The sequence below is a fragment of the Flexivirga sp. genome (genome assembly GCF_035551235.1).
GTDB lineage: Bacteria > Actinomycetota > Actinomycetes > Actinomycetales > Dermatophilaceae > Flexivirga.
Map to the genome: position 1 here is coordinate 1 of NZ_DASZNO010000025.1, position 57,671 is coordinate 57,671.

Below are 57,671 nucleotides of genomic sequence, written 5' to 3' on the forward strand. Positions count from 1 at the left end.
GTCCCGGCAGTCAGCGTGCCGGTCACGACTGTTCCCGCACCCTTGACGGCGAACGACCGGTCCACCCAGAGCCGTATTCGATCGTGCACCAATGGTTTTGGTGCGGTGCGAAGCACGTCGTCGAGCGCCGCTGTGAGCTCGGTGATGCCGCTGCCGGTTCGTGCCGAGACTGGGACGATCGGTGCGTCGTTCAGCCCGGTGTCGGCCAACTCACCACGGACCTGCTCGACGACCTCCGCCACCCGGCCAGGCGCTAGGTCGGTTCTGGTGACGGCCACCACCCCGCGCTCGATGGCCAGCGCGCGGATCGCGTCGCGGTGCTCCGCGGACTGGGCGCGCCAACCCTCGTCGGCGGCCACGACGAAACAGACCACCGGTGCCGGGCCGAGCCCGGCGAGCATGTTTCCCAGGAATCTCTCGTGTCCAGGCACGTCGACGAAGGCGACTTCCGCACCCGATGGCGTTGTGGTCCATGCGAATCCGAGATCGATGGTCAACCCGCGGCGCTTCTCCTCGGCCCACCGGTCCGGCTCGATGCCGGTCAAGGCCTGGACCAGCGTGCTCTTGCCGTGATCGACGTGACCGGCGGTCGCTACGACATACATCTCACTGATCCAGCGCGGCACGAACCGCGTCGGTCAGCCGCGCGTCGTCGGCCTCCGGGACACATCGGAGGTCGATCAAGCAGCGCCCGTTGTGAACTCGCGGCAGGACAGCAGGATCGCCTGTCCGCAGCGCGGGCGCCACAGTGTCCGGAAGCGCAACCGCCCACCCGGGCAGCGGCACACCGGGAGCACCGCCCCCACCGACGCGGCCGTCGTGCTCGACGACCGATCCGCCGACAGCGGCCGCCAGTGCCTCGGCACGTGCACGCAGGCGGTCGCGGTCGGCATGCAAGGCAACCTCCACCGGAGTGGCCGGGCCGTTCAGCGTGGCCTCCAGCGCGGCAAGCGCGAGCTTGTCGGCACGCACGGCACGCGCCAGTGGGTGCCGACTCAGCGCCGCCACGATTTCCTTGTGCCCCAACGCGATTCCGGCCTGCGGTCCGCCGAGCAACTTGTCACCACTCACCGTGACCAGGTCCGCGCCGGCGGTCAGGGCCGTCTGGACATCCGGCTCGTCGGGCAGCACCGGGTCCGAGCGGAGCAGCCCGCTGCCGAGGTCCGCGATCAGCGGGACGTCGTGCCGCGCTGCGACCGCGTGCAGCTCGGAGATCGTGACGCCAGAGGTGAATCCGGAGACCACGTAGTTGCTCGGATGCACCTTGAGGATGCAGCCGGTATCCTGGCTGAGCGCGTCGGTGTAGTCCTGCAGGTGGGTGCGGTTGGTGGTGCCGACCTCCCGCAGCCTGGCACCGGTCGAGGCGATCAGGTCGGGCAACCGAAAGCCTGCGCCGATCTCGATGAGTTCGCCTCTGCTGACAATGATCTCGCGGCCCGCGGCGAGTGCAGTGGTCGCGAGCACGAGCGCTGCGGCCCCGTTGTTGACGACCAGTGCGTCCTCCGCGGGCGGACAGTGCGCCAGCAGGGCCGCCCGGGCCGCGAGGCCGCGCTTCGAACGCACCCCCTCCTCGAGATCGAGCTCGACATCGACATACCCCGCGGACGCGTGCACGGCGTCGATCGCCGCCGGCGACAGCGGAGCCCGACCGAGGTTGGTGTGTATGACGACGCCGGTGGCGTTGAGCACCGGCCGGAGAGAGGCGGCGGTGCCGCGCGCGAGCGATGCGGCGAGCGCCGACGACACGTCCTCGGGCGCGATCTCGCCGGCGCGTGCGCGCTCCTGGGCTGCGGTGACGGCTCGGCGTACGACCGTCATACCGAGCCGATCGGTGGCGTCGCGGACGGCGTCGGAGGCCAGCAGCGTGTCGGTGCGCGGAATGCGACTGCGCGGATCCTCAGCGGACACTGGCACCTCCGTCATGCTCACCGAACTTCGCGTATGGCGGAGACGGACGGGAATCGAACCCGCCAGACCGAGATGCTCGGCCTCACCGGTTTTGAAGACCGGGGGGCCCACCAGGAACCCTGACGCCTCCACGGCCAACCTACCCGCGCCCGTCAACCCGGCGCCCCGACACCCCGCGAGTGACGGCTTCTTCGCCGAGCGACGGCGCGATCTGACCGCCATTCGGCGAGGAAGCCGTCACTCGGCATGGGTGTCGGTGGGACAGCGCCCGGGGTTAGGGTCGGCGAGGTGACCAGCATCGACGCCATCCGCCTCACCGGGTACGCCCACGGAGGTGGTTGCGCCTGCAAGATTCCGGCCGGTGAACTGGAGGATGCGGTGCGCGGGCTCACCGGGCAGGCCGGGCCCGACGTCCTCGTGGGCGTCGACGACGGGGACGACGCGGCGGCTGTCCGGGTGCGGGACGACCTCGCCGTCCTGTCGACCGCCGACTTCTTCACACCGGTGGTCGACGACCCCTACGACTGGGGTCGCATCGCGGCTGCCAATGCCCTCTCGGACATCTACGCCATGGGCGGCCGGCCGGTCGTCGCGATCAACCTGGTCGGCTGGCCCCGCGAGGTGCTGCCGATGGAGCTGATGACCGAGGTCCTGCGCGGTGGTCTCGACGTCGGCAAGCAGGCGGGCTGCCCGGTGATCGGCGGTCACACGATCGACGACCCCGAGCCGAAATACGGTATGGCGGTCACCGGCATCGCCGACCCGAATCGCCTGCTGCGCAACGATGCCGGGGCTGCCGGCATACCGCTGACGCTCACCAAACCGATCGGCGTCGGGCTGCTGAACAACCGGCACAAGCAGACCGGCGAGATCTTCGAAGCGGCCATCGCCACGATGACCACGCTGAACGACGTGGCGGCCCGTGACGTGATCGCCGCGGGCATCACGGCGGCGACTGACGTGACGGGTTTCGGGCTGCTCGGCCACCTGCACAAGCTGTGCCGCGCATCCGGCATCGGCGCCGTGCTCGACCGGGCCGCGGTGCCGGCCGTGGACGGTGCGCTCGACGCGCTCGCCGGCGGTTACGTCTCCGGCGGCACTCGCCGCAATCTGGACTGGGTGCGTCCGCACCTGTCCGCCAGTTCCTCGATCACCGAGGATGACCTGCTCTTCCTGGCCGACGCGCAGACGTCGGGCGGACTGCTCGTGGTGGGCGAGGTTCCCGGCTATCCGGTGATCGGCCACACCGTCGCCGGCTCCGGCATCGAGATCCGCTGACCCACCCCCGACCCGCCGACGAGACTCTCCTAATCCCGTCCCGACCCGCCACCGAGACTCCCCTACTCCCTCCCCACTGAGAGAACCCTCCTTGCCGAGAGGACACCCGTTTACCGAGAGGACACCCCTTTGGGGCCCTCACAGGGTCAAATCCGGTGTCCTCTCGATATTTGCGTGTCCTGTCGGCATGAAGGAGGAGGAGGACGCGAGGAGGCGGCGGCGGCGCCGGAGGACACGGGCGAACGAATCAGCCGACTGTCGTGATCGAGTCGTCCGTGACGCCGGACGCGCGGCGCTGGTTGAGCCGGTTCCGTTGCGGAACAACGGTGTAGCGCGGATCCTTGGCCGACTCGATGCCCGCCTCGAGCACGCCGAACCGCGTGCAGGCCGACGCGCCCAGCAACGCGAGGCCGGAGGCCGCGGCAAGCGCGCGATGACGACCACTCACCACGGCGCCGAGCCCGCCGGCGATCGCGAGTCGCTCGCTCCAGCGCAACAGTGTGCCGGGCCGGCCCTGGTGCAGCGGCTCGGCCGCGACCGGGTCCATGCGGGACTCCATGTAGCGCGTGGCGATCACATCACCGACCACTCCCATGACCGCGAACGCCCGTGCCGGCCCGGTTTCCCGCGTCGGCGTCGTGACCATCGCCAGGCCCCCAGCCGCCAGACTCGCCGAGCTGACGAAGACGAAGGGCAGGTCACGATGCGCGGCGTTCCACGTCGGATTGGCCGTGTCCGACAGCAAGACCGCGGTGTATGCCGCAAGCGGTGCGGCCAGTGCCGCGGCCGCTGCTCCGGCAACCGGCTCGACCGCGCCGAGGCCGCGGCGCAACGGGCCGGGCAGCAACCGGCCGCCGGTCAGCTTGTCGAGCTCGGGAACGACGGCCACACCCATGCCCCCGCTGTATGCCGCCAGGATCCACGAGCCCACGCTCATCGGCGAGGTCAGCTTGACCGTGCGCAGCATGTTGTAGAAGCGATCGGGCCGGCCGAGATCCTTGACCAGGGCGGCACCGCCGATCGCCACCGCAGCGATGGCCCCCAGACGAGCGTTGCGGCACAACAGTTTTCGGCCGGTGAGCTGTGCGCCGTAGGCCAGCATCCCGGAACCACCGGCGACCCCGCCGAGGAAGAGGTAGGCCGCGATCTCCGGGCCCCACGGAGGCGGCTTGACGATGCTCCGCCCGTAGTAGGACGTGAATTCCACGTCCGGCACCATCAGCATCTCGGCCGAGCCGTCGGTGCGTCCCGGCCGCTTCTTCCGGCGCAGCTTGCCGAACCGCCTCCCCCTGCGCTCGGGCTCGGGCGGCCGGAACTGGTCGTAGGCGGAAACCGTCACCGGGCGCCTCCCACGAACGCTATTGCGGCTGCCGCCAGCATGCCGGCCGCAGCCATCCCCGCGCGCCGGAACATCACCGGCAGGTCCGCAGTCGGCACCCGTGGGTCCGGGGGCAGGCCGTAGGTCTCCGGCTCGTCCAGCAGTAGGAACATCGCACCGGTCCCGCCGACGCCGTCGAGGTCGTTGGCGCCATACAGGCGAGCCTCGGTGAGGCCCTGGTCGTGCAGTTGCCGGACCCGATCACGTGCAGTGTCAAGGAGATCCGCGTGATCACCGAACTTGATCGACGTCGTCGGGCAGGTCTTGGCGCAGGCCGGGGTCTCATCGTCGACCAGCCGGTCGTAACAGAGGGTGCACTTCTGCGCGACGCTGCGCTTGGGCACGTCGGGCTGCTCGCCCTTCTTCTCCCCACCGCGTGTCGTCGGCGCCGCGGTGCCGTCGCTGCGTCGCTCGATGACACCGAAGGGGCAGCCCGCGACACAGGTGCCGCAGCCGTTGCACACGTCGTCCTGGACCACGACCGAGCCGAACTCCGTGCGGAAGAGTGCCCCGGTCGGGCACACGTCCAGGCATCCGGCGTGGGTGCAGTGCTTGCACACGTCGGAGGCCATCAGCCAGCGGAATTCGGGTGTGTCGGGCGGCGCGGTGTGTTGGTCTCGATACGCTCCTTCGTCGCTACTCGACCCGCTTTGGTCGCTACTCGACCCGCGATCATCGCGGACGGTCGGCATACCGAGATCGACCAGTTGGCGCCCGGATTCGCGTGCCGCCTCGATGCGTGAGCGGTCCTGCTCGATGAACGCGACGTGTCGCCAGGTGCTCGCTCCGAGCTGCTGGGTGTTGTCGTAGGACCAGCCGGTCAGCTCCAAGTCGCCGTCCCGCGGGTTGCGGTTCCACTCCTTGCACGCGACCTCGCACGCCTTGCAGCCGATGCAGATCGAGGTGTCGGTGAAGAAGCCCTTGCGCACGTGTCCGCTCGGCCAGTGGGCATCGGCGGCGGGGTCGGTCGGGCCGGCGAGTTGGTGGTGCGACCCGCGTGCGTACCCGCTCACCGACTGGGTGCGCTGACTACTCATCTCCGGCACCTTCCTCGCGCACGTCGGTGACCCGCTGGTTGTCAGTCTGCACGGTCACCCCCGCACGTTCGTTGTATGACGCAAGGAGCGCGTCGGCCTCCGCGCCGTGCGGCCGGCGCCCGGCGATCACATCGCACGACCCGACCTTCGACTCCTGGATCTGCACATTGGGGTCCAGGGTGACACCGATCAGGTCGTTCGCCGAGTCCCCGGTGACGAGCGCATGGTCCCCGACGCCCCAGTGATAGGGCAGTCCGACCTGGTGCACGATGCGACCACCGACGGTCAGCGGCTTCATCCGATCGGTGACCAGGACACGTGCCTCGATGACCGCCCGCGGCGACACGATCGTCGCCCAGCCCTCATTGACCAGCCCGCGCTCGGCCGCCAGCTGCGGCGACACCTCGCAGAACATCTCCGGTTGCAACTCCGACAGGTACGGCAACCAGCGGCTCATGCCACCGGCGGTGTGATGCTCGGTCAACCGGTAGGTGGTGAAGACGAACGGATAGACCTCCACACCGGGCTCGCCGGCACTCGGAGCACCGAGATTGTCCGCGCGGGGGAAGATCAGTCGTGCGGGGCTCTGCTGCTGTGCGTAAAGACCGTTGCGGACCGGTGACTCCTGCGGCTCGTAGTGCGTGGGCAACGGGCCGTCGACCAGGCCCTTGGGTGCGAAGAGCCAGCCCTTGCCGTCGGATTGCATGATGAACGGATCGTCTCCGGTCAGCGCCGCCGGCCCGCCGACGGAGGGGTCGGGCCGGCTGTGCGGAGCACGGTCGACCGGGAAGTCGGGCACATCGTCGCCGACCCACTTCTGCTCGTCCTCGTCCCACCAGATGTACTTCTTGCGGTCGCTCCACGGCTTGCCGTCCGGGTCGGCCGACGCCCGGTTGTAGAGGATGCGGCGGTCCGACGGCCAGGCCCAGCCCCACTCCGACTGGCTCACCCCGGATCCGCCCTGCGGTGTCCGGCGCGCGGCCTTGTTCTGGTCGCCGGCAAAGACGCCCGCGTAGATCCAGCAACCCGAGGAGGTCGATCCATCGGCGGCGAGTTCGGTGTAACTGGAAAGCAATTCGCGCTCACCGGTCTCTGTCGGACCGTAGCCATTGATCTCGCGCAGCACCGACTCGGGATCCGGGTTGCCGTGCTCGTCGGTCGGGTAGTCCCAGGTCATGTCGAGCAGCGGCCGGTCCCGATCGTCACCGGTTGCCGCGACCAGCGCCCGGATCCGCTTGCCGAGCTCGAAGAAGAAGTCCAGCTCGCTCTGGCACTGACCCGGCGGTTGGACCGCCTGGTGTCGCCACTGCAGCATGCGCTGGGTCTGGGTGAACGAACCCGCCTTCTCGACGTGCGTCGCAGCCGGCATGAAGAAGACCTCGGTGTCGATGTCCTCCGTGCGCACCTCGCCCGACTGCACTTCCGGCGAGTCCTTCCACCAGGTCGCGCTCTCGATCAGGCTGAGGTCCCGCACCACCATCCATTTCAGGTGCCGCATGCCCTCGCGCTGCAACTTGCCGTTGGCCGACCCGACCGCGGGGTTCTGGCCGAGCACGAAGTAGCCCTCGACCTCGTCGGCCAGCATGCTCATCGCCGTCTCGTAGGTGCCGTGCGCGCCCGTCATACGAGGCAATCGATCGAAGTACCAGTCGTTTTCGGCGGTCGCGGCGTCTCCGAAGTAGGCCTTCATGAGGCTGACGAAGTAGGCGTCGGAGTTGGCCCAGAAGCCCTTCTGCTGCTTGCTGCCGATCGCATCCAGGTAGTCGGGGAGGTTGTCGTGCGGGCCGGCCATCGGCATCGGCAGGTAACCCGGCAACAGGTTGAAAAGCGTTGGTATGTCGGTGGATCCCTGGATGCTGGCATGCCCGCGCAGCGCCATGATGCCACCGCCGGGACGGCCGACGTTGCCCAGCAGAAGCTGCAATATCGCTGCGGTCCGGATGAATTGGGCGCCGAGCGTGTGCTGGGTCCACCCGGTCGCGTAGGCGAAGCAGGTCGTGCGATCCCGACCGGAGTTCTCGGTGACCGCCCGCGCCAGGTAGTCGAAGTCCTCCGCGGAGATCCCGCACACCTCCTGCACCATGTCGGGCGTGTAGCGCGAGTAGTGCCGCTTGAGGATCTGGAAGACGGTTCGCGGATCCTGCAGGCTCTCGTCTCGTTCCATGGCGGCATGACGCATCGGCGGGCCACCGCTGCCGTAGGCGTCGCCGGGTGCGGAGTCCGGATGGGCGTGCTGCTCCTGCGGGTGTGCGGTGGCGTAGCCCCACGACGACGGGTCGTATGTGCCCGTCTCCGGGTCGAATCCGGAGAAGAGGCCACCGAGGTCCTCGGTGTCGCGGAAGTCCTCGCCGACGAGGGTGGCGGCGTTGGTGTAGGCGACGACGTAGTCCTTGAACCACAGGTCGTGCGTAATGACGTAGTTGATCAACGCACCGAGCAGCGCGACGTCGGAGCCGGCCCGGATCGCGATGTGCCTGTCGGCATTCGCCGAGGTTCGTGTGAAACGCGGGTCGACGTGAATCACCTTGGCGCCACGCGCTTTTGCCTCAGCGACCCACTGGAAACCAACCGGGTGCGCCTCCGCCATGTTGCCGCCCTGCAGCACGATGCAGTCGGAATTGGCCATGTCCTGCAGCGTTTGGGTGGCGCCGCCGCGCCCGAAGGAGGTTCCCAGACTGGGAACCGTGGCGGAGTGTCAAATGCGGGCTTGGTTCTCGATCTGTATGGCGCCGGCCGCCGTGAAGAGCTTCTTGATCAGATAGTTCTCCTCGTTGTCCAGCGTCGCACCGCCCAGCGATGCGATGCCCATGGTGCGCCGCAGGATCCGACCGTCCTCGTTGCGCTCCTGCCACGTGTTGCGGCGGCTGCGGACGAACCGCTCGGCGATCATGTCGATCGCGGTGTCGCGATCCAGGTGCTGCCACTCGGTTGCACGCGGCGCGCGGTAGAGCACGTCGTACTGACGGCCCGGCGCGTTGACCAGCTGCTCACTCGCCGCGCCCTTGGGACACAACCGGCCCCGCGACACCGGTGAGTCGGGGTCGCCCTCGATCTGCACGACCTTCTCGTCCTTGACGTAGACGCGCTGGCCGCAGCCGACGGCGCAGTAGGGGCAGATGCTCTGCACGACCCGGTCTGCCGCGGCGTTGCGCGACTGCACGGCGCGCGTCTTCGCGGACGCCACAGCGGGCCCTCGCCCGAGGTAGTCCCCGGAGCGCAACTGCCGGAAGACCGGCCACTCCAACGCGCTGAATCGACCCACGCGCCAACCCTAGCCCCGAAAGCACGCAGATTTCGAGGGTCGACGGATTACCAGCTGCGCAGCGGCGTGATGCCCCAGCGCCGCAACTCCTCGGCGACCAGCGCGGCGAGCCGGTCCCGGTCAGGGATGCGGTCGGGGTCGAGCGCCTCGACGGTCAGCGTCATCCGGTCGCCGAACTCCTGCAGCCACGTCGTCACGCCACCACCGGCTCCGCGCAGCAGCTCGGGCGTGATGTTCCGGTGCACCCCGCGACACATCATCGACAGCGCAGTCGGGCCACCGAGACCGCCCCCGGCGGCCGTCATACGACCGAGGTTCGACACAGCAACCAGTGACGCCGGCATACCTTCGACGACCTTGCGTATGACGGCGCGCGGCAGCACACGAGCGACGGGTTCGAGGCGTTCCATCACCGAGGTCTGTGTCGGGTCGGCCACCCGCTGCAGCTCATGCTTCGTCGCGGCGCGCACACGGCGCAGGTCGGTGTAGCGGTCGGCGGTCACGTGCACCGGGACGGACGCTCCGCCGAGCATGTTCGAGCGGTAGTCGTTCTCCCCGCGCCGGCGCACGGGCATCGCGACCCGAAGCGTTTCGTCCTCCCGGGCGAGGCCGGCCGCCACCGCCAGCCCCGCGGACAGCATCAGCAGCAAGCTGTTCGGCGTGCCGCCGCGAGCGTCGGCCGCGGACTGCCACGCATCGCTCGCCATGTCGATCGCCACGAACGGTGGGACGTATGACGATCCGACGTCCGCCCGCAGCGCCCGGGCGGGACCACCCGACGCCTTCGCGCCATCGCGCTCGGACGAACCACGCGACCGGCGCACCGCCCGCACCGCAGCCATCAGGCCACGGCCGGCCGCGGCATACTGCCGGCCCGCATCCCGCAGGTCGTCCCGCAGTCGCACGTCGCCCGCGGCGGGCCGGTCGTCCGGGACCCGGGGCAGCGGTGTGCCGGTCACCGCGGCGTCGACGGCCTGCAGGATCAGGCCACCGTCGGCGATCGTATGGCGGGTGACGAGCGACACCAGCTGACCGTCTCCAACGACCGGTGTCGCCGACAGCCACCAGCCGGGGCCGCGCACCGGATCGACAGGAGCCTGCAACTGCTGGTCGCACCAGGCCATCAGGCCTTCCGGTGGGACCGGGTCCGATTCGATGGTCAACCGGTCACTGGCCGGAGCGGGCACCCAACGCCGACGTGCTCCCGGGACGCGCGACCCGACCGCGAGTCGGCTCAGTGGACCACGCTGCAGTCCGTGATGGATCGAGCGCAACGCCTCCGGCGACAGGGGCGTGGGCAGCCACCACGTGTGCTGGGATGCAACCGGAACCTCGAGCAGGTCCTCACCGAGGAAGTATGCGTCGTCACCGAAGGTGAACCGATTGTCGTGAACCTCTACCATCGCTGATCCTCACCAGAACGTAGGTGCGAGAGACCATTTCGCGGCCTCTTCGGTGATCGCCCGCTGCACCGCAGCACGGTTCGGCCACAGGTCGGGATCCATGCTGAGCACGCTCAACATGGCGGTGCCGGCGGAGAAGGACAGCCACACCGTGAGTCCGCCCCGGGCGGCGCGAAGCTGCTCCACGGTCGCGTGTTGCACCGCCATACGCACGGCGACCTGGCCCGGTGTCGATGCTCCGAGCGTCGCGACGTCCTGCGGAAGCTCACCGAGATTGGAGCAGGTCAGGACTGCAGCCGGTTGGCGTAGGGCCAACGAACGCAACACTTTTCGCGGCAGCAGTCGAACGATGGGCGTGATCAGGCGCAGCAAATCGTCGCTGTCCCGATCCGGATCCGTTGCCCGCGTGAGCGCGTCACGCGCCGCACTGCGGATGGGGCGCAGGTCGTCATACCGGCTGCGATCCGTGCCGACCGCCAGCGTCGCTCCGATGGTGGCAATGGCGCGCCGGTCGCCGGACGTACGCACGGTCACCGGCATCGAGACCGGGATCTCGGGCACATCGTCGATGCGGCCGGCAGCCTCCAGCAGCCCGACCCCGATCGCCACGAGGAGCGAATTCGCCGACCCACCACGGAGATTCGCTGCGTGATGCCAATCCTCCGCGGAGAACGCCGCGAGCGCGTATGCCGAATCCTCCGCGTCCGCAACGGGTATGACGGCAGGACGTCTCGGCTGCGGAGGCGGCGTGCGGCGATCCACGGCACCGCGACCCTTGCGGTTGCGCGCCGTCAGGCGGACCGCGCCGGCCAGGCCCCTTCCGGCGGCGACCAGTTGACGCGCGCCGTCACGGACATCGTGCAGTCTGCTCGGCACCACCGCGTTGTCATCGGGCAACCTGCCGATGTCCCTGCCGGTCACTGCCGCCTCGAAGGCGGCGTTGATGCCGGTGCCGTCCGAGAGGGTGTGCGGGGCAGTGAACGCCACGACATGACCGCCGTCATCCAGGGGGACGGCCGAAACCGTCCACGGCGCACCGGAATCCGTGTGGAACTCACGGTCGATGTCATGGTCCAGCCACTCGATCAACCGTGCGGGATCGATGGTGTCGTCGATGCGCAACACCGGAGCGGACGGCGGCGCCGCGAACCAGGTGTCGCGAGCGAACGGCGCGCCCGCCCGATGCAGACGCCGGGTCAGCGGTCCACTCCGGAGGCGGTCCACGACCTTCTTCAGCCGGTCCGCGTCCAGCGGGGTGTCGAAACGCCAGATCATCTGGTTGATGACGGGCAGGTCGAGCACCTGCTCGGCCAGCACGAAGGTCTCCTCCGCCGAGGTGAGGCGGTTGTCCTCGGACATCGGGGTCACGTCTTCCTGATGTAGGCGCGCACCGCGATCGGCGCCATCACGAGCATGATGAGGGTTGCCCCGACGAGCGACCAGACGATGTCCATCCCGACCGTGCCGTGTCCGGCGAGTTGCCGCACCGCGGTCACCAGATGGGACACCGGGTTGATGTCGGCGAGCCATTTGATCCAGGACGGCATGTGCGCCGTCGGCACCAGGGCATTGGAGATGAAGGTCATCGGCATCAGGACGAACATCGAAGCGCCTTGCACAGCAGGCGCACTCGGCATACGCACACCGAGGAACGCGAAGACCCAGCTGAGTGCGAATGCCGTGTAGACGACCAACAGGCAGCCGAGCAGCAGCCCCGGCCAGCTGTCCGGCCGATAACCCATGAGCAATCCGACGAGGACAACCATGAGCGACGCGACGACGTAGCGGACGACATCGGCAGTGAGGGCCCCGACCAGCGGTGCGATCCGGGCGATCGGCATCGACCGGAAACGATCGAACACTCCGCGATCGATGTCGTCGCACAACTGGACCCCGGTGTTGACCGTCGCCGTGACCGCAACCTGCACCAGCACACCCGGCACGAGGTCGGGCAGGTAGTTGCTCACGCTGCCGGCAATGGCACCGCCGAAGATCCCGGCGAACATCGCGGTCAGCACGATCGGGAGCGCGACGACGTCGAACATCAGGAACGGGTTGTGGCGGATCTTCAACAGGCCGCGCGCGGCGAGCGTGCATGATGCCGCGGCGGTGGCGGAGACTGTCGGGCGCCGGTGGGGAGTACGTCGGCGCCGGTATTGCGAACGGGTCTGAGCGGTGGCATCCGTCATGCGGAGTCCCCTCGCGGACTGCCGGTGAGCTGGAAGAAGACCTCGTCCAGGGTCGGCTTGTGCACCCCGACGTCCTCGACCTCGATCCCCTTGTCCCGTAAGCCGATCAGCACGTCGGTGACCAGCGATGCGTCGTTGACGGGTACGGCCAGAGTCCCGCTGCTCTCGGTCTCGACGTGGTGGCCGGCGAGCTGCTCCATCACCTGGCGGGCGGTTGGCCGGTCGGCGTCGTCGCGCAGCGCGAGGCGCAACGTGCCGGAGCCGACGGACGACTTCAGATCGTTCGCGGATCCCTCGGCGACGACTTTCCCGTGGTCGATGACGACGATGTTGTCCGCGAGTTGGTCCGCCTCTTCGAGGTATTGCGTCGTCAGGACCACCGTCGACCCGCCATCCACCAGGCGTCGCACAGTGCCCCACATCTGTTGCCGGGTGCGTGGGTCGAGTCCGGTGGTGGGTTCGTCGAGGAAGATCAGTGGGGGCTCCGCAATCAGGCTGGTCGCCAGGTCGAGGCGCCGGCGCATGCCACCCGAGAAGTTCTTCAGTGCGCGGCCGGCCGCGTCGGTCAGCGAGAACTCCTCGAGCAGCTCGTCACATCGTCGTCGAGCGCCCTTGCGCGTGTAGCGCAACAGCCGCGCGAAGATCAGCAGATTTTCGCGTGCGGTCAGTTCCTCGTCCACAGAAGCGTATTGGCCTGTGACCCCGATCACCGAGCGCACTCCGTGGGGATCGGTGCGCACGTCATGTCCGAAGATGCTGGCGCTGCCGCCGGTGGCCGGCAGCAGCGTGGCCAGCACTCGCACGATGGTGGTCTTGCCCGCACCGTTCGGGCCGAGCAGCCCGAGCACCGACCCCGTCGGGACGGTGAAAGTGACGCCGTCGACCGCGACGAAGTCACCGAAGCGAACGGTCAGGTCTCGCACGTCGACGGCGGTGCCGTGGTGATCGGCGGGACTGGGAACCATGGCGGCCATGGTGCCGCATGGGCCACCTCAACGGCATCTCCTGAGCGGTCCGTGCGACGAGAATCACCTTTCCCGCACTCCGACTCTCTTTATGCGCCTGCCGTCATTCGTGATTCGCTACACGGCATGCGCATACTGATGCCGTTCCTGGGCAGTCGCGGCGATGTTCAGCCGGGCGTGGCGCTCGCACTCGAGCTTCGCCGCCGCGGACACGATGTCCGGCTCGGCGTCCCGCCGAACCTGGTCGACTTCGCGCGGCGAGCCGGAATCGACGTGCTGACAACGGGACCCGACTCTGCCGCGCTGCTGGAGTCCGAACTTGTGCAACACCGCATCAAGTCGGCGAACCCGCGCACTCGCTGGCGCGGGCTCTCCGAGCTGGGCACCTTCGGTTGGACCGAACTCGCGCTGACCCTCGATGACGAAGCGGCTGACTCGGACCTGATCGTCTCCTGTTTCCTCGGTCAGGAAGTTGCGCGCGCACTCGCGGACAAGCACCGCCTCGCGCAGGTGGCGATGCACTACTACCCGATCAGGCCCTCCGAATCGGTGCACCTGCTCCCGGATCCGCCGTTCGCAGCGGAGTCCGTCCATCACCTCACGTGGTGGCTCGCCGACCGCTCGTGGCGCCTGATGACCCGACGCGGCGAGGATTCCATGCGAGCCGAACTCGGCCTCGGCCCGTCGCGAACATCGGTCGCCCGTCGTATGACGAACACCGGATCGCTCGAGCTGCAGGCCATCGACCCGATCCTCTTCCCGCAGCTGGGCGATGAATGGGGCGTACGGCGACCGCTCGTCGGCTTCCTCGACCTCGCCCCCGAGACGCGCGCCGCACTGGACGACGACGGCGACGGCGACGGCGAGCTGGACGCCTGGCTGGACCAAGGACGTTGCATCTATTGGGGATTCGGCAGCATGCCGGTCGCATCCCCCGAAGACATGGTGCAGATGGTGCGGGAGGTGTCTCAGCGACTCGGGTGCCGCGCATTGGTCGCCGCGGGCTGGTCGAACTTCGCCGACTCGGGCGACGACGATCTACGGATCGTGCGTTCCGTCGACCACCACCGAGTGCTCCCCCGGTGCGTCGCCGCCGTCCACCACGGCGGAGCAGGCACCACGGCAGCAGCCCTGCGCGCCGGCATTCCGTCCCTGATCAGCTGGTTCAACGCCGATCAGCCCCTCTGGGGTCGACGCCTGGCAGCACTCGGCGTCGGCGACCACCGGAGGTTCCGCGACCTCAGTGCGGACGAATGTGTCACCGCACTCACCCCGCTACTGGCCACCGCGACGCAGGATCGGGCTCGCAAGCTGGCCGGGCGGTTGATCACGCCGGCGGACGCCGTTCGTGCGGCAGCCGATGCGGTCGAACTGCAGGGCTTCGCCCGCTCATGACGCAGGTTTGTGTGCAGAGGTTACGGTGACGTAACCTCTGGCGCGGGGGCCCGTCACCCGTTCTGTTTCTCGCACCACGCCGCGTCTGTGCGAAAGGAGCCCTGCAGTGGAATACACCGAACTCGCCGACTATCAGATCTACGCCGGTTCGGTCGCGTTCTGGCGAGCCACCTCCACGACGCCCAGCACGGACGCCGCTGACGAGCGGCCCCTGTCGCCACAGCACGAGAAGCACGTCAAACAGTCGAGCAACCCATCCGAACCTTCCTGGATCGGAACGGTTTTCGAGATCAATCAGGCGTTCGATGCCGACGCGGTCCGGCGCACGCTGCTCGCCTGGCACGCGAAACATGAGTCGTTCCGCACCATGGTGGCTCACGACGACACCGGCCTGCATCGCGTCACCTACCGTCCGGAGAGCCTCGAGCTGACCGCACGTGACGCCGGCACCCACGACTCGGTGGAGCGGGTCTATGACGTGATCTCCCGCTTCTTCGACCACACCGTCCGCTCGGACACCTGGCCGCATCTTGTCGCAGCGACGGTGGTGCCCACGAACCAGGACGAGGGCTCGCGGTTCCTCCTCGCGTTCGCGGCCGACCACTCGGTGATGGACGCGTACTCGCAGCTGATCGCCGTGTCCGAACTCGACCGGTTGTATGCCGCAGCGCTTGCCGGTGAGCCGCTGGCGACCGAACCTGCACCCAGTTACGTCGATTTCAGCGTGGCCGAGCGCGCTCGTGCCGCTGTTGCCGATCACGGGCACGAGACCACGCGCCGGTGGGAACATTTCCTCGCACCACGGGAGCCACGGTTCCCGGCCTTCCCGCTGCCGAACGACCCGTTCACCGATCTGGCTCTTCCGCAGCGCAGCATCTCCCGCTGGCTGGTGCCCGCCGATGTCAGCGACGGCATCCACGCGCACGCCCGAGAGCTCGGACACGGCATGCAGTCCGCAGTGCTCGTTGCCCTCACGGCAGCGATGCACCGGGCGACCGGCACCGCGGACCCGCTGAAGTTCGTCATGCCGATGCACACCCGAACCCCTGAATACACAACATCCATGGGCTGGTTCGTAGGCATCAGCCCCTTCGAGCTCGGCCTGGCGGACACCTCGGACGTGCGAGAGCAGCTGCGCCGCGCCGACGTGGCGTCGGCGCACATCCGTTCCGATGCACAGATCCCGTTCGCATCCATCGCCGATCTGCTGGGCATCGACTCGGCGCCCCGTTTCGTGGTCTCCTTCGTCGACGTCCGCCACCTGCCCGGTGCCGCACAGTTCGACGCGGCGCGCGCCCGTGCGCTGCGCAGCATCCGGTACTCCGACGACGAGTTCTACTTCTGGGTCGTGCGGGCCCGCGACGGCATCAACGTGTCGGTGCGTCACCCGAACAACCCCACCGCGACCCGTGGCGTCGAGCGATACCTCCGCGAATTCACCGCAGTTCTGCGGGAACTCGCGGAACAGCCGGTACAACTGACCGCCTGATGCGGCTCACGACCGCGGCTCAGCTGACGCCACCACCAGGGCAGCTCCTGCACTGCATCCCGGTGCCGGTGACGCAAGCTCGTCCACTGCCCGACACGCCACCGTCGTTCAACCAGGTCAACCACGCGCTCGCCCGTGGGGACACCGGTGGCTGGCTCTGCGTGACCCTGCGGATGCCCGAGCAGGTCGACAGGGCGGCATTGCAAGCCGCATTTCGCGGGCTCCTGTCCCGGCACGAGACCCTGCGCACCCGCGTCGATCTCACCACCGGCACACCGACAACGGTGAGCTTCGGCACCGAAATCGATTGCTACGTGCGGGAGTCCAGCCTTCCCGATGACCCCTCGGCGCGCCATGCTCAACTGCTCGCGCTCATCGACGCCACAACACACTCCACGACGGGTCCGAACCTCTTCGGCGCAGCCATCGAGGAACCGCAGGGGACCTACATCGTGCTCGCCGTCGACCACGGCATCGCCGACGCCGTGTCGATGCCGCTGCTCGGCCGCGACTTCGTCCAGCTGTATGGCGCCTCCCTCCGCCACAGCTCACTCGACCCGTCCGGCGCCGGCCTGCCCCCGGTCGGCTCCTTCCTGGACGCATGCCGTGTCGAAGCCGCGGATCACACCGACCCCGATGATCCACGCATCGCCGAGTGGCACGACGTGTTTCGACGCAATTCCGGTGGCCTGCCACGGTTTCCGCTTCCCGAGGCGGCCCGGCGCAGCGACGGGATCGCCGCCATCGAGCTGCGCCATACACTCACCGCGGCGCAGACGTCCGCGGTCGAGCGATGGGCACGCGCCCACGACGCCCGACTGCCGGCGTGCCTGCTCGCCGTCTGCGCGCACGCCGTTCATCGCGTGGGATTGGGCGACGAATTCGCAACGCTGCTGCCGGTCGGCACCCGGAGTCGAGCGGACTGGGCCGAGGCCGTCGGCTGGTTCGTGAGCAACGGCCCGGTCCTCATCCCCGGCGACCTACCGCTCGAACGCTCCGTCATACACGCACAGCAGCAGGTCGAGCGCGCCCAGCTACTGGCCGCGATGCGCCTGGGCGACGTGATCGCCTTATACGCACCGGGATTCACGCACACCGGTGATGTGGGGATGGTTTCCTACGTCGACTACCGGCGCATCCCCGGCCACGAGCTGCATGCAGCGCTGCGGATGACACAGGCCAGTCCGGACGCGCCGACGACCGACGTCCAACTGTGGTGGGTCCGTGATGCCGCGGGGCTGGCGCTGCGCTGCCGCCTGCCCGATACGGCCGGGGCCCGACGCATCGTCGGAGACTGGCTGGACCAGATCGAGCGCAGTCTGCGACAGCTCGCCGACTGACCGGTCAGGCCTTCTCCGGGCCCGTCAGTTCCATTGCGGCACGGGCGGTTTCGACATCCACCGGTTCCCCGGCAGCGACCGCACGGATCAGCTCGGTGATCGCCCGGAAGTAGTGGTCGATGCTCGCCGCAGCCCGCGGATTGTCGGGGTAGCTCATCAGCGCGTAGGTGCGATCGGTGCGGCGATTGATCCACAGCGAAACATCACCGGTCGTGCCGGGCCCGCCCAGCGCATGGATATCGTCCACGCCGGGCAACTCGGCACCGGGCAGGCGCCGCATGTCGAGGTAGGACACCATCGGCGGCACGGCAGTGGCGCCGACCTTCACGCCGCCGAACTTCGCGGCGTAGTCGACGATCGCGCGGGCCGGGACATCGGTTGCGGCCTTGGACCGTTTCATCGACTTCTGAGCCCTGCCGACGAGATCGTCGAACGTCGCCCCCTTCGGCACCCGGAAGGCGATCGGCACGAGATTGATGAACCACCCTTGTGCCATCGCGTATTTCGACTCGGATCGGGTGGCGATCGTGTTGAGTGCCAGATACGCGGGACGCCCGGTCAACGCCACGTCGATGAGCGCGAGTATGCCGAACAGCCCGGCGCTCGCGCCGCCACCGTGCGCCTTGCACCGCTGCTCGAACGCCTGCATGGTGGCGGCGTCGGCGAGGGTGCGGTTCGTCCGGGTGGACGGTGCGGTCCCGCCGGGCTCGAGGCCGATGTCGAGCGGTGTGCTGGGCATCTTGTTGCGGACCGACAGCAGCGCCCGCGCCCAGACGCGCACCGCCGGGGTGCGCCAGGTCAGTCGTTCCGAAAGGGCGCGTTCCTGCTCGCTGAAGTCGACGTAGCTGCCGACCTCCTGCGGTTCGGTGCCCTCACCGTGTGCCTCGAGTTGATAGATCCGGAAGATGTCGTCCACACCGAGCGTGAGGGAGACACCGTCGGTGAAGGAGTGGTCGACGCCGTAGTAGACGGTGAATCCGTCGGCCCCGTGGTCGATCGCGCCGGCCGCGAAGGACGGCCACGCCAGCGGACTCGTCCCGGCCGCGAAGCGTTCGGCGACCGCGGCGCGCGCTGCGTCGGTGTCCGGGGCGGTGCCGGCACCGACGAGTTCCAGCTCGACCTGATCGGCGGGCAGTGCGCGGCGGGTGAACGTCGTCCGATCGTCGATCCGGTCGCTGTCGGGCTCGAACCAGCTGAGCAGGGCACCGTGGCGGGTCACGAAATGCTGCATCGTGCGCTCGAACGCGTCCCGATCCAGCGGTTGCGGGACGTGGAAGGAGAACGCGAGCCAGGGCGACCATGCCACGCCCTTCGCGCGCCGATCGGCGGCCGTGCGGATGTGCGACTCCTGCAACAACGACGGCCTCGCAGGGACGACCGGAGCCGAGCGGGTGGCCGCGAGTGTCGCTTCCATGGGTCGCACCTCCAGCACTTCCCCGGGGCGGGGATGCCATGACCCGATCGATGTCATCTCCACGGCGAAAGCCCGTCCGTCATACGCACCCGATCACTGTACCTACCGGGCGGTAACCACCAAACTCGCGCAACTGCGCCCTAGGCGGGTTCGTCGCCTCGGACCGGGCCCTCGGTGTTCGGCCGCCAGCCGAGCGCCGGCGCGACGTGCTCGGCGAAGGCCTGCAGCACGTGCAGGTTGTAGTCGACACCGAGCTGGTTCGGAATCGTCAGCATGACCGTGTCGGCAGCCATCACCGCGGCGTCGCCGCGTAGCTGCTCGATCAGCTTGTCGGGTGCATCGGCATACGTCTTGCCGAACGTCGACCGATAACCATCGATGATGCCGACCTGGTCGGAGTCGCGGGCGCCGCCGAAGTATGCCGCGTCGCGCTCGTCGACGATCGGGAAGATGCTGCGGGAGACGGAGACCCGCGGACGGCCGCTGTGACCGGCAACGACATACGCCGTGCGGAAGCGGTCGATCTGCTCGCGCTGCAGGTCGGCGAACGCCTCGCCGTTCGCCTCGGTGAGCAAGGTGGAGGACATCATGTTCAGGCCGAGTTCGCCCACCCACTCAGCGGTTTCGCGGGAGCCGGACCCCCACCAGATGCGGTCACGCAGGCCGTCGGAGCGTGGCTCGATCCGCAACCGGGTGCCCGGTATGGCGCGCTGCGGGTCCGCGTCGACCATCCCTTCGCCGTCGATCGCGTCGAGGAAGGTGACGAACTTCGCGCGTGCGATGTCACCGCCGCGCGGATCCTGTGCGCCGGTGTAGCCGAACGCCTCATACCCGCGCATCGCCGTCTCCGGAGAACCGCGCGAGATCCCGATGGCCAGACGCTGGTCGCTGAGCAGATCGAGCGCGGCTAGCTCCTCGGCGAGCTGCAGCGGGTTCTAGTAGCGCATGTCGATGACGCCGGTGCCGACCTCGATGTGCTGGGTACGCGCGGCGATCGACGACAGCAGCGGGATCGGTGAGGCGAGCTGTCGCTCGAAGTGATGGACCCGGAAGTAGGCGCCGTTGACGCCGATCTCGTCCGCGCCGACGGCGATCTCCACCGACTGCTTCAGTGCGCTCGCAGCGTCCGGGGTCTGTGACCCCCGCACGCGTCCGTAGTGACCGAAGCTGAGGAACCCGAATGCCTTCATGGAAAATTCAACAACCTCTCATGGGCGACTGTTCCCACTCGTCATACGGCTTCAAATGCTGCGACTTGGCCCCACCGTTCTGCCATGATCCCAAAATGACCGAAACCCAGCAGGACGTGCGGCGGCTCGGTGTCGAGCGGACCGGCATCGAGATCATCGAGGAGTCCGAGCGGACCGCGCAGCCGCGGGATCTGTTCTGGCCGTGGTTCGCGGCGAACGTGTCCGTCTTCGGGATCTCCTACGCGGCATTCGTGCTCGGCTTCGGGATCTCCTTCTGGCAGTCGGTCGTGATCGTCGTGATCGGTGTCGTGCTCAGCTTCGCGCTCTGCGGTGTCATCGCACTCGCCGGCAAGCGCGGCTCGGCGCCGACGATGATCCTGTCGCGGGCGGCGTTCGGGGTCACCGGCCAGAAGGTCCCCGGCGTGATCAGCTGGCTGACGTCGATCGGGTGGGAGACGTTCCTGACCATCAACGCGACGCTCGCCACCGCGACCGTGATGCGCAAGCTCGGCTGGGGCGGTGGCACCACGACCAAGATCATCGCCTGCATCGTGGTCGCCGCTCTCGTCGTGCTCGCGTCCGTCGCCGGCTACCACATCATCATGCGGATGCAGTCCTGGCTGACCTGGATCACCGGTGTCATCACCATCGTCTTCGTGGTGATCGCCGCCTCGCACATCCACTGGTCGCAGGTCACGGCCATGCCCTCCGGCAGCTGGCAGCAGACCGTCGGCGCACTGGTCATGGTGATGACCGGATTCGGCCTGGGCTGGATCAACATCGCGGCCGACTGGTCGCGCTATCAGCGACGGGACGCCTCCGGGAGTCGGATCGTCGCCTGGAACACCTTCGGTGGCGCGGTTGCCCCGGTCATCCTGGTGATCTTCGGGCTGCTGCTCGCCGGATCCGACAAGAAGGTCGCGACCGGCATCCTGGACAACCCGATCGGCGCGCTGGCCGAGATCCTGCCGACCTGGTTCCTCGTGCCGTTCCTCATCGCCGCGATCCTCTCGCTGGTCAGTGGCGCCGTGCTCGGCATCTACTCATCAGGGCTCACCCTGCTCTCCCTCGGCGTGCGGATCCCACGCCCGGCGGCAGCGCTGGTCGACGGCGTAATCCTCACTCTCGGAACGATTTACGTCGTCTTCGTCGCGGAGAGCTTCGCCAGTCCGTTCCAGTCGTTCCTGATCACCCTCGGTGTCCCGCTCGCGTCGTGGGCGGGCGTCATGATCGCCGATATCGCACTGCGGAAGCGGTCGTATGACGACGACGATCTCTTCGACCCGAAGGGCCGCTACGGCAACTGGGACTGGACCTCGATCGGCATCCTGGTCGTCACGTCGGTGATCGGTTGGGGGCTCGTCGTCAACAACTACGCCCAGGATGCCTCCTGGAACAACTGGCAGGGCTACCTCCTCCATCCGCTCGGAATGGGCACGTATGACGCGAAAAGCGCCTCGTGGAGCGGTGATTGGGCCTATGCGAACCTCGGTGTCATCGTCGCGCTGATCCTGTCGTTCGTGGCGGCATACCTCTTGCGGCGCGCGAAGGTGGCGCGTCAGGAGGCCACTCCCGAGCAGAGCACCGAGCCCGTGGCGGTCAAGGCCTGACGTGCAGACAACACACGTTCCTGCACCGGCCGACGACTGGCTGATCGTGATCGATGCGCAGGCGATCTTCGCCGATCCGCAGACGTCACAGTGGGGTTCGCCGATGTGGGCCGAGGTCGTGCCACGGATCCGTGATGCTGTCGAGCAGTATGGCGACCGGGTCGTCTTCACCCGGTTCGTGGCCGACCCGGCGCCCGAGGGCTCCTGGGCGGCCTACTACGAGGCGTGGCCGTTCGCGCAGCTTCCGGACGCGGACCCGCTGTACGCGCTGGTGCCCGAACTCGCCGGATTCGTCACCGACGGGACGCCGGTCGTCACCATGCCGACCTTCGGCAAGTGGTCCGGGTTGGCCGAAATCGTCGGCCCCACAGCGCAATTGACTCTTGCCGGCGTATCCACGGACTGCTGCGTCCTGTCCACCGCGCTCGCTGCCGCCGACGCCGGAGCGACCGTCCACGTCGCGTCCGACCTGTGCGCCGGCTCGACCCCGCAGAACCACACCCGGGCGCTGGCGGCGATGGAACTCTACGGCCCGCAGATCACGATCACGTGACCCACCACACCCTCATACCGAGAGGACACGCAAATACCGAGAGGACACGCGATTTGGCCGATTTCGGGGCCAAATCGCGTGTCCTCTCGGCGATCGCGTGTCCTCTCGGCAAAGGTGGCGGGTCAGGTGCTCAGGCAGTCGCGGGTGATCTGGTCGATGGAGGCTATGCCGGACAGGCCCATGGTGAGGTCGAGTTCGGCGAGCAGTCGCTCCATGACGGCCTGCGCGCCGGCCGCCCCGTCCAGCGCGAGACCGTAGAGCCAGGGCCGGCCGACCAGGACCGCTGACGCACCCAGCGCCAGCGCCTTGAAGATGTCGGCTCCGCTGCGGATGCCGCTGTCGAAGAGCACCGGCACCTGTCCGTCGACAACCGGCGCGATCGCAGCCAACGCGTCGAGCGACGCGATGGCGCCGTCGACCTGGCGGCCACCGTGGTTGGAGACGATGATGCCGTCGGCTCCGTGCTCGAGAGCGAGTCGTGCATCGTCCACCGACTGAATTCCCTTGAGTATGACGGGAAGTGACGTCCAGTCGCGAAGCTTCGCCAGGTCGTCCCAGCTGAGCCCGGGGCACGGGAAGACGTCGAGGAACGTCTCGACGGCAGCTCGTGGCAGCGGTGAACGCAGGTTGTCCCGGAACCTGCCGGGGTAGTGCCGGGTGATCGAAGCAAGGGTGCGTATGGCGGTCAGGGTGGGCCGCTCGGACGACAGGTCCCTTCGAGACACCCGCTCGTCCCTCGCGGGCTCCTCAGGGACCTCCGCGACACGATCGCGGACGAGGTTCTGGAAGACCGGGTCGGTGAGGTACTGCGCGATGCCTTCACCACGGGCGAACGGCAGGTAACCCAGGTCGAGGTCCTTGGTGCGCCAACCGAGCAGGGGCGTGTCGAGCGTGACGACGATGGCTTGCGCGCGGGACTTCTCGGCACGCCGGACCAACGAACGTGCCAGATCGTCGTTATTGCTCCAATACAGCTGGTACCACATCGGATTGGCACGGAGCGCCTTCGCTGTCTGCTCCATCGGCACCGAACCCTGGGTCGACAGCACCATCGGCAGACCGAGCGACCGCGCCGCCTCCGCCACGGCGAGCTCCGCCTCCTTGTGCGCCATCTCCAGCACACCGATCGGCGCGAAGAGCACCGGCGCCGGCAGGTCGTGTCCGCAGAGACTGACGCCCAACGAACGCTCCCCGACGTCCCGCAGCAGCCGCGGCACGATCGGATAGCGTTCGAACGCAGCGATGTTCGCGGCATCGGTGCGCTGCATGCCAGCACTCCCCGCGACATACGACCAGGCCTGCGGACTCATCCGGCGACGGGCTGCGGCATACAGGGCAGCCGGCTCGACCGGCACCTTCGGCTTGTGGCCGTAGGCGCCCGCGGCATAGATCGCGCCCTGCACCGCACGGCCGATCCCCGACAGCGCGCGTGCCGGAGTCTCGATACGGGACTCCTCCACTTCGTTCCCCGCCTACTCGACCCGCATATCAGTTGACCTGCTTGCCGTCGTCGGCCCAGAACGGCTGGCGCAGCTTGAATTTCTGCAGCTTCCCGGTCGCGGTCCGGGCCAGCTCGTCACGGAACTCGATGCGCTTGGGCGCCTTGTAGCCCGCGAGCGACTGCTTCGCGTGCGCGATCAGCTCCTGCTCGGTCACCTCACCGTCGGCGACGACGAGCGCAGTGACCAGCTCACCCCACTTCTCGTCGGGTATGCCGATCACGGCGACCTCACGCACTGCAGGGTGCGACATGAGCACATCCTCGACCTCGATGGAGGAGACATTCTCACCGCCGGAGATGATCACGTCCTTCTTCCGGTCCAGGATCACCAGCGCGCCATCGTCGATCACGCCGCCGTCGCCGGTGTGAAACCAGTTGTCCGCCAAGGCTGTTGACGTTGCCTCGGGGTTGTTCCAGTAGGCCTCGAGGTTGTGATTGCTCTGGAAGAGCGCTTCACCGGACTCGTCGACCTTCATACGCACTCCGACCGCGGGGTAGCCGGCTCGTCCCAGTTTGCGCGCCTGATCGGTCGGTGACAGGTCCTCCCACTCCGAGCGCATCCGGCTCATCGTGAGCAGCGGTGCGGTCTCGGTGAGGCCGTAGATCTGGATGAACTCCCAGCCGAGCTCCTCGCGCACCCGCTCGATGGTCCGGGTCGGGGGCGGCGCGCCGGCAACCACGATGCGTGTCCGATCACGCCCCGGGATCGGACCGTCCCAGGTCTGCGCGGCATCGAGTGCTGCCGCCACCACGGCCGGCGCGGCGCACATCAGGGTCACGCCGTGCTCGTCGACCCGCCTCAGGATCTCGGCTCCGTCGATCTTGCGCAGCACGATGTGCTTGCCGCCCATGCCGGTGACGGAGAAGGGCATCCCCCAGCCGTTGGCGTGGAACATCGGCAGTGTGTGCAGGTAGACGTCGTCGTCGGAAACCGTTGCCTGCCAACCGAAGACGGTCGCGTTGAGCCAGTTGTTTCGGTGGGTCAGCTGCACGCCCTTGGGGCGAGCGGTCGTGCCGGAGGTGTAGTTGATCGTCGCGGTCGCGTGCTCGTCGCCCTCCCACGGTCGCGGCTCCCCGGTCGACCCCCAGATCTCGTCGTCCGCCTCACCGAGCAGGAACTTCCGGTCGCAGTCCACATCGTCCAGCAGATGCTTCAGCTCGGGATCGACCATCAGCACCTCCGCGCCGGAGTGCTCCACGATGTACCGCACCTCGGGCACCGACAGGCGGAAGTTGACCGGGACGAGGATGCGTCCGTAACCACTCACCCCGTAGAAGGACGTCAGCAGCCGCGCGCTGTTGTGGGAGACCACCGCGACCCGGCCGCCGACGGGCACGCCCATCGCATCGAGCCCGGCCGCCTGCGCCCGCGCGAGCCGCGCCATCCGTCGGTACGTGATCGAGCCGCCGTCGAAGGGCGCGGCCGGCTGGTTCGGTTCGTCGACGATCGCGACGCGGTCGCCGTAAACCGTCTCCGCTCGCTCGAGAAAATCGCGGACGATCAACGGAAATTCCATCAGGGGGGCCTCCAGGCAGTCGTGGTGTGGTCATTCTGGCAACTACGGCTGTATGCCGCCAGGAAACAACGCGACGAAACCGCGGCGTCCCGCTATTCGAGTTGGACGACCTCGGTCAACAGCTCGCCGGCTCGATAGTGCGCCAGCCGGACGGCACGTGCCATCGGCTCGGCATCGCGCAGCGCAGCAGCATCGCTCACCGAGCGCAGCACACCGACCGTTTCCTCGGACACCCAGATCCCCTCGGCGTGGCGGGCGCGCATCAGCTCGTCCATCTTCGTCCGTTCGTCGACCATGCACAGGAAGGACGAGCCGAAAACCACTGGCAATCGGCCGAATCCGAAACCAGCAGCGGCCACGACGTCGAAGGCGTCACGGCGCGACACGACGATGTCCTGCTGGTCGACCAGCCGGGCTGCCCACTGCACACGGGCTTGTGCAGCCACCTGCTCCGGCTCGAGCTGCGACAGCATCCGGTCGAGGGTGTCCTGTTCCTGCGGGTGCAAGGGGTGCAGGTCGTAGCCCCTGCGGGATGCGATGTGCTGCCCGGCCAGCAGATCCGGCTCGAACGCGTCGGCGACCAGCTCCAGCCCGGCGGCCGCACCGACCGCAACGAGGTCGAGGGTCACCGGCTCGGCATACACCGACTGCAGGTGTTCGGTGACGAGTCGCAGCATCCGCACGCCGGCCTGCGGGTCGTTCAGCGGCAACGGCCGCTGCTGCAGCCGTCGCCCGATCGGTCCGCGCCGGTCGCGCAACAGCTCCGTCCACAGCTGATAGGAGCGGCTGTCCGGCCGCAGCGTGCCGTTCAGCACCGGGTAGTAGCCGGCCAGCGGGCGCTGCGGGCCGAGGTGCCGCAGCTCCTCACTCGTCGCGCGCAGCAACCGCTGGGCGGCCTGCCAGCTCCCGAAGTCGAGCCCGTATGACGCGAAGGCCGTGAAGGTGCGATCGTCGGGGCCGGTCTCGGCGCCCGCGGTGGCGCACCAATACCGGTAGAGCGGGCCGGAGAACACCTCCGCGGCAGCGGCGAACGCGGCCCGGCAGTCGTCTACGTCGCTCATGGTTCCGCCAATCTAACCGGGGAGGGCGGTCGGGCGACGGACGCCCGGCGTCATACCTCCAGCAAGCGGTGCAGGAAGGCCTGCGTTCGTTCCTGCTGCGGATGATCGAGGACGTCCTTCGGCCGCCCGCTCTCGACCACCACCCCGCCGTCGATGAAGAGCACGTGGTCGGCGACGTCGCGCGCGAAACGGATCTCGTGCGTCACGATCACCATCGTGCGGCCCTCGCGCGCCAGCTGTCGTATGACGTCGAGCACCTCCCCCACCAGCTCCGGGTCCAGGGCAGAGGTCGGCTCGTCGAAGAGCAACAGGTCGGGCTCGAGCGCGAGCGCCCGGGCGATGCCGACGCGCTGCTGCTGACCGCCGGACAGCTGGTACGGGAACTTGTCGGCGTGGTCCGCCAGGCCCACCTTCGCCAGCAGGGCGCGCGCCTTCTCGTCGGCCTCGGCCGCCGGCTGTCCCTGTACGACGATCGGGCCCTCGGTGACGTTCTGCAACGCAGTGCGGTGCGGGAAGAGGTTGTGCCCCTGGAAGACCATCCCGCTGTGCGATTGGTAGCGCCGCAGCAGCGCCCGGTCCGCGGATGAGAGCCGGCCTCGCCGTGACGCCCGGATGGTCGCGAAATCGACTGACACGTCAGCGATCTCGACGACACCGCGGTCCGGGCGCTCCAGTGCGTTCAGCCCACGCAGCAACGTGGTTTTGCCCGACCCGGACGGCCCGACGATGACCGTGACCGTGCCGCGCGGCACGCTGAACGACACGTCCTTGATGACTTCGTGGTCACCGAACCTCTTGGCCACTCCGGTGGCTCGCAGCAGATCGCTCATCGCAGGACATACCTGTTCAGTCGGGTTTCCAGGCGGCCCTGGAAATGGTTGAGGATGAAGCAGATCACCCAGTAGTAGACGGCTGCCGAGCAGTAGAGCGCGAAGTAGCTGTAGGTGGGCGCCGCCGCGATCTGCGCCTGATGGAAGAGGTCGAGCGCCAGGATCGTGGACGTCAGCGAGGTGTCCTTGACCAGCGAGAGCAACGTGTTGCCCAGCGGCGGCACCGCGATCCGGGCGGCCTGCGGAAGCACCACGCGTCGCAGCGAGGTGCGGTAGTCCATGCCGATCGTCTCGGCGGCCTCCCACTGGCCGGTCGGCACCGACGAGATGGCCGAGCGGACGATCTCCGCGCCGTAGCCGCCGACGTTGAGGCTGAGCGCGATCGACGCAGCGACGAAGGTGGAGAACTCGATCCCAAGCTCCGGCAACCCGAAGAAGACGATCACCAGCTGCACCAGCAGCGGCGTACCGCGGATGATCGAGATGAAGACCCGCGCGATCCACGAGAGCACCAGGATGCTGGAGCGGCGCATCAACGCGACCACCACGGCGATGATCAGGCCGAAGATGAAGGCGACGATGGTCAGCGGGATGGTGGTCTTCAGGGTGGCCTTCAGCATCGGCCACGCGTTGTCCTTGACGACCTGCCAGTCGCTCTTGGCCGACTTCTTCTCGGCCTTGGCCCCGAAGTACTTGTCGTAGAGCTTCTGCGACGTGCCGTCCTGGCGCATCGCCTTGATCTCTTTGTCGATCGCCGGCATATAGCCGCTGCCCTTGCGGGCCGCGAGCACCGACTCACTCCTGTCGTCGGTCGTCGCGACGATCTTGACGCCCTTGTCGCCCTTGGTGTTCAGGTAGTTCTTGACCGCCAGCTGGTCGTTGACGATGGCGTCGACCCGGCCCTGGGCGAGTGCCGTGACCGCCTTGTCCATGGCATCGACGCCGACGATCTTGGCGCCGTTCTGCTTCGCCGTCGCGGCCCAGTTGCTGGTGATGTTCTCCGCGGCACGCTTGCCCTTGAGGTCCTTCAGCGTCTTGATCGAGTCGTTGTCCGACGCGACGAGGAGCACCCCGGTCGTGGAGATGTATGGCGTGGACAGGTCGTACTTCGCCTTGCGCTCCGGGTTGAGGGTGACCTGGTTGGCGACGAGGTCGATCCGCTTGGACTGCAGCGCCGAGAACATCGAGTCCCAGGGTGTTTCCTCGAACTTGATCTTCACACCGAGCCGCTTGCCGACCTCCTTGATGAAGTCGACGTCGTACCCGGTGAGCTTGTCCGACGCGTCGTGATAGCTGAAGGGCGGATAGACGCCCTCCGTGCCGACGCGCAGCGTGGACGGCAGCCCATCCGGACGGGCCTTGTCCGGGGCAGCGTGCGCTGGTGGAGCGAGGAACACTCCGCCGAGCAGGAAGAACGTCGCGAGCAGAGCCGCGACGCGAGATCGAGATAACCGGGCCTTATGCACTGGCAAGAGCATACGGGTCCGCACCGTGCGCTCGCGAAGCCGTAACAACGACCTCGGGGCACGCGAAGTATCGGAGGAGCGTCTCGGGGTCCCCGCGAAGTATCGGAGGAGCGAAGCGGGGGAGAACTTCGTGGGGTGAGAGTCAGATGCTGAGTTCGGCGATCTGCAACGCGTTGAGCGCCGACCCCTTGCGCAGGTTGTCCGCGCAGATGAACAGCTCGATCGCGTTGGGGAAGCCGTCGATCCGCCGAACCCGACCGGCGAAGATCGGGTCGGCTCCGACCACGTCGACCGGAGTCGGCCAGGCATCATCGGATGATGCTGCTGAATCATCAAGCACCACAACGGAGTTCGACGACTCCGTGAGGACCCTGACCGCGTCGTCACGATCGGTCTCGGTCGCGAAGGTGGCGTGGATCGACACCGAATGCGTTCGCACGACCGGCACCTGCACGCACGTCACGGCCACCGGGAGGTGCGCGACCCGCAGCAGCGCGCGCAGCTCCTCACGAACCGTCACCTCGGAGTCGGTCGCGCCGTCGTCCGCCTCCGCGCCCACCCAGGGAATGACGTTGAACGCCACCGGCGCAGGGAACGGCGACTCGCCCAGGTCGGAGAGCATTCGGCGGACGTCACCCGGCGACTGCCCGACACTCTGGTTGCCGGCGAGCTCCATGGTTTCGTCATACAGCCGCAGGGCACCGGCGACACCCGCGTCGGTGACCGCCTGGAAGGTCGTGGCGACGACCGAGGTGAGCTGCCAGGAACTGTGCAGCGAGTGCAGCGCACCGACCATCATCAGCGTCGACGCACTCGGGCTGGCGATGATGCCGGCCGGGGGCTGACGCGCGGCGTCGGGGTTGATCTCCGGCACGACGAGCGGCACATCGGGCGCCGAGACGAAGTGCCCGGACGTGTCGATCACGATCGCCCCCGCGCCGACGGCGACCGGCGTCCACTGCGCCGACACCTCGGCCGGCACCGCCATCACGACGACGTCGGCCCCGTCGAACGCGCCGGCGTTCAGCTCCCGGACCACGGCTTCGTGGCCGAGGATCGACACGCGACGACCGACGGACCGTCCCGACGCCAAGGGGCGGATCTCGCCCCACAGGTCGTCACGGGTCGGCAACAGTGACAGCAACGACAGCCCGACGACCCCCGTCGCGCCGACGACCGCCAACGTGGGCTTGCCCTCGGTCATGGCGTCACCGCTCTGCTGCGATGACCTCAGCGATCTGAATCGTGTTGAGGGCAGCACCCTTTCGCAGGTTGTCGCTCGAGACGAAGAGCACCAGGCCCTTGCCGTCCGGCACCGACTGGTCCTGCCGGATCCGCCCGACGTATGACGGATCCTGGCCGGCCGCCTCCAGCGGGGTCGGCACGTCGGTCACGACGACGCCGGGCGCATCGGCCAGCAGCGCACGTGCTTCGTCCGGGGTGATCGCCTTGTCGAACTCGGCGTGGATCGCCAGTGAGTGCCCGGAGAAGACCGGCACGCGCACGCAGGTGCCGGCGACCGCGAGATCGGGCAGCTCGAGGATCTTGCGCGACTCGTTGCGCAGCTTCTGCTCCTCGTCGGTCTCCTCGCTGCCGTCGCCGACGACCGAGCCGGCCATCGGCAGCACGTTGTAGGCGATCGGCGCGACATACTTCTTCGCCGGGCCGAGCTCGACGGCCGAACCGTCGTGCGTCAGGCCCTCGAGGTTGCCCTCGACGCCCTGCCGGATCTGCTCCGCCAGCTCCTCCACGCCGGCGAGACCGGACCCGGACACTGCCTGGTAGGTCGCAACGATCAGCCGGCGCAGGCCGGCCGCATCCGCGAGCGGCTTGAGCACCGGCATCGCGGCCATCGTGGTGCAGTTGGGATTGGCGATGATGCCCTTGGGCGGGTTCGCGATCCGCGCGGGGTTGACCTCGGAGACGACCAGCGGGACCTCGGGGTCCTTGCGCCAGGCGGAGGAGTTGTCGATGACCGTCACACCGGCCGCCGCGAACCGTGGCGCCTGCGCACGCGAGGTCTCGCCGCCGGCGGAGAAGATTGCGATGTCGAGCCCGGCCGGGTCAGCGGTCGAAGCGTCCTCGACAACCAATCGCTGGCCCTGCCAGTCGATTTCGCGGCCAGCGGAGCGCGCCGACGCGAAGAGGCGCAGCTCGGCGACCGGGAAGTTGCGCTCGGCGAGCAGCCGCAGCACGACCCCGCCGACCTGGCCGGTCGCGCCGACGACGCCGACCTTCAAACCTTCGTCAGCAAACACGCTCATCGTCCGGTACCTCCGTAAACCACTGCTTCTCCATCGCTGGAATCCAAGCCGAATGCCGTGTGAACGGCACGCACGGCGTCATCCAGCAGATCACCCTTGGTGACGACCGAAACCCGGATCTCCGAGGTCGTGATCATCTCGATGTTGATGCCGGCGTCGGCGAGCGCCTGGAAGAGTGTCGCCGAGACACCGGGGTGACTGCGCATGCCGGAGCCGACGAGCGAGAGCTTGCCGATCTGGTCGTCATACTGCAGCGACTCGAAGCCGAGTTCGGACTTGGCGTCCTGCAGGGCCTGCACGGCGCGCTGCCCGTCGGATTTCGGCAGCGTGAAGGACACGTCGGTCGTTCCGGTGGCGACGGCCGAGACGTTCTGGACGATCATGTCGATGTTGACCTGCTGCGCCGAGATCAGGTTGAAGATCGCCGCGGCGCTGCCTGGGGTGTCCTTGACACCGACGACCGTGACCTTGGCCTCGCTGCGGTCGTGGGCGACGCCGGCGATGATCGGGGCTTCCACGTCTTCTTCTCCTTCTGCTGGGTGGACCCAGGTGCCCTCGCGGTAGCTGAACGAGGAACGCACGTGGATCGGCAGGTTGAACCGTCGGGCGTATTCGACACAACGCAACATCAGGACCTTGGCGCCCGACGCGGCCATCTCCTGCATTTCTTCGTTGCTGATGCGGTCGATCTTGTGGGCCGAGGGCACGATGCGCGGGTCGGCGGTGAAGATGCCGTCGACGTCGGTGTAGATCTCGCACACGTCGGCGTCGAGCGCGGCGGCGAGCGCCACTGCGGTCGTGTCGGAGCCGCCACGGCCGAGCGTGGTGATCTCCTTGGTGTTCTGGCTGACGCCCTGGAAGCCGGCGACGATCACGATGTGACCCTCGCCGATCGCCTCGGTGATGCGGCCGGGCGTCACGTCGATGATGCGCGCCTTGCCGTGCGTGTCGTCGGTGATGACACCGGCCTGCGAACCGGTGAACGACATGGCGGAGTCGCCCAGGTTGGCGATCGCCATCGAGACGAGCGCCATCGACATACGCTCACCGGCCGTGAGCAGCATGTCGAGCTCGCGCTCGGGCGGCGCGGGCGAGACGGCGTCGGCGAGCTCGAGGAGCTCGTCGGTCGTGTCACCCATCGCGGAGACCACGACGCAGACCTGGTTGCCGGCCTTGCGCGTGTCCACGATGCGCCTGGCAACTCGCTTGATGCTTTCGGCGTCGGCGAGCGATGAGCCGCCATACTTCTGGACCACAAGAGGCACGGGTCGAGCTTCCCTTCACGGGTCGAGAACAGTTGGATCGACCCCTGAGTCTATCGAGCACCGGAAGCCGTAACGGGGTCGCCCGTATGTCGGAACCGCATCCCGCCGGCCGATACGGTGCCCGCGCACACGTAGCGCGCGGTAACACGAACACTCCGTGAACGGAGGGTGATTTCAGACCCTGAGAGTTCAGTGACAGAATTGGTACTGTGTCGAGTCTTTCGGGTGGGGTCGGCGACCTCAGTTCCACGGAGCGTCGAGCCGAGTCCGGCCCGGCGCTGCTTCCGCTGCGGTGGCGCGCATACCGTCGGCCGCGATGGTGGTTCGAGGTCATCGTGCTCGTCGTGCTCGACATCGTCTACGAGCACCTGCGCAACCTGGTGCCGACCCGCCAGGGCGAGGCGCTGGCCCGCGGCTGGGATCTGTTCGACTTCGAGCAACGCATCGGCCTCGATATCGAGCTGACCCTGAACCACTTCGTGATGCGTCACGAATGGCTCGCCCAGATCGCCAATTACGACTACTCGTTCTTCCACCTGCCGATCACCGGCGCCGTGCTGATCTGGCTCTTCTGGTTGCACCGCCGGGTCTACAAGACCGCGCGGACCGTGCTGGTCTTCACCACGATCCTCGGACTGATCGGCTTCTGGCTCTTCCCGATGGCGCCGCCCCGCTTGCTCGAGGGCAGCGGCTTCACCGACACGGTGGTCTACTTCAACACCTTCGGCTCGTGGGGCAGCCCGACGGTCGCCAGCCATTCCAACCTGTATGCCGCCATGCCCAGCCTGCACTGCGCATGGGCGATGTGGGTCGGCCTGTCCGTCTTCTTCGTCGCACGCCACAAGCTGATCCGGATCGTCGGGCTGTCCTACGGCATCTGGACCGTCTTCGTCGTGATGGCGACGGCCAACCACTTCATCTTCGACGCGTTCGCCGGCTACGCGTGCCTCGCGGTGTCGGCCCTCGCGGTGTGGCTGCTCTTCGGGCATAACCCGTGGAGTCCCGCGCGTGACAAGAAGGAACTCGTCGACGACGCGTTGCTCAGGCAGAACGCCGAGGCCGCCGACCACACCGCGTCGGACCAGGAGTCGGACCAGGACGCCACGACACCCTCGAAGACCACCGTCTGAGCGGCGCAACCCTCGAGGGCACAGCGCTTCAGGGGTGCAGCGCCTCGAACTCCGCGTCTGCGACGGTCTCGTCGTCGGCGTCCAGTCGCAGGTGCGCCAGGATCGTCTGGACCACGCGCAGCGCGGCCGATGACCGCACGCCCCACTGGGACAGATAGCTGAACTGCCACCACCACAACGCTTCGCTCAGCCGGCCGTGGTCGAAGTGCACCAGGCCGTGCTCCAGCGCCCCGACGATGTCGGCCAGATCGTCGGACAACGCGCCGCGTGCCGGCTCGACCGAGGTGAGCGGGTCGACGACGTCGGCATAGTCGTCGATGCCGTCGAGCATGTTGGCCAGGCCCATCCGCAGTGCGTCCAGGCTGCTCTCCGGACCGGGATCGGGCTCGAAGCGCTCCTCCGGCACAACATCCTGTATGGCGCCCAGCCGCGCGCCCGCGACCTGCAACTGCGACAGCATCAGCAGCATCAGTGGCAGGGCGGCATCGGGTGCCGATCCGGCGGCCAGCTGACGCACCGACTCACAGAATGCGCGCGAGTCCTGCGCGGTCTCCGCGGCCAGCGCACCCACCTGCAGGGCTTCGGTGTCCGGTGTCTCAGGCATCGACAACTCTCCGTCCTTCGAATGCGCGGCCGAGGGTGACCTCGTCGGCATACTCCAAGTCTCCCCCGACAGGTAGGCCGGAAGCCAGCCGTGTGACGCGCAGTCCCATGGTCCGCAACAACCGCGACAGGTAGGTCGCGGTCGCCTCACCATTGAGGTTTGGGTTGGTCGCCAGGATGATCTCCTCGATCGGTTCCTCGCCCAGGCGCCGGACCAGCTCGGTGATCTTCAGGTCGTCGGGGCCGATCCCGTCGATCGGGCTGATCGCACCACCGAGCACGGCATACCGGCCACGGAACTCGCGGGTGCGCTCAACGGCGACGACGTCCTTGGGCTCCTCGACCACGCACAGCAGCTTCTCGTCGCGGCGCGGGTCCTGGCAGATGCGGCACAGGGTGTCCTCGGCGACGTTGAAACAGCGCTCGCAGAAGCGGACCTTCTCGCGCACCGTCGTCAGCACCTCGGTCAATCTGGTCACGTCGGCGGGGTCCGCCTGCAGCAGGTGGAACGCGATCCGCTGCGCGGACTTGGGACCGACGCCGGGAAGCTTGCCGAGCTCGTCGATCAGGTCCTGGACCACACCTTCATACACAGTTGTTGAGCCTAATCGCCCGGCCCGACGACGCGCGCCCGCCTCGCCCACCAGCGACACCCCCATCGCGAGTGACGGCTTCTTCGCCGAGTGACGGCGCGATCTAGCCGTCACTCGGCGAGAAAGCCGTCACTGGGAAAGTGGGAGTGCGGTCAGAAGTAGAACGGCGGCTCCACGTACGGGTCGTCACGGACGATGTCGAGCCCGTCGATGCCGAGCACCGCGTCGATCGCCGCCGCGCCGCCCGCGATGGTCGCGAAGTGCGGGTCGACGTCCTCGGTGACACACCACGCGTGGTCGGCCGGCCAGACGTATGCCGGAGTCGGCAGCTCGTCGCCATACGCGTTCGGCCACTGCGGCGCACGCCAGGTTCGGAAATCGGCGGAAGCGCCTCGCAACAGGACGAATTGGCGGTTCGGCAGCGACCACTTCGGAACGTCGAGTTGCGACACGCCGGACGGCCACCCTTCCCAGATCGCGAAGAAGAGGTCGTCCGGTGTCGCGGTGTGTCCGGTCAGCGCCGCCAGGACTCGCTGCAGGCTCTCCTGCTCGTCCGGCAGGTCCTCCGGCGCCTCGAAGTCGTTCTCCGACATCCCCGGGTATGTCGGGTCCGGGATGAACCGCAGCCGCGCATATGCCTCGAAGCACAGCGGACCCCTCGTCACCAGCCGCCACCAGTCCTGCCGGCGCAGCTCATCGGCGATCCATCGAGCGCCGGAGAAGTCCGGTGCGAGGTGCAGGGTCATGAGGACATCCTGCGGGCGGCGGCCCCGTCATACGACCGAATTGTGCGCCGAGAGTGCACCACCGGTCGTTTCACCGTGGCCGGAACGACCGCAACTGCACTCTCGGCGGGCGTAGCGTGCACGACCATGACGCCCGTGCGCCGGATCCACGTCGAGAGCCAGGTGAACCTGGCCGGCTCGGGAGGCGCCGCCGTGTGGAGCTTCGACCTCGACCGGTGGGGTGTCTGCGAGCAGGCCGGCTCCACATGGGAGGCCGTCGCCGTATGGCGACAACGGCATGGCCCGGCACAGGTCGTGGAGTATCTGCCGGGAGACGAGCGTGCCTTCCGGCGGAATAGCGCGCCCGCGTCCGACGCCGAACTGGACCGCACGCTGGCGATCCTGGCGGAGGCGCGCGAGCGGTCGATCGCCATACTCGATGCCCTGCCCGACGAGACGCTCGACTTCGACGACCCGGACCGCGAGCTCCCGGTTTGGGCCCGGTGGCGGACGATCCGGCAAACGCTCTGGCACATCTGTGACACCGAGTCGCGCTACTACCTGCCGCAGACCGGGCTGCCGGCGAAGGAACGGCGCGACCCACTGCGCGACGAACTGCTCGACTCGCACGACCACGTGATGTCGGTCCTGCGCTCGATGGCCCGCGACGCCGTCCACCGACCCGACGGCGAGATCTGGACCGCCACCAAATTGCTGCGCCGGCTCGCGTGGCACGAACGCGGTGAACTTGCCGCCGTCAACACCCTGCTCGCCGGCTGGCAGGCCGACGGTCGCGGGTGACCGCCCTACTGCCCGGGTCGTTCGTTGTATGACGAAGCCCGCTCCTGGCCGGACAACTGAGCGATGGCGTCCATGATCTCGTCGGTCGCCCGGCGCCGCGCCCTACCGGCCGGCATCGCCCGGTACTCCGCACCGAAGGTCAGCGGTTCTCCGAACTTCACGGTGACCTTCGCCAGCCGCGGGATGTTGGTCCCGATCGGCTGGACGTCCGGGGTGCCGAGGAGGCCGACCGGGACGACCGGCACCCCGGCTTCCATCGCCAGATGCGCGACCCCGACACGGCCGCGGTAGAGGCGGCCGTCCCGCGAGCGCGTGCCCTCGGGGTAGATGCCGAACGCCTCGCCGTCGCGCAGCACCCGCAACGCCTGATCGAGCGAGTTGACCGCGGCACGGGAATCGTCACGCTCGACCGGGATCATCCCCATGGCGTTGAACCAGGTGCGCGACGCGAGACCCTTGGGACCCTTGCCGGTGAAGTACTCGGCCTTGGCGAGGAAAACCACCTTGCGCGGCGCAACAAGGGGTATGACGACGCTGTCGATGAACGAGCGGTGGTTGCTCGCGATCAGCACGCCGCCCGTCTTGGGCACGTTGTCCCGGCCCTCCACATCGGGTCGCCAGATGGCGCGCAGCAGCGGCGCGACGGTCATCCGCGACAACGGGTAGAGCGGCCCGCCCCCCATCAGTCGACCTGCTCGTCGATCACGGTGGCGCCCAGCACCGCCTGCATCACCGGCAGCCCGACCTGGCCCGGGTCGTCGACGTCCTCGTCGTCCATCCGCTCGGTGATCTCTTCGTCCTTGGGCTTGCTCAGCTCCGCGGATTTAACTGGCGCTGCAGGGTTTTCGGCGGTCGCCCACTCGGGCGGCGGCGCATTGACCGAACCCCAGCCGCCACCGGTGTCATTGCCGGCGGACGACGAGGACAAGCCGGCCTGAGCGAGCGCTTCCGCCGCGCGGGACCTCCGGGCGGTCGGCGGCGCGGCCTCGGACGACCGTTGCGGGGACGACTGCTGCGGGGTCGACTGTTGCGCGCTGGGTGGCTCAGCTGGCCGGTCGTTCGCGGGCGGCGTCGGTGGGGACTGCGGTTGCTGGCTCTGCTGTGGCGGCCCGTCGGAAGCCGGCGGGTATGCCGGGGGCAAATCGGCGGGCGGGGCGTCAGCGGGCGGCGGTTCGGACTGTCCACCCGGTGCGTCGGGCTCGGGCGGGAGGTTCGGCGAGGGCGCACCGGCGTCGGCGCGAGCCGTGACGCGGGCGCGGACACCGAGTGCGTCATACAGCGCAGCGGCGACGACATCGGGATGTGGCGCCCGCTCGACCGCGGACGCCAGACCGGGGCTGCTGGTGCCGAGCGTGAGCGTCTCGCCGTCGAAGTCGGCCACGTGCGCGTGCTGGCTGAGCAGCGTCCAGGTGACCCGCTTGCTGCGGGCGATGCGGTCGAGCACGTCCGGCCAGGCACGGCGTACGGCGTCCGTGGTCACCGCCGAGCCGGTCGGAGATGCGGTCGGTTGGGCGGGCTCCGGCTCAGCGGGCGCGGACGCAGCGGGCTGCGCCCACTGCGGTGGATCCTGTTGCGGCGCAGGGGGTTCCGTCGGTGTCGCGGTCTCGGTAGGCGACTCGGGGTGTGACTCCGCTGACTTCGATACGGGCTCGTCCCTCGCCGTACTCAATCCGCTGTTCTCCGCGACTCGACCCGCTTCGGGAGTGGGCGGTGTCTCGATACGCGGCTCGTCCGATTTCGATACGGGCTCGTCCCTCGCCCTACTCAATCCGCTGTTCTCGGCCACTCGGCCCGGTTGGGGAGCGATGTCCATGCGGCGCTCGAGACGGTCGAGGCGGGCGGCATACCCCTGCTCACCGGAGACGGCGGGCAGTAGCACCCGTGCGCAGATCAGCTCCAGCTGCAGCCGCGGCCCGGTGGCACCGGTCATCTCGGACAAGCCCGTGTTGACGATGTCGGCGGCGCGGGACAGCTCCCCCGGCCCGAACGATGCCGCCTGCTGGCGCATCCGGTCCAGCTGGTCCTCCGGCACACCGCGCAGCACCTGCGCCGCGCCGTCCGGGACAGCGGCGATGACGATCAGGTCCCGCAGCCGCTCGAGCAGGTCCTCGATGAATCGCCTTGGGTCGTGGCCGGATTCGACCACCCGGTCGATCTGCCGGAAGACCGCACCGCTGTCGTGAGCGCCGAGCGCGTCGACGGTCGCGTCCAGCAGCTCACCATCGGTGAAACCGAGGAGCGCGGCGGCTCCGGCATACGTGAGCCCCTCTTCCCCGGACCCGGCGATCAGCTGGTCGAGCACCGACAACGAGTCACGCACCGACCCGCCACCCGCGCGCGTCACGAACGAGAGCACACCAGGCTCGACGGCGACGCCCTCGGCGTCGCACAACTGCTGCAGATAATCGGTCAGTCGCGCCGGCGGCACCAACCGGAAGGGGTAGTGATGCGTGCGCGAGCGGATGGTCCCGATGACCTTCTCCGGCTCGGTCGTCGCGAAGACGAACTTCACGTGCTCCGGTGGCTCCTCGACGATCTTCAGCAGCGCGTTGAAGCCCTGCGGCGTCACCATGTGCGCCTCGTCGATGATGTAGATCTTGTAGCGCGACTGCGCCGGACCGTATGACGCCCGCTCGCGCAGGTCACGCGCGTCGTCGACACCACCGTGGCTGGCCGCGTCGATCTCGATCACGTCGACGGTGCCGGCCCCGCCGCGCGCCAGCGCCACACACGAATCGCACACCCCGCACGGCGTGGGCGTCGGGCCCTGCTCGCAATTGAGGCAGCGGGCGAGGATCCGCGCCGACGTGGTCTTGCCGCAGCCGCGCGGACCGCTGAAGAGATAGGCGTGGTTGACCCGGCCGGTCCGCAGCGCCTGCATCAGCGGCTCGGTGACGTGCTCCTGGCCGATGACGTCGGCGAAGGTCTCGGGCCGATAACGACGGTAGAGCGCGGTGGTCATCCCAAAACTCTATTCGCCTTCGCCCACAGGCGTTACGGGTCGGTGCTCAGACGTCGCCCGGGCAGCAAACCGGCGCGCGCAACCGTCGTCCACAATGCGATCATGGAGATGGCCACCGATGGTGGTCCACCGTGTCCTCGCGTGGCTCTCGCCCCGGGATCTCGGGCTTACTCAGGGGTTCGTCAGGTGGCGAAAGGTACCGTGGACATCATGCTCTCGTCGCATCGGCTGCGCTCGCCGGCGGCGTTGGCAATGGGTTGCGCGGTGGTTTTCGCGTTGCTCTACATCTTCTGGACCCCGCAGGTGCCCGACCTCGCCGCGCAGGTCGCGCGGGCCCAGGTCGCCCGGGTCGGCGGCGCCCCGGTGTGGTGGGGCGGCTGGTTCGGCGGGATCACCCTCCCGAGTTACAGCGCGATCGTGCCGTTCTCGATGGCTACGTTCGGCATCCGGCTCACCGGTGTCGCGGCGGTCGTCCTCAGCGCGTATGGCGGCGCGCTCCTCGTCGAGAAGGCGCCGCGCCCACGCGCCGGGGCCGTCGCGATCACCCTCGCGCAGGCGGCCGACCTGCTCAACGGCCGGGTGACGTTCACGGTCGGCGCGGCATTGGGGATCTGGGCGCTGGTCGCGCTACGTGCACACCGCGAGAAGACCACCGTGGTGATCGCCCTCCTGTCCTTCCTCAGCTCCCCGTTGTCCGGTTTCTTCGTCGGCATCATCGCCACCGTCGTCGCCATACTGCGCCCGGACTATCGGCGATCGGCCGGTATCTGCGCGGCCGCGTTGCTCATCGGTGGACTGGCGATGGCGATCCTCTTCCCCGGCACGGGCACGATGCCCTTCCCGATCAGTGATGCGGCACCCGCGATGCTGGCCTGCATCGTGGTGTTTGGCGTGTGCCACCACAAGCTGATCCGCGCGACGGCGGCGGTGCTCGCCGTGTCGTTCCTGCCGTTGCTGATCGTGCCGCTGGCGATCGGCACCAACGCGACCCGGCTCGCGTGGCTCGCCGCCGTGCCGGTGATCATCGCGTATGCCGAGGTCCGCGACTCGCTCACCTGGCTGTGCGCGCTGGTCGTCGCGATCTGGCCGGTCAGTGACCTGGTCAACCAGCTGCACCTGGCCCACCAGCCGTCGAGCAGTTACGTCTTCTACCAGCCATTGGCGACGGCACTGAAGGCCGACCAGCAGCACCTCGGCCCCGCAGCGATGGGACGGCGCGTGGAGGTCGTGGACACGAAGAACCATTGGGGTTCGGTCTATTTGGCGTCCTTCTCGATCGCGCGCGGCTGGGACCGGCAGGCCGACCAGGCGGACAACTCGATCTTCTACCGGAAGGGCTTGCTCAACCCGGTCAGTTACCGCCAGTGGCTGGACTCGCTGGCCGTCGGCTGGGTGGCGGTCCCGAAGGCGCCGATCGACTACGCATCCCGCGAGGAGGCGAAGCTCGTCCTCGGCGGGCTGCCCTACCTGAAGCCGACATGGAGCAACTCGGACTGGCGGCTCTTCCGGGTCATCAACCCCGCGCCGCTCGCGACGGGCGGCAAGGTGATCAAGATCGACTCGCACGGCGTCACGCTCAATGCGACCGCCCACAAGCCGATCGATCTGAAGGTCCGTTACTCGACCTACATCGGCGCGGTCGACCCGAGGACCAAGAAGCAGCTGACGGCGTGCATCGTCAACAACGACGGATGGTTGCGGGTCACCATGCCGACCAGCGGTACGGTCCGGCTCTCCAGTGATTTCAAGCCGGTTCGGTCCCGACCGCCGGGCTGTGTGGCACCCGACGAGACGAAGTCCCCCAGTCCCAGCGGTACGAGCTGACGGACACATCGGAACCGAGGCCTGGCGAAATAAGAACCCCTCGCACACCTGGAAGAGCTCTCCTACCCTTGCTGCATTCCTGCCCTGGGGGAGTTCGGAGAGGTACCACCGCACGAGGGGTCCGGCGCCAACTCTAGAACACGCGGGGCTCGGACACGCAATCGAGGCCGCCGCCTCGAACCCGATTCGGTGTACCGGCCGCGAGCAGGTATTCTCCTCGGCGGAGGATTCGCATAGTGGCCTAGTGCGCACGCTTGGAAAGCGTGTTGAGTGAAAGCTCTCAGGGGTTCGAATCCCCTATCCTCCGCTCACAGCGAGAAGGGCACCACCCGTGGTTTTCGGGTGGTGCCCTTCTCGCTGTCCCACGAGGCGCATGATTCGGGAGGAGCGCAGCGACGGTTCCCCTATCCTCCGCCAACGCGAAAGAGGGACCGCCCACGTTTTTCGGGCGGTCCCTCTTTCGCGTTCACCAGGACCGCCGATGTATGCCGCAGGTTCACCCGTATGCCGCACGCCGGTCAGCCCGGCTGGGCAGGGTCGCCATACGTGAGCAATGACCAGACGGCAGCAGGTTTCCACGATCCCGCGGACGCGGCCCTCTTCGGTAAGCGACTCGGCCGCCGGCAGGTGGTTGCGGGGCTGACGACAGGTGCCGCGGTGGCGGCGGTCGACTTCTTCGAGTCCGGTACGGCGAGCGCGGCACCATCGGCCCGGGCCGGTCAAACGACCGAAAAGCCTTCGCAGCAGGCGGATTCGGCCGTGCCGCCGGTGGCGGGACTGCACACGCAGTTCGGCGCGGACGCACGCCGCGAGGTGGTCGTGTCCTGGCACACGCTGCAACCGGTGCAGCATGCTCGGGTCCTGCTCGGCACCGAGTACGGCTACCGTCGCTCCTTCGCGGCGCGCACTCGCACCTATGTCGACGGAAAGTCCGGTACCACCGTCTACGCCCATCACGCGAAAATCACCGGGCTGCATGCCGATTCGGACTACCTCTACCTCGCGCTACACACCGGCGCGGCCGCGGAGGGCGGCACCTTCCGGACGGCACCGCACGGGCGAAAGGCGTTCACCTTCACCAGTTTCGGTGACCAGGGCACACCGACCGTCGGCAAGCAGGTCAAGGACGCGGCCGGCAAGTCGGTCATGGCCAACGACAATCTCGGCTCCTTCGCCGCAGGTGACACCACCCTCGGTGTCGAGCAGCTCCAGCCGCTCTTCCACCTCTTCAACGGCGACCTCTGTTACGCCAACCTGGCGACGGACCGCGTGCGGACCTGGTGGGACTTCTGGGCCAACAACAGCCGCAGCGCCCGGCACCGGCCGTGGATGCCGTCGGCGGGCAACCACGAGAACGAGCTCGGCAACGGTCCGATCGGTTATGCGGCATACCAGACGTTCTTCGAGCTGCCGAAGGTTTCCGGCCAGACCGACACCACCCGCGGCCTCTGGTACGCGTTCACCGTCGGGTCCGTGCGCGTGATCTCGATCGCCAACGACGATGTCTGCTACCAGGACGGCGGCGACAGCTACGTCCGCGGCTACTCCCAGGGCGCCCAGAAGCGCTGGCTGGAGTCGGCCCTGCGCGACGCGAGCCGCGACCGTGACGTCGACTGGATCGTGATCTGCATGCACCAGGTCGCGGTCTCGACCGCCGACCAGTTCAACGGCGCCGACCTGGGCATCCGCGAGGAGTGGCTGCCGCTCTTCGACCGGTATGGCGTGGACCTCGTCGTCTGCGGCCACGAGCACCACTACGAGCGATCACACCCGATCCGCGGCCAGCAGGACAACGAGACCCGCACGCCGGTGCCGCGGGCGACCGACACCCGGGTCGTCGACACCACCAAGGGCACTGTCCACATGGTGATCGGCGGTGGCGGGACCTCGGCCCCGTCCAACCAGCTCTTCTACAACCCGCCGGCGTGCCGGGTCATCACCTCGGTCGGTGCGAAGGGCAGCAATGGCAAGCGCACTCCGAACTACGTTAGGGAGGACGCGCCGTGGTCGGCCGTGCGCAATCCGGCGCATTCGTACGGATTCGCTTCGTTCTCAGTCGATCCCGGCTGGGCCGGCGGCAAGACCTCCATCACCGTGACCTACTACGACGTGACCGGTGTGGGCGGCCAGCTCACGCCATACGAGACCTTCCGCCTCGAGCGTCCGCGGCGCCATTGAAACCACCCGTCGGAGGCCGGCCGGCGCATCGACACCGACATGTGATGAACGCGCCATGAGATGGTGTTCGGGATCCACCCAAGAACGACTCATACTGTGTGCCACAGGATTTGTTGTGGCGCACAGGTGGGAACGATGGGGTTGACCGGTAGGCGCGTAGCGGGGGCTGCGGTCGTCATCGCTTTGACGCTGCCCGTGGTCACCTCATGCAGCAGTTCGAACCCCGGTCATCCGACATCCGAGTCGTGTCTCGACACGCCTACGGTGCCGACGATGAAGATTGCGCTCAACTCCATCCATGCCAATATCTGGAACGCCGGGGGCAAGACCGGACAGGCCGCGAGCGTCGCATCGCAGCTGACCTGGCGCGGGGTCCACATCATCTCCACGGGCAACGACCCGAATCCCGGCGAACCGCCCAAGCGCGCCGAGATCCGCTACGGCCCCAACGGCAAGCAGATCGCGCTCACCCTCGCCCAGCAGGTCAAGGGCGCCAAGCTCACCCAGGACGACCGCAGCAACCCCAGCGTCGACCTGGTGATCGGCTCGAAGTTCGCGCTGGTGCCCGTCCCGCCACCTGCACCGTCCAAGATCACCGTCAACGTCTACAACGCCTACGTGCTCCCGGGCACGGCGGTGTCGTTGGCTGCCGAGCTGCGCAAACGGGGCTTCAAGGTCGACAACGTCGGCAACGACCCGAAGCGCGGCTACTACCCGCACAGCGCTGTCGCCATACGCTATGGGTTGCAGGGTGAGCCGGCGGCGCGGCGGGCAGCCTTGCAGTTCAAGGGCGTCAAGATGATCCCGGACGGTCGCAAGAACGCCACCGTGGACGTCGTCATCGGCAGCAAATGGGTCGACGGCACGGTCGTCCCGGTCGCACGGGCGACGCCGGCTCCGACTCCGAAGCCGACGACGCCCAGATGCACAGCCACCGCGTCGTCATCAGGCGGCTCGGCGACCTCCAGCTAGTCCTCAGCGCCGGCGGCGGGCGGTCCCGAAGATGCCGCGGGTGATCTCCCGGCCGAGCACCGTGCCCGCCGACCGCAGCGCCGACTTGAACGCCGGCGACTTGATCACCTGCTCGACCATGCCGGGCTCGTCCTTCTTCTGCGGCTCGGCCTGCTTGGTCTCCTTGGTCTCCGCCTGCTCGGGTGCCGGCCCGTCGCCCCCTTCGGTCGGGGCGTCGGCGAGCTTCTTGTTGAGCATCTCGTATGCCGACTCCCGGTCGACCGCCTCCGAATACTTCGCCGCGAGAGGCGATTTCGAGATGATGCCGTCCATCGTCTCGGCCGGCGAGGGTGCCATCAACGACTGCGGAGCGCGCATCCGGGTCCACGCGACCGGTGTCGGCGCGCCCTTCTCGGAGAGCACCGTGATGACGGCCTCGCCGGTGCCGAGCGAGGTCAGCAGCTTCTGCAGGTCGTAGCCGCTGGTCGGGAACGTCTGGACCGTCGCCTTCAGCGCCTTGGCGTCGTCGGGCGTGAACGCACGCAGCGCGTGCTGGACCCGGTTGCCGAGCTGGGAGAGCACGTCGTTCGGGACGTCCTTCGGCGTCTGGGTGACGAAGAAGATGCCGACGCCCTTGGAGCGGATCAGCTTCACGGTCTGCTCGATGGAGGTCAGGAACGCCGGCGATGCGTCGTTGAAGAGCAGGTGCGCCTCGTCGAAGAAGAAGACCAGTTTCGGCTTGTCGGCGTCACCGACCTCGGGCAGGTCGTGGAAGAGGTCGGCCAGCAACCACATCAGGAAGGTCGAGAAGAGGGCGGGCTTGTCCTGGACGCCCGGCACCTCGAGACACGTGACGACGCCGCGGCCGTCGTCCGCCATACGGGTGAGGTCGGCGGTGTCGAACTCCGGCTCGCCGAAGAACGCGTCGGCGCCCTGGTCGGAGAAGGCGATCAGGTTGCGCAGTATGACGCCCGCCGTCGACGCGGACAGCCCGCCGAGGCCCTTCAGGTCCTCCTTGCCCTCGTCCGAGGTGAGGAACTGGATGACCGCTGTCAGGTCCTTGAGGTCCAGCAGGCTCAGGCCGCGCTTGTCCGCATAGTGGAAGACCAGTCCGAGGGATGACTCCTGGGTGTCGTTGAGGCCGAGCACCTTCGACAGCAGCGTGGGGCCGAAGGAGGTGATCGTCGCCCGGATCGGGACGCCCTTGCCCTTGCCGCCGAGGGAGAGGAACTCCGTCGGGAACCCGCTGGCCGTCCACTCCTGCCCGACGTCCTTCGCGCGGGCCTCGACCTTGTCGCCGCCCTCCCCGGGCGAGGCGATGCCCGACACGTCACCCTTGATGTCGGCCAGGAACACCGGGACACCGGCGGTCGACAGCTGCTCCGCCATCAGCTGCAGGGTCTTGGTCTTGCCGGTGCCGGTCGCTCCGGCAACCAGCCCGTGCCGGTTCATCATCGAGACAGGGAGTCGGATCGGCGTGTCCGCGTGCGCGGTGTCGTCGATGACCGCAGCGCCGAGCTCGATCACCGCTCCCTCGAAGGAGTAGCCGTTCTTGATCTGGTCAAGCTGTCCGCCAGCAGTGGATTCAGTCACATTGACTGAGAATAGTCACGCCACGGCGATGCCCGGAGGATTGTCGATGAACGCGCCGTTAGGCTGGCCCGGTGATCTTCAAGGCGGTGGGCGAGGGGCGACCCTACCCGGATCACGGTCTGGTCAGCTCGAAGGACTGGCGCACGGTCACGCCGCGCGTCGTACGACTGGATGAACTCGTCACGATCAAACGTACGCTCGACCTGGACACGCTGCTGTCGGAGGACTCCACCTTCTATGGCGACATCTTCGCGCACGTCGTGTCCTGGCAGGGGGATCTCTATCTTGAAGACGGACTGCACCGTGCGCTGCGCGCAGCGCTGCAACAACGACCCGTGCTGCACGCACGGGTCCTAGCGCTGTGAGCTACGTCCGCGGGGACGGCGGCCTGGCCGAGGCCCGCCGCCGGAAGCACCGCCGGTCGATGATCGTCATCGCCGTCGCCGTCGCGATGGTGCTCGGTGCCTTCCTGTATGCCGTCACCTACATGGACCGTCATGGCGAAGCGGCTCCGACCGCGTCCTCGTCGTGCGATGTGACGCCGACTCCCCCGCCCCAGTCGATCTTCGTGCTGAACGTCTACAACGCCTCCGACCGCAGCCAGGCCAAGCAAACGGGCATCGCGATGAAGTCGCACGGCTTCAATGTGGGCACGGTCAGCAACGACCCCTACAAGGAACGGCTGAAGGGCATCGGTCAGATTCGCTTCGGCCCGAACGGCAAGAAGAACGCCACCGAGTTCGTCAAGAAGTACCTGCCCGGCGCGCAACTGGTCGAGGACGGCCGCACCGACGACTCGGTCGATGTGGTGCTCGGTGACGCGGCTCCGGCCATCCAGTCGGCGCCCCCGACCACCAGCACACCGCCGCCCGGCTGCTCCGCGTAGCCCCCAAGCGGGTCGAGCGCCGCCCTGAGTAGCCGCGCGGAACGAGCCACCTGCGGGTCGAGTAGCCGCGAGGCACGAGCGGCGTATCGAGACCAACCAAGCGGGTCGAGTAGGGCGAGGAACGAGCCCGTATCGAGACCCCGAAACGACACACGACACCTCGTTTTGGCGTCACGCGCACCGTCGGGTAGCCTCTTCGGCGGTGGCGTGTCCGAGCGGCCGAAGGTGCAACACTCGAAATGTTGTGTGGGGGCAACTCCACCGTGGGTTCAAATCCCACCGCCACCGCCAAAAAATGTAGGACCCGACAGCAGTTTCGTCGGGTCCTACATTTTTATTGGAGACAGTGGGATTTGGGAGGAGTCCGTGAGGTGCCGAGGGACGAGGCAGCTCACGGACGACGGTTCCCACCGCCACCGCCAAACAAAATCCCCGGGAGCTCGCTCCCGGGGATTTTTGTTTGCGGTGGCGAGTGGATGCCGGGAGGAGCGATCGGGCACGCGAGGAACGAGCGGGCTCGATCGCGACGGTTCCCACCGCCACCGCCACCACCAGCAAAAACCCCGAGAAACCGGGGCCCGGAGCTGACTGGGAAACCCACACCATGCCTGAAAGGTATAGGATAGTCACCTAGCCTATACCTCTCAACGGAGCAGGAGTCCACAGTGGCGCACTGGGAAGAGGTGCACGCCCAGCCCGACTACGCCGGAGTGACCAGCACGGAACGCCGAGGAGGCTTCTACCGCCGGTATCACCCTGACCATATGGCGCATGCCCTGCAGTTGCTCGACCCCGAAACGACCGAGTACGCGCTGAGCACCACGGCTCGAGTAGGCGTGTTGGGCGAACGACTGCGGGCGCGGCCGTTGCCATTGCTGTACGCAACGCTGATCCGTTCAGAGAGCATCGCCTCGTCCTGGGTGGAGGGGGAGCGCGAGACGCCGCGCAACATCATGCTCGCGCGGCTGGACCACGAACGGGCCAGCACTGCCGGCCAGCGGATCGCCCGCAACATCGATGCCATGCGCACCGCGATCGAACGGCTGGACGGAATCTGGACGCACGAGGACATCCACCGCGTGCACCAGACGCTGCTCCCGGAACTGAAGAGCACCGGCTACCGGCACGAGCCTGTCTTCATCGGCGGCAACTCGGCGCTGACGGCACGGTTCGTGCCGCCGCCGCACGAGGACGTGCCGGGCTACATGGACGATCTGCTGTCCTACATCAACACCAGCGGAGACAGCCCGCTGGCCGCGGCGCTGCTCACGCACGCGCAGTTCGAGACGGTGCACCCGTACCCCGACGGGAACGGCCGCGTCGGGCGCGCCCTCTTCCATGGCGTGTTGCACCGTGCCGGTGTCGTCACCGGCGGCGTACTGCCGCTGTCGACGGCGTTGAAGCGCGACAAAGAGGCGTACGTCAAGGCACTGACGGCGTACCGCTACGACGGGAATGCCAGCAGCAGCACGACGGGCGGCATGAACACGACCAGGCGCGCGGCGACATCGGCGTACGTCACCGCCATGCTCGACTTCGTCAACCGCGCCGTGGACTTCACGACACAATTCACCCAGCAGGTCGACGAGGTACTGGACCGCTGGTCACAGGTGCTGTCCGGCCACCGCAGCGACTCCTCGGTGCATCGGGCGGTCGACGTCCTGATCCAGCAACCGGTTGTCACGATCGGCTATCTGCAGGATGAGTTGCAGGTCACCAAGTTGACCGCGCACACGTGCCTGAAGTCTCTGGTCAACGCCGGAGTGCTGCACCCGTCCGGCGGCAAACTGAAGCGGGCCAACCTCTTCCAAGCGGATGACGTGCTCAGAATCCTCGAACTCGCCTGACAAAGGGCGCCGGCATCCCGGCCCAACGACGAGCACGAGACGACGATTCTGTTAGGAACGAGCGGGCTCGATCGCGACGGTTCCCACCGCCACCGCCAGAGATAAGGTCTCGAAGCGCCAGCGCACCGGACGTGGTTCGGCGGCTGGCGCTCCGGTCTGTCCGGGCGACAGCGGCGATCTCGTCAAACGGCGGTTAAACGCCGTCACCTTCAGCGCAGTCTCGTCCAGATACAGCTTCTTGTAGAGCGCATCGTTGACCAGGCCGCGGCACTCGTCGTTCAACGTGGCCTAGAGCGGCGGAAGCTCGTGCAAGAGTTCAGCAGCATGTGGAGGGCCGCTGCCCCGACCGACAGCCGATCCTCGGCATCGGCCTGCTGGGCCTTGATTCGCGTGCGGTCCGTGCGAAGGGCGTTCAGCCGTTGCTGAGTCTTCGGCGGCGGCAGACCCTTCTGCCAGGTCGATGAGGCGTTCTCGCGCTGATCGAGCTTCTGTAGCTGTGCGTTCAAACGCTCGTTTCATCTCCTCGAGGCTTGTTTCCTCGTGACTGACGACCGCCGCGATCTGACCAGAGATGGTGTCGACGATCGCACCCGTGTGCCTGCCCGTCGTACTGACCGCGAGCGCCAAGCGGGCGAACGCGAGACGACTCAGAGGATGTCGACGACGTCCTGATCGGCCGCCTGCCGGACGGCTGCCTGCGCGTCGGCGGCAGTGCGCGACTCCCGTGCGAGCGCGGCGAGCTGCCGGCACCGAGCGAGGGTATGGCGGCCGAGGGCATAGCGGACCATCGGCACCTTCGAGGGCGCCATCGACAAGGACGCCACGCCCAGGCCGACCAGGACCAGCGCGAGCAGCGGATCGCCCCCAGCTTCACCGCACACTCCGATCGGCTTGCTGATGTCGTTGCCACCGTCGCATGCCGCTGCGATCACGTCGAGGACGGCGGGCTGCCACGGGTCCAGTAGCTCCGCCAGGTCTCCCTGCATGCGATCGGCCGCCATGGTGTACTGCGCCAGGTCGTTGGTGCCCAGGCTTGCGAAGTCCACGTCGGCCAGCACATGACGCGCGCGGAGCGCGGCGGCCGGCACCTCGATCATGACGCCGACCTTGGGCAGGCCGTGCTCGCGGACCCGCCGGGCGAACCACGCCGCCTCTTCGGCCGTGGCGACCATGGGCGCCATGACCTGCACCTCGGCGCCGGTCACCTGGGCGGCCGCCGCCACGGCCGCGAGTTGAGTGTCGAGCAGGTCCGGGCGAAGTGCGGAGAGCCGCAACCCGCGACGTCCCAATGCAGGGTTCTCCTCCGGCCCGAGGTCGGCGAACGACAACGGCTTGTCGGCGCCGGCGTCGAGCGTGCGCACGACCACCTTGCGACCGGCGAACGGCTCGAAGACGGCTCGATAGATCGAGGTCTGCTCCTCCACCGTCGGCGCGGTCGTGGCCGACAGGAAGACGAACTCGGTGCGGAACAACCCGACACCCTCCAGGTCGTGCGCGCCCGCCGCGACCGCGTCCTCGACACCGCCGATGTTCGCCAGGAGCGCGACCCGGTGATCGTCGCTGGTCCGCCCGGGCCCGGCAGACGACGCCAGGGCGGCGGCGCGGCGCTCGCGTCGCTGCGCCATACGGGACACGAAGTCGGCGCTGGGATCGACCGTGACCTCACCCGTGTCGCCGTCGAGCGCAACCTTGGTGCCGGCGCCGATGCCCAGCGCGCCACCGCAGTGGACGACAGCCGGGATGCCCATCTGGGCGGCGAGGATCGCGGTGTGACTGGTGCGGCCGCCCGCCTCGGTCACGATGCCTGCGACCAGGGCACGGTCGAGGGTCGCGGTCTCGGCCGGTGCGAGGTCGTGGGCGACGACGATGCTCGGTTCGTCGAGGGCGGGAACGCCCGGCGCGGGCACACCGAGGACGGCCGCGACGGTGCGCGACCCGACGTCGCGCAGGTCGGCGACTCGCTCGGCGAAGTACCCGCCGAGCACCTCGAACTGCGCGGCATACTCCTCGACCGCGGCGTCGACCGCGGTCGCCGGACCGAGGCCCGCGGCGAGCTGCTTACCGGTCGCCTTGTGCAGTCCCTTGTCGCGCGCCATCAGCGCGGTCGCCTTCAGGATCTGCTGCGCCGTGTCGTCCGCCTTGCTGGCGCGCGCCTCCAAGTCGGTGGCCACCTGCTCGTATGCCGCCTTGACCCGCACCAGCTCGGCGTCCGGATCAGTTGTGGCCGGCTCGTTCTCGGGAGGCCGCACGGCCGGTGCCACCTTGACGACCGGGCCGTAGGCCGAGCCTCCGCTGACCCCGATGCCGCGCAGTGTCTCCGTTGATTCGCCGGTCATGATCCTCCGCGTCGAGGTCGCGCGACAGGAGTGCGACGAGCTTGTCGAGTGCCGCGTCGGCGCCGTCGCCGTCGGCGGTGAGGACGACCTCCTCGCCATACTTGGCCCCCAGGGCCATGACGCCCAGGATGCTGGTCGCATCCACGGGGTCCTCACCGGGTCGGGCGATCTCGACGTCGAGTCCAGTGTCACCGGCGGCTTCGACGAAGAGTGCCGCGGGGCGGGCGTGCAGTCCGACGGACGAGGCGATGGTTGCGGTGCGCTGTGCCATGAGAGTTCTCCTTGGATGTTGTATGGCGGGGGTGTCGTTCGGCTGGGCAGGTTGCCCGGGTCAGGCGTTCTCGGCGGTGGTCAACCGGGCGGGGTCGCGCTGCTTGAGTGCGACGACGACGGCCGCGCTGACCAGCACACCGATCACGAGCGCGACGACGAACAGCGCGAAGTTGCCGATCAGCGGGAGCACCCAGATTCCTCCGTGCGGTGCGCGCAGCGTGGCCCCGAAGAGCATCGCGAGCGCACCGGTGATGCCCGATCCGACGACCGAGGAGACGATCACGCGCCACGGATCCGCCGCGGCGAACGGGATGGCACCCTCACTGATGAAGGAGGCGCCCAGCAACCACGCGGCCTTCCCGTTCTCACGTTCGGGTTCGCTGAACAGGGCCGGGCGCACCGTGGTCGCCAGCGCCATCGCGAGCGGCGCGACCATGCCGGCCGCCATGACCGCCGCCATGATCTTCAGCTGCGGCGCGTTGGACGCGGTCCCGGCCGCGGCCAGTCCGGTCGTGGCGAACGTGTAAGCCACCTTGTTGACCGGGCCGCCGAGGTCGAAGCCCATCATCACGCCGAGAACCAGTCCGAGCACGACCGCGCTCGTGCCGTTCATCGAGTTGAGCGCGTGCGCCAGCCCGTCGGACAGGCCCTTGATCGGTCGGCCGAGGACCGTGATGAACAGTCCGATCGTGAGCAGTGTCGACACCAGCGGTATGACGACCACCGGCATCACCCCACGGACTCCCTTGGGGACCTTCCACCTCGCGACCCACAGGGCGAGGAAGCCGCCGAGGAAGCCGGTCACGATGCCGCCGAGGAAGCCGGCGTGCATCGTCGCGGCGACCGAGCCACCGACGATGCCGGGCACCAGCCCGGGTCGATCGGCGATGGCGTAGGCGATGAAACCGGACAGGATCGGCACCAGGAAGCCGAACGCGGCCGACCCGATGAGGAAGAACAACGCCGCCCAGTTCATCCCGCTGCTCGGGTCGAAGCTGTTCTGCAGGATCGTGACGCCCTTGGCGGTCGAAGCGGGATCCAGCGTGAAGTGGTTCGTGACGTCGATCGCGCCGGTCTTGCCGCCGGCGACCTGGGCGATCATGAAGCCGATCGCGATCAGGATGCCGCCCGCTGCGACGAACGGGATCATGTAGGACACACCGGTCATCAGCCATTGGCGGATGCGGGTCCCGACGCCGCCCTGGTTGTCGACCTTGGTCGCCATACCCGCACCGCCTCCTGCGCTCGCAGCAGCGGCCTGTGCCTTGCTCGGGTCGGCCTCCCAGTCGGCGGCGAGACGCTCGGCCTCGGTGATCAGGGCCGGGCCGTCACTGATCGCCTTCTTGACGCCGACGTCGACCGTCGGCTTGCCGTGGAAGCGAACCTTGTCCCGCACCTCGACGTCGTGGGCAAAGATGACCGCGTCGGCCTCGGCGATCTCCTGCGGGCTGAGCGGGTTGCTGCCCGCGGAGCCCTGGGTCTCGACCTTCATGGTGTGGCCGGCCTCCTCCGCTGCACGCTCGAGGGCCTCGGCCGCCATGTAGGTGTGCGCGATGCCGGTCGGGCACGAGGTCACACCGACGAACTTCAGCTGCCTGGCCGCGGGCGCCTCTGTGGTCGGCACGGGCGCGGCCGCGGTCGGCGCGGGCTCAGCCGTCGGAGTGGCCGGCTCGTCCAGCTGGACATGCGAGTTGACGACATCGACGACCTGCTCGTTGGTGGTCGCGGACTCCAGTTGCGCCCGAAAGTCCTTGTTCATCAAGGCTTTTGCGAGCTTGGGGAGCATCTGCATGTGCGCCTCGCCGCCGCCCTCCGGCGCCGCGATCAGGAAGATCAAGTGCGCCGGACCGTCCTTGGCGCCCCAGTCGATCCCCTCGCGCGAGCGTCCGAAGACCAGCGAGGGTTCGGTGATGGCGGCGCTGCGGGCGTGCGGGATGCCGATGCCGCCGGGAAGCCCGGTGGCCATCTTCGACTCGCGCTCACGCACGTCAGCGAGGAACACCTCGACGTCCGTGCAGCGTCCGCTCCCGGCGAGCGTTCGGGCAAGCGTTTCGGTCGCCTCGTGGCGGTCCGCGCCGGTCAGGTCGAGGACGACCTGATCCGTGGTGATGAGGGACACGGTGATCAGATCCTTACGGTGTGGTTGGTCGGAGGGAGGTCGGAGGTGCCCGTGGGGCGACTGGGCGTGTGAGTCGGCATCCGGATCGGCATGGACAGGTCCGGTGAGCGGGAGGTCGTGACGGCGATCGCCGCCGTGTCCGCCGGGCAGGGAACCCGGCTTCCCGGTAGTCCCACCGCGGCCGCGCCCCAGGCGACACCTCGCTCGAGGGAGGCCGTGAGACTCTCTCCGGCATCCAGTCCGAAGAGCACACCGGCGAGCAGGCAGTCCCCCGCGCCGACGGTGCTGAGCGGTCGTTCGACGGTCGCCTTCGCCCACAGCGGGCCTGGGTCGGAGGTCGTCGCATGGGTGGCCGCATCGACCGCGATCGCGCCGTCCGCACCCAGGCTCACGACGACCATCTCAATCCCGTCGCCGACCAGGTCGCGAGCGGCGGCGACGACGTCGCCCAGGGTGGGAAGGGAACGCCCCACGAGCTCTGCCAGCTCTTCGTGATTCGGCTTGATGAGTGACGGCTTGGCCGCAACGGCGTCGCTGAACGGCATACCGGATGAGTCAATGGCGACGCGGGCTCCGAGGTCGCGGGCGCGACCGACGAGGTCGGCATACACACCGATCGGAGCACCCGGTGCCAGGCTGCCGCACCCGACAACCCAGTCGCCCGGGCTCGCGGCGTCCAACGTCGCGGCAAGAAGAGCCTCGACCTCGTCGCCGGTCATCTGCGGCCCGGCCTCGTTGAGCTTCGTGGTCGTGCCGTCGGGCGTTACCGCCGCGATGTTGATCCGGCCCGTGCCGGAGATGGGCACCTCCCGCCGCGGGACCCCCGCGAGCTCGAGCAGCTCGGCCAGCAGCCGGCCCTCGGGACCGCCCACGGGGAACACCGCTCGGGTGTTCGCCCCCTGTGCGACGAGAGCCCGAGACACGTTGATCCCCTTGCCACCCGGGTCGATTCGGCTGGAGGTGGCGCGCTGGACCTCACCGATGCGGATGCTGTCGAACGCGATCGTCCGGTCCACGCTGGGATTGGGAGTGAGCGTGATGATCATGCGCGCGTCACCTCGGGCCCGAGAGCCTCGACGGCTGCGGCGACGGTTCGATCGAGCGAATCGTCGGTGATGATCCGATCCAGCTGCGCGAGGTCGGCGAAACCGTGGAAGTGGTCGACGCCGAACTTGGATGCGTCCGCGACAGCCACCACCCGGCGGGCACAGCCGACCATCGCGCGCTTGATGGTCCCCTCCGCCTGGTCGGGCGTGGTCAGTCCGTGCTCGGGCGTCACTCCGTTCGTGCCGATGAACGCGACGTCGACGGTGATGTCGCGGAGTGCGCGCCCGGCCCACTCCCCGACCGTCGCACCGGTCCGGTTGCGGACCCGACCACCGACCACGAACAGGGTGAGCTTGTCGTGCGCGGCCAGCAGGGCACCGGTCTGCACGGAGTTCGTGACGACGGTGAGCTCGCGGTCGGAGGGCAACAGCTCGGCGATCGCGCCGGTGGTGGACCCGGCGTCCAGCAGGACGGTGGCGCCTTCCTCGATCTCATCCAGCGCGCGTGCTGCGATCCGCTTCTTCTCGGCCGTGAGCCGAGTCGATCGGGTTGCCAGGCTCGGCTCGTCGCCCAGCCGTTCGACCGGTATGGCGCCGCCGTGCACCCGTCGCAGCAGGCCTCGACCCTCCAGGTGCGTGAGGTCACGGCGCACCGTCTCCGGGGTCACGTCGAGTTCGGTCGCGACGGCGTTGACCTCGACCCGGCCGTGACGCCGTGCCTCGTCGAGGATGCGCTGTTGCCGCTCCGCTGCGTAGAGCATGTGCTCGCCTCCGATAGCTGTCATGTGAACCCGCTCACAGCAGTCTGCCCACCCAAACACATACATGTCAACAGATACACAGTTTTGTTTCTGTCTGTTTGCCGGAGGTGGGATCGACTCTCGGGACCGGCGGTGTCACGGCAGCCGAGTAGCGTTTGATACATGCGCCCGACCCTGCTGTATGACGCCGACTGCGGCTTCTGCACGCGCGCGGCGGCGAAGGCGCCGGGGCTTCGACTCGAGGTCGAGGTCACCGCACTGCAGTCGGTCGATCTCGCGGCGCTCGGCGTCTCGGCGGAACGCGCCGTGACCGAGATGCCCTTCCTCCGCGCCGACGGTTCGATCGTCTACGGCCACCGGGCGATCGCCGCGGCGCTGGGCACCGGTCCCGCGCCGCTGCGCGTGCTCGGGCGGATCATCACCGCGCCCGGCGTGGAGCCGGTCGCCGATCTCGTCTACGGCTGGGTCGCGCGGCACCGGCAGCAACTCCCCGGCGGGACGCCCGCATGCGCCATACCGACGACTGAGCGGTCGGGCAGCGACGACTAACGGCCGGGTCCCGGACGTCAGCGTCCCGCCGTTGAGCGCTGGGCGGGCCCGGTTAATGTCGGTATGCCGGCCGACGCGAGGAGCGACTGATGGGCTCGACGGAAGACCCGCGGGACGACCTGAAGGTCACCCCGCCCAAGACGTGGGCCGCGGGCGTGCCCGGAGTGACGCACGCGGTGCAGTACTCCGTCCAGCAGGCCGGGCTGAAGCGACCTGCGCTGACCTTGCTGAACATCAATCAGGTCAAGGGATTCGACTGTCCCGGCTGCGCGTGGCCGGACCCGGGCCATCGGCACAAGAACGAATACTGCGAGAACGGCGCGAAGCACGTCAATGACGAGGCGACGACCCGGCGCATCCGTCGTGACTTCTTCGCCCAGCACTCCGTCGCCGAGCTCGACGGCAAGTCCGACATGTGGCTCAACCAACAGGGGCGGCTGACCGAGCCGATGGTGAAGCGACCGGGTGCCACGCACTACGAGCCGATCTCCTGGAGCGGCGCGTTCGACCTCATCGCGGAGGAGTTGCGCGGCCTGTCCTCGCCCGATGAGGCGCTCTTCTACACCTCCGGTCGGGTCAGCAACGAGGCGGCGTTCCTGCTGCAACTCTTCGCGCGTTCCTTCGGCACCAACAACCTGCCGGACTGCTCGAACATGTGCCACGAGTCCAGTGGCTCGGGACTGAACGAGACGATCGGGGTCGGCAAGGGCACGGTGTCGCTGGACGACATCCACTCGGCGGACCTCATCCTGATCGCCGGCCAGAATCCGGGCACCAACCACCCGCGCATGTTGTCGGCGCTGGAGCAGACCAAGCGCAACGGCGGCCGGATCGTCGCCATCAACCCGTTGCCGGAGGCCGGGTTGATGCGCTTCAAGAACCCTCAGAAGCCGCGCGGTGTCGTCGGGCGTGGCAGCGAGATCGCCGACCAGTTCCTGAAGATCCGGCCCGGTGGCGACCTCGCGCTCTTCCAGATGCTGGGCCGCCTACTGCTCGAGGCCGAGGACGCAGCACCGGGCCAGGTGCTGGACCACGACTTCATCACCGCGAACACCACCGGGTTCGAGCAGTTCGCCGAGCACGTGCGCTCGATCACGTGGGATGAGGTTCTCGCGGCGACCGGTTTGAAGCGATCGGAGATCGAGGAGTTGCACCGCCGGGTGCTGGCCAGCCGTTCCGTCATCGTCTGCTGGGCGATGGGCATCACCCAGCAGAAGCACGGTGTGCCGACCATCCGCGAGATGGTCAACTTCCTGCTGCTGCGCGGCAATCTCGGCCGACCCGGCGCCGGCGTGTGCCCGGTCCGCGGCCACAGCAATGTGCAGGGCGACCGCACCATGGGCATCTGGGAGAAGATGCCGGAGTCGTTCATGGAGGCGCTCGGCGACGAGTTCGACTTCACTCCTCCGACGAAACACGGCTACGACTCGGTCGACGCCGTCCGTGCGATGCGCGACGGCGCCGCCCGCGTATTCGTCGGCGTGGCAGGCAATTTCGTGCGTGCCATGTCCGACAGCGACGTGACCGAGGAGGCGCTGCGTACGTGCCGACTCACCGTGCAGGTCTCGACGAAGCTGAACCGCTCGCACACGGTGTGCGGAGACACCGCCGTCATCCTGCCGACGCTCGGTCGCAGTGACCGCGACATACAGGCGGCCGGTGAGCAGTTCATCACCGTCGAGAACTCCATGAGCGAGATCAGCGCCTCGCGCGGACGGCTCGAGCCGGCCTCTCCCGAACTGCTCAGCGAGGTCGCGATCATCTCGCGGCTGGCTCGACGGACGCTCGGCGCGCAGAACCCCATCGCCTGGGAGGAGTTCGAGGGCGACTACGACCGGATCCGCGACCGCATCGGCCGCGTCGTGCCCGGGTTCGAGGATTTCAACGAGCGCATCACCGCCGGCGGTTTCCGGCTACCCAGCCCGGTCAACGAGGGGCGCTACCACACGGCGAGCGGCAAGGCCGTCTTCACCTGCAACGACTTCGAAATGCCCACTGTGCCCAAGGGATACCTCGTGCTGCAGACACTGCGCTCGCACGATCAGTGGAACACCATCCCCTACGCGATGAACGACCGCTACCGCGGCATACACAACGCACGCCGCGTGGTGATGGTGCACCCGGACGACATCGCCGAACTCGGGTTCGCCGACGGCGACCTGGTCGACATGGTCAGCGT

At 68.1% G+C, this 57,671-nt stretch carries 45 protein-coding genes, 3 tRNA genes, 1 other RNA gene and 2 pseudogenes (1 of these 51 running past the window's edge); 18 read left to right on the top strand and 33 right to left on the bottom strand.

Going from position 1 to position 57,671, the window contains the following annotated elements; all coding sequences use genetic code 11:
- The 3 genes from VG502_RS07445 to VG502_RS07455 all read right to left on the bottom strand — a co-directional run.
- The coding region (locus tag VG502_RS07445; protein ID WP_325549452.1) for a GTP-binding protein at window positions 1-605 on the bottom strand (605 nt) is incomplete at its 3' end.
- A 1-nt stretch (window position 606) separates the two neighbouring features.
- Window positions 607-1,908, bottom strand: a complete 1,302-nt coding sequence (gene selA, locus VG502_RS07450; RefSeq protein ID WP_325549404.1) for an L-seryl-tRNA(Sec) selenium transferase — start codon at window positions 1,906-1,908, stop codon at window positions 607-609.
- Between the two features lie 34 nt (window positions 1,909-1,942).
- Window positions 1,943-2,038, bottom strand: a tRNA-Sec gene (locus VG502_RS07455).
- 158 nt (window positions 2,039-2,196) lie between these two features.
- Between VG502_RS07455 and selD the strand changes: the two genes are divergently transcribed.
- Window positions 2,197-3,186: a selenide, water dikinase SelD gene (gene selD, locus VG502_RS07460; protein ID WP_325549405.1), complete on the top strand. Its 990-nt coding sequence runs from the start codon at window positions 2,197-2,199 to the stop codon at window positions 3,184-3,186.
- A 247-nt stretch (window positions 3,187-3,433) separates the two neighbouring features.
- On the opposite strand, the gene nrfD is transcribed toward selD, so the two are convergent.
- Genes nrfD through VG502_RS07495 form a run of 7 tightly spaced genes read right to left on the bottom strand, consistent with a single transcriptional unit; the run spans window position 3,434 to window position 13,420 of the window.
- Window positions 3,434-4,525 carry an NrfD/PsrC family molybdoenzyme membrane anchor subunit gene (nrfD, locus tag VG502_RS07465; RefSeq protein WP_325549406.1) on the bottom strand — a complete coding sequence of 364 codons (1,092 nt, stop codon included), beginning with the start codon at window positions 4,523-4,525 and terminating at the stop codon, window positions 3,434-3,436.
- The gene (locus VG502_RS07470; RefSeq protein ID WP_325549407.1) at window positions 4,522-5,601 is read right to left on the bottom strand and encodes a 4Fe-4S dicluster domain-containing protein; all 1,080 of its coding nucleotides are present in this window, start codon (window positions 5,599-5,601) and stop codon (window positions 4,522-4,524) included. Before VG502_RS07470 ends, nrfD begins: the two co-directional genes overlap by 4 nt.
- Window positions 5,594-8,863: a formate dehydrogenase gene (gene fdh / locus VG502_RS07475; protein WP_325549408.1), complete on the bottom strand. Its 3,270-nt coding sequence runs from the start codon at window positions 8,861-8,863 to the stop codon at window positions 5,594-5,596. The genes VG502_RS07470 and fdh overlap by 8 nt, the downstream gene beginning before the upstream one ends.
- Window positions 8,864-8,910: 47 nt before the next feature.
- Window positions 8,911-10,266: a hypothetical protein gene (locus VG502_RS07480; protein ID WP_325549409.1), complete on the bottom strand. Its 1,356-nt coding sequence runs from the start codon at window positions 10,264-10,266 to the stop codon at window positions 8,911-8,913.
- Between the two features lie 9 nt (window positions 10,267-10,275).
- Window positions 10,276-11,625, bottom strand: a complete 1,350-nt coding sequence (locus VG502_RS07485; protein WP_325549410.1) for a hypothetical protein — start codon at window positions 11,623-11,625, stop codon at window positions 10,276-10,278.
- A 5-nt stretch (window positions 11,626-11,630) separates the two neighbouring features.
- A complete protein-coding gene (locus VG502_RS07490) occupies window positions 11,631-12,455 on the bottom strand; it encodes an ABC transporter permease (RefSeq protein WP_325549411.1) in 825 nt (274 codons plus the stop codon).
- Window positions 12,452-13,420: an ATP-binding cassette domain-containing protein gene (locus VG502_RS07495; protein WP_325549412.1), complete on the bottom strand. Its 969-nt coding sequence runs from the start codon at window positions 13,418-13,420 to the stop codon at window positions 12,452-12,454. The genes VG502_RS07490 and VG502_RS07495 overlap by 4 nt, the downstream gene beginning before the upstream one ends.
- Window positions 13,421-13,546: 126 nt before the next feature.
- Here VG502_RS07495 and VG502_RS07500 point away from each other — a divergent pair, with 126 nt between their 5' ends.
- The 3 genes from VG502_RS07500 (at window position 13,547) to VG502_RS07510 (ending at window position 17,644) form a co-directional block, all read left to right on the top strand.
- Complete coding sequence (locus VG502_RS07500) at window positions 13,547-14,815, top strand: glycosyltransferase (RefSeq protein ID WP_325549413.1); 1,269 nt, start codon at window positions 13,547-13,549, stop codon at window positions 14,813-14,815.
- A gap of 106 nt (window positions 14,816-14,921) precedes the next feature.
- The gene (locus VG502_RS07505; protein ID WP_325549414.1) at window positions 14,922-16,304 is read left to right on the top strand and encodes a condensation domain-containing protein; all 1,383 of its coding nucleotides are present in this window, start codon (window positions 14,922-14,924) and stop codon (window positions 16,302-16,304) included.
- On the top strand, window positions 16,304-17,644 hold the full coding sequence (locus VG502_RS07510; protein ID WP_325549415.1) for a condensation domain-containing protein: 1,341 nt from the start codon (window positions 16,304-16,306) through the stop codon (window positions 17,642-17,644). The genes VG502_RS07505 and VG502_RS07510 overlap by 1 nt, the downstream gene beginning before the upstream one ends.
- A 4-nt stretch (window positions 17,645-17,648) precedes the next feature.
- Here VG502_RS07510 and VG502_RS07515 read toward each other — a convergent pair whose 3' ends face one another.
- Entirely contained in the window at window positions 17,649-19,058 is a 1,410-nt protein-coding gene (locus tag VG502_RS07515) for a condensation domain-containing protein (RefSeq protein ID WP_325549416.1), read from the bottom strand.
- Window positions 19,059-19,198: 140 nt separating this feature from the next.
- A pseudogene (locus VG502_RS07520) lies at window positions 19,199-20,248 on the bottom strand (LLM class flavin-dependent oxidoreductase).
- A 95-nt stretch (window positions 20,249-20,343) separates the two neighbouring features.
- Between VG502_RS07520 and VG502_RS07525 the strand changes: the two are divergent.
- Both VG502_RS07525 and VG502_RS07530 read left to right on the top strand, forming a co-directional pair.
- Entirely contained in the window at window positions 20,344-21,858 is a 1,515-nt protein-coding gene (locus tag VG502_RS07525) for a purine-cytosine permease family protein (protein WP_325549417.1), read from the top strand.
- Between the two features lies 1 nt (window position 21,859).
- Entirely contained in the window at window positions 21,860-22,411 is a 552-nt protein-coding gene (locus VG502_RS07530) for a cysteine hydrolase family protein (RefSeq protein WP_325549418.1), read from the top strand.
- Window positions 22,412-22,533: 122 nt separating this feature from the next.
- On the opposite strand, the gene VG502_RS07535 is transcribed toward VG502_RS07530, so the two are convergent.
- The 8 genes from VG502_RS07535 to VG502_RS07570 form a co-directional block, all read right to left on the bottom strand.
- Window positions 22,534-23,871, bottom strand: coding sequence for an alpha-hydroxy-acid oxidizing protein (locus VG502_RS07535; RefSeq protein WP_325549419.1), 1,338 nt, complete (start codon window positions 23,869-23,871; stop codon window positions 22,534-22,536).
- A 28-nt stretch (window positions 23,872-23,899) separates the two neighbouring features.
- Window positions 23,900-25,429 (bottom strand): AMP-binding protein, encoded by a 1,530-nt coding sequence (locus VG502_RS07540; protein WP_325549420.1) that lies wholly within the window; start codon window positions 25,427-25,429, stop codon window positions 23,900-23,902.
- Window positions 25,430-25,521: 92 nt separating this feature from the next.
- Window positions 25,522-26,490, bottom strand: coding sequence for a DUF2332 family protein (locus VG502_RS07545; protein ID WP_325549421.1), 969 nt, complete (start codon window positions 26,488-26,490; stop codon window positions 25,522-25,524).
- A gap of 50 nt (window positions 26,491-26,540) precedes the next feature.
- Entirely contained in the window at window positions 26,541-27,320 is a 780-nt protein-coding gene (locus VG502_RS07550) for an amino acid ABC transporter ATP-binding protein (RefSeq protein ID WP_325549422.1), read from the bottom strand.
- Entirely contained in the window at window positions 27,317-28,786 is a 1,470-nt protein-coding gene (locus VG502_RS07555) for an ABC transporter permease subunit (RefSeq protein WP_325549423.1), read from the bottom strand. The genes VG502_RS07550 and VG502_RS07555 overlap by 4 nt, the downstream gene beginning before the upstream one ends.
- 142 nt (window positions 28,787-28,928) lie before the next feature.
- Complete coding sequence (locus VG502_RS07560; RefSeq protein ID WP_325549424.1) at window positions 28,929-29,990, bottom strand: aspartate-semialdehyde dehydrogenase; 1,062 nt, start codon at window positions 29,988-29,990, stop codon at window positions 28,929-28,931.
- Between the two features lie 4 nt (window positions 29,991-29,994).
- Window positions 29,995-31,050: an aspartate-semialdehyde dehydrogenase gene (locus VG502_RS07565; RefSeq protein WP_325549425.1), complete on the bottom strand. Its 1,056-nt coding sequence runs from the start codon at window positions 31,048-31,050 to the stop codon at window positions 29,995-29,997.
- Window positions 31,047-32,315: an aspartate kinase gene (locus VG502_RS07570; protein ID WP_325549426.1), complete on the bottom strand. Its 1,269-nt coding sequence runs from the start codon at window positions 32,313-32,315 to the stop codon at window positions 31,047-31,049. Before VG502_RS07570 ends, VG502_RS07565 begins: the two co-directional genes overlap by 4 nt.
- Before the next feature lie 209 nt (window positions 32,316-32,524).
- Between VG502_RS07570 and VG502_RS07575 the strand changes: the two genes are divergently transcribed.
- Complete coding sequence (locus tag VG502_RS07575) at window positions 32,525-33,445, top strand: phosphatase PAP2 family protein (RefSeq protein ID WP_325549427.1); 921 nt, start codon at window positions 32,525-32,527, stop codon at window positions 33,443-33,445.
- Window positions 33,446-33,473: 28 nt separating this feature from the next.
- Here the strand turns inward: VG502_RS07575 and VG502_RS07580 are convergent, their stop codons facing one another.
- The 3 genes from VG502_RS07580 to VG502_RS07590 form a co-directional block, all read right to left on the bottom strand.
- Window positions 33,474-34,049, bottom strand: coding sequence for a DUF5063 domain-containing protein (locus tag VG502_RS07580; RefSeq protein WP_325549428.1), 576 nt, complete (start codon window positions 34,047-34,049; stop codon window positions 33,474-33,476).
- Window positions 34,042-34,641: a recombination mediator RecR gene (recR, locus tag VG502_RS07585; protein ID WP_325549429.1), complete on the bottom strand. Its 600-nt coding sequence runs from the start codon at window positions 34,639-34,641 to the stop codon at window positions 34,042-34,044. The genes VG502_RS07580 and recR overlap by 8 nt, the downstream gene beginning before the upstream one ends.
- Window positions 34,642-34,793: 152 nt before the next feature.
- Window positions 34,794-35,387 (bottom strand): hypothetical protein, encoded by a 594-nt coding sequence (locus VG502_RS07590; protein WP_325549430.1) that lies wholly within the window; start codon window positions 35,385-35,387, stop codon window positions 34,794-34,796.
- A 126-nt stretch (window positions 35,388-35,513) separates the two neighbouring features.
- On the opposite strand from VG502_RS07590, the gene VG502_RS07595 reads away from it, so the two are divergent.
- Window positions 35,514-36,167 (top strand): DinB family protein, encoded by a 654-nt coding sequence (locus tag VG502_RS07595; protein WP_325549431.1) that lies wholly within the window; start codon window positions 35,514-35,516, stop codon window positions 36,165-36,167.
- 5 nt (window positions 36,168-36,172) lie between these two features.
- On the opposite strand, the gene VG502_RS07600 is transcribed toward VG502_RS07595, so the two are convergent.
- Both VG502_RS07600 and VG502_RS07605 read right to left on the bottom strand, forming a co-directional pair.
- The gene (locus VG502_RS07600; RefSeq protein ID WP_325549432.1) at window positions 36,173-36,850 is read right to left on the bottom strand and encodes a lysophospholipid acyltransferase family protein; all 678 of its coding nucleotides are present in this window, start codon (window positions 36,848-36,850) and stop codon (window positions 36,173-36,175) included.
- Window positions 36,850-39,129 (bottom strand): DNA polymerase III subunit gamma and tau, encoded by a 2,280-nt coding sequence (locus tag VG502_RS07605; RefSeq protein WP_325549433.1) that lies wholly within the window; start codon window positions 39,127-39,129, stop codon window positions 36,850-36,852. Before VG502_RS07605 ends, VG502_RS07600 begins: the two co-directional genes overlap by 1 nt.
- A gap of 210 nt (window positions 39,130-39,339) precedes the next feature.
- On the opposite strand from VG502_RS07605, the gene VG502_RS07610 reads away from it, so the two are divergent.
- Window positions 39,340-40,953, top strand: a complete 1,614-nt coding sequence (locus VG502_RS07610) for a hypothetical protein (RefSeq protein WP_325549434.1) — start codon at window positions 39,340-39,342, stop codon at window positions 40,951-40,953.
- A gap of 27 nt (window positions 40,954-40,980) precedes the next feature.
- Here the strand turns inward: VG502_RS07610 and ffs are convergent.
- An RNA gene (ffs, locus tag VG502_RS07615) (signal recognition particle sRNA small type) lies at window positions 40,981-41,079 on the bottom strand.
- Window positions 41,080-41,175: 96 nt separating this feature from the next.
- Between ffs and VG502_RS07620 the strand changes: the two genes are divergently transcribed.
- The 3 genes from VG502_RS07620 to VG502_RS07630 all read left to right on the top strand — a co-directional run bounded on the left by VG502_RS07620 (window position 41,176) and on the right by VG502_RS07630 (window position 44,103).
- A tRNA-Ser gene (locus VG502_RS07620) sits at window positions 41,176-41,260 on the top strand.
- Between the two features lie 197 nt (window positions 41,261-41,457).
- A complete protein-coding gene (locus tag VG502_RS07625) occupies window positions 41,458-43,131 on the top strand; it encodes a purple acid phosphatase family protein (protein WP_325549435.1) in 1,674 nt (557 codons plus the stop codon).
- A 273-nt stretch (window positions 43,132-43,404) separates the two neighbouring features.
- Complete coding sequence (locus tag VG502_RS07630; protein ID WP_325549436.1) at window positions 43,405-44,103, top strand: LytR C-terminal domain-containing protein; 699 nt, start codon at window positions 43,405-43,407, stop codon at window positions 44,101-44,103.
- Between the two features lie 3 nt (window positions 44,104-44,106).
- On the opposite strand, the gene VG502_RS07635 is transcribed toward VG502_RS07630, so the two are convergent.
- On the bottom strand, window positions 44,107-45,675 hold the full coding sequence (locus tag VG502_RS07635; RefSeq protein ID WP_325549437.1) for a helicase HerA-like domain-containing protein: 1,569 nt from the start codon (window positions 45,673-45,675) through the stop codon (window positions 44,107-44,109).
- Between the two features lie 71 nt (window positions 45,676-45,746).
- Between VG502_RS07635 and VG502_RS07640 the strand changes: the two genes are divergently transcribed.
- The 4 genes from VG502_RS07640 (at window position 45,747) to VG502_RS07655 (ending at window position 48,408) form a co-directional block, all read left to right on the top strand.
- On the top strand, window positions 45,747-46,040 hold the full coding sequence (locus tag VG502_RS07640) for a type II toxin-antitoxin system VapB family antitoxin (protein WP_325549438.1): 294 nt from the start codon (window positions 45,747-45,749) through the stop codon (window positions 46,038-46,040).
- Window positions 46,037-46,561 carry a LytR C-terminal domain-containing protein gene (locus VG502_RS07645; RefSeq protein ID WP_325549439.1) on the top strand — a complete coding sequence of 175 codons (525 nt, stop codon included), beginning with the start codon at window positions 46,037-46,039 and terminating at the stop codon, window positions 46,559-46,561. Before VG502_RS07640 ends, VG502_RS07645 begins: the two co-directional genes overlap by 4 nt.
- A gap of 201 nt (window positions 46,562-46,762) precedes the next feature.
- Window positions 46,763-46,852: transfer RNA gene (locus VG502_RS07650), tRNA-Ser, on the top strand.
- A gap of 374 nt (window positions 46,853-47,226) precedes the next feature.
- Window positions 47,227-48,408: a Fic family protein gene (locus VG502_RS07655; protein WP_325549440.1), complete on the top strand. Its 1,182-nt coding sequence runs from the start codon at window positions 47,227-47,229 to the stop codon at window positions 48,406-48,408.
- 51 nt (window positions 48,409-48,459) lie between these two features.
- Here VG502_RS07655 and VG502_RS07660 read toward each other — a convergent pair whose 3' ends face one another.
- The 6 genes and pseudogenes from VG502_RS07660 to VG502_RS07685 all read right to left on the bottom strand — a co-directional run bounded on the left by VG502_RS07660 (window position 48,460) and on the right by VG502_RS07685 (window position 54,967).
- Entirely contained in the window at window positions 48,460-48,690 is a 231-nt protein-coding gene (locus VG502_RS07660; RefSeq protein WP_325549441.1) for a hypothetical protein, read from the bottom strand.
- 365 nt (window positions 48,691-49,055) lie between these two features.
- Window positions 49,056-50,744 carry a phosphoenolpyruvate--protein phosphotransferase gene (gene ptsP, locus VG502_RS07665; RefSeq protein ID WP_325549442.1) on the bottom strand — a complete coding sequence of 563 codons (1,689 nt, stop codon included), beginning with the start codon at window positions 50,742-50,744 and terminating at the stop codon, window positions 49,056-49,058.
- Between the two features lie 4 nt (window positions 50,745-50,748).
- Window positions 50,749-51,015, bottom strand: a pseudogene (locus VG502_RS07670) (HPr family phosphocarrier protein); the annotation flags it as partial.
- A gap of 60 nt (window positions 51,016-51,075) precedes the next feature.
- Window positions 51,076-53,136, bottom strand: coding sequence for a PTS fructose transporter subunit IIABC (locus VG502_RS07675; protein ID WP_325549443.1), 2,061 nt, complete (start codon window positions 53,134-53,136; stop codon window positions 51,076-51,078).
- A gap of 5 nt (window positions 53,137-53,141) precedes the next feature.
- Window positions 53,142-54,182: a 1-phosphofructokinase family hexose kinase gene (locus VG502_RS07680; RefSeq protein WP_325549444.1), complete on the bottom strand. Its 1,041-nt coding sequence runs from the start codon at window positions 54,180-54,182 to the stop codon at window positions 53,142-53,144.
- A complete protein-coding gene (locus VG502_RS07685) occupies window positions 54,179-54,967 on the bottom strand; it encodes a DeoR/GlpR family DNA-binding transcription regulator (protein ID WP_325549445.1) in 789 nt (262 codons plus the stop codon). Before VG502_RS07685 ends, VG502_RS07680 begins: the two co-directional genes overlap by 4 nt.
- A 138-nt stretch (window positions 54,968-55,105) precedes the next feature.
- On the opposite strand from VG502_RS07685, the gene VG502_RS07690 reads away from it, so the two are divergent.
- Together VG502_RS07690 and VG502_RS07695 are read left to right on the top strand one after the other, a co-directional pair.
- Entirely contained in the window at window positions 55,106-55,492 is a 387-nt protein-coding gene (locus VG502_RS07690; protein WP_325549446.1) for a thiol-disulfide oxidoreductase DCC family protein, read from the top strand.
- 89 nt (window positions 55,493-55,581) lie between these two features.
- Window positions 55,582-57,671 carry the 5' portion of an FdhF/YdeP family oxidoreductase gene (locus VG502_RS07695; RefSeq protein WP_325549447.1) on the top strand. It continues 187 nt past the right edge of the window, so only the first 2,090 of its 2,277 coding nucleotides appear in the window; the start codon lies at window positions 55,582-55,584; the stop codon falls past the right edge of the window.

Coding starts and splice junctions, on each gene's coding strand:
- VG502_RS07470 (WP_325549407.1), bottom strand. CDS start 5,601: ATGAGTAGTCAGCGCACCCAGTCGGTGAGCGGGTACGCACGCGGGTCG.
- VG502_RS07480 (WP_325549409.1), bottom strand. CDS start 10,266: ATGGTAGAGGTTCACGACAATCGGTTCACCTTCGGTGACGACGCATAC.
- VG502_RS07485 (WP_325549410.1), bottom strand. CDS start 11,625: ATGTCCGAGGACAACCGCCTCACCTCGGCGGAGGAGACCTTCGTGCTG.
- VG502_RS07490 (WP_325549411.1), bottom strand. CDS start 12,455: ATGACGGATGCCACCGCTCAGACCCGTTCGCAATACCGGCGCCGACGT.
- VG502_RS07495 (WP_325549412.1), bottom strand. CDS start 13,420: ATGGTTCCCAGTCCCGCCGATCACCACGGCACCGCCGTCGACGTGCGA.
- VG502_RS07500 (WP_325549413.1), top strand. CDS start 13,547: ATGCGCATACTGATGCCGTTCCTGGGCAGTCGCGGCGATGTTCAGCCG.
- VG502_RS07510 (WP_325549415.1), top strand. CDS start 16,304: ATGCGGCTCACGACCGCGGCTCAGCTGACGCCACCACCAGGGCAGCTC.
- VG502_RS07515 (WP_325549416.1), bottom strand. CDS start 19,058: ATGGAAGCGACACTCGCGGCCACCCGCTCGGCTCCGGTCGTCCCTGCG.
- VG502_RS07525 (WP_325549417.1), top strand. CDS start 20,344: ATGACCGAAACCCAGCAGGACGTGCGGCGGCTCGGTGTCGAGCGGACC.
- VG502_RS07540 (WP_325549420.1), bottom strand. CDS start 25,429: ATGGAATTTCCGTTGATCGTCCGCGATTTTCTCGAGCGAGCGGAGACG.
- VG502_RS07545 (WP_325549421.1), bottom strand. CDS start 26,490: ATGAGCGACGTAGACGACTGCCGGGCCGCGTTCGCCGCTGCCGCGGAG.
- VG502_RS07550 (WP_325549422.1), bottom strand. CDS start 27,320: ATGAGCGATCTGCTGCGAGCCACCGGAGTGGCCAAGAGGTTCGGTGAC.
- VG502_RS07560 (WP_325549424.1), bottom strand. CDS start 29,990: ATGACCGAGGGCAAGCCCACGTTGGCGGTCGTCGGCGCGACGGGGGTC.
- VG502_RS07565 (WP_325549425.1), bottom strand. CDS start 31,050: ATGAGCGTGTTTGCTGACGAAGGTTTGAAGGTCGGCGTCGTCGGCGCG.
- VG502_RS07580 (WP_325549428.1), bottom strand. CDS start 34,049: ATGCCTGAGACACCGGACACCGAAGCCCTGCAGGTGGGTGCGCTGGCC.
- VG502_RS07590 (WP_325549430.1), bottom strand. CDS start 35,387: ATGACCCTGCACCTCGCACCGGACTTCTCCGGCGCTCGATGGATCGCC.
- VG502_RS07595 (WP_325549431.1), top strand. CDS start 35,514: ATGACGCCCGTGCGCCGGATCCACGTCGAGAGCCAGGTGAACCTGGCC.
- VG502_RS07600 (WP_325549432.1), bottom strand. CDS start 36,850: ATGGGGGGCGGGCCGCTCTACCCGTTGTCGCGGATGACCGTCGCGCCG.
- VG502_RS07605 (WP_325549433.1), bottom strand. CDS start 39,129: ATGACCACCGCGCTCTACCGTCGTTATCGGCCCGAGACCTTCGCCGAC.
- VG502_RS07610 (WP_325549434.1), top strand. CDS start 39,340: ATGCTCTCGTCGCATCGGCTGCGCTCGCCGGCGGCGTTGGCAATGGGT.
- VG502_RS07625 (WP_325549435.1), top strand. CDS start 41,458: ATGCCGCACGCCGGTCAGCCCGGCTGGGCAGGGTCGCCATACGTGAGC.
- VG502_RS07630 (WP_325549436.1), top strand. CDS start 43,405: ATGAAGATTGCGCTCAACTCCATCCATGCCAATATCTGGAACGCCGGG.
- ptsP (WP_325549442.1), bottom strand. CDS start 50,744: ATGACCGGCGAATCAACGGAGACACTGCGCGGCATCGGGGTCAGCGGA.
- VG502_RS07680 (WP_325549444.1), bottom strand. CDS start 54,182: ATGATCATCACGCTCACTCCCAATCCCAGCGTGGACCGGACGATCGCG.
- VG502_RS07685 (WP_325549445.1), bottom strand. CDS start 54,967: ATGACAGCTATCGGAGGCGAGCACATGCTCTACGCAGCGGAGCGGCAA.
- VG502_RS07690 (WP_325549446.1), top strand. CDS start 55,106: ATGCGCCCGACCCTGCTGTATGACGCCGACTGCGGCTTCTGCACGCGC.